The sequence below is a fragment of the Enterobacter sp. BIDMC 26 genome, from assembly GCF_000534435.1.
Taxonomy (GTDB): Bacteria; Pseudomonadota; Gammaproteobacteria; order Enterobacterales; family Enterobacteriaceae; genus Enterobacter; species Enterobacter ludwigii.
The window spans coordinates 4319127-4370278 of sequence record NZ_KI973182.1; the positions used below are offsets into that span (position 1 = coordinate 4319127).

At 55.9% G+C, this 51152-nt stretch carries 47 protein-coding genes and 2 other annotated features (2 of these 49 cut by a window edge); of the genes, 15 read left to right on the forward strand and 32 right to left on the reverse strand.

All coding sequences use genetic code 11. From position 1 onward, the window contains the following. Positions 1-113 carry the beginning of a YjcB family protein gene (locus L462_RS03210; protein WP_020882839.1) on the reverse strand. Its footprint begins 169 nt before the window's first position, so 113 of the gene's 282 nt are visible here — the first part of the coding sequence; the start codon lies at positions 111-113; the stop codon falls past the left edge of the window. 489 nt (positions 114-602) lie between these two features. On the opposite strand from L462_RS03210, the gene L462_RS03205 reads away from it, so the two are divergent. Next, positions 603-2003 carry a sensor domain-containing diguanylate cyclase gene (locus L462_RS03205; RefSeq protein ID WP_032679392.1) on the forward strand — a complete coding sequence of 467 codons (1401 nt, stop codon included), beginning with the start codon at positions 603-605 and terminating at the stop codon, positions 2001-2003. Positions 2004-2342: 339 nt separating this feature from the next. Then, positions 2343-3908 (forward strand): EAL domain-containing protein, encoded by a 1566-nt coding sequence (locus L462_RS03200; RefSeq protein ID WP_025206387.1) that lies wholly within the window; start codon positions 2343-2345, stop codon positions 3906-3908. Positions 3909-3914: 6 nt separating this feature from the next. On the opposite strand, the gene soxS is transcribed toward L462_RS03200, so the two are convergent. Then, entirely contained in the window at positions 3915-4241 is a 327-nt protein-coding gene (soxS, locus tag L462_RS03195; protein WP_013095071.1) for a superoxide response transcriptional regulator SoxS, read from the reverse strand. Between the two features lie 98 nt (positions 4242-4339). On the opposite strand from soxS, the gene soxR reads away from it, so the two are divergent. The 4 genes from soxR (at position 4340) to L462_RS03175 (ending at position 9216) form a co-directional block, all read left to right on the forward strand. Further along, positions 4340-4798, forward strand: a complete 459-nt coding sequence (gene soxR / locus L462_RS03190; protein WP_014168225.1) for a redox-sensitive transcriptional activator SoxR — start codon at positions 4340-4342, stop codon at positions 4796-4798. A 301-nt stretch (positions 4799-5099) separates the two neighbouring features. Further along, the gene (locus L462_RS03185) at positions 5100-5771 is read left to right on the forward strand and encodes a glutathione S-transferase family protein (RefSeq protein ID WP_025206386.1); all 672 of its coding nucleotides are present in this window, start codon (positions 5100-5102) and stop codon (positions 5769-5771) included. 296 nt (positions 5772-6067) lie between these two features. Beyond that, entirely contained in the window at positions 6068-7417 is a 1350-nt protein-coding gene (gene ghxP, locus L462_RS03180) for a guanine/hypoxanthine transporter GhxP (protein ID WP_020882835.1), read from the forward strand. A gap of 152 nt (positions 7418-7569) precedes the next feature. Continuing rightward, positions 7570-9216: a Na+/H+ antiporter gene (locus L462_RS03175; protein WP_014168228.1), complete on the forward strand. Its 1647-nt coding sequence runs from the start codon at positions 7570-7572 to the stop codon at positions 9214-9216. Positions 9217-9264: 48 nt separating this feature from the next. On the opposite strand, the gene L462_RS03170 is transcribed toward L462_RS03175, so the two are convergent. After that, a complete protein-coding gene (locus tag L462_RS03170) occupies positions 9265-10146 on the reverse strand; it encodes a LysR family transcriptional regulator (protein ID WP_025206385.1) in 882 nt (293 codons plus the stop codon). A 102-nt stretch (positions 10147-10248) separates the two neighbouring features. On the opposite strand from L462_RS03170, the gene L462_RS03165 reads away from it, so the two are divergent. Together L462_RS03165 and L462_RS03160 are read left to right on the forward strand one after the other, a co-directional pair. Further along, a complete protein-coding gene (locus tag L462_RS03165) occupies positions 10249-10659 on the forward strand; it encodes a CidA/LrgA family protein (RefSeq protein WP_032679393.1) in 411 nt (136 codons plus the stop codon). Continuing rightward, positions 10652-11341, forward strand: a complete 690-nt coding sequence (locus L462_RS03160; RefSeq protein WP_032679394.1) for an LrgB family protein — start codon at positions 10652-10654, stop codon at positions 11339-11341. Before L462_RS03165 ends, L462_RS03160 begins: the two co-directional genes overlap by 8 nt. Positions 11342-11373: 32 nt before the next feature. Here the strand turns inward: L462_RS03160 and actP are convergent, their stop codons facing one another. The 3 genes from actP to acs form a co-directional block, all read right to left on the reverse strand. After that, positions 11374-13023, reverse strand: coding sequence for a cation/acetate symporter ActP (actP, locus tag L462_RS03155; protein WP_014168232.1), 1650 nt, complete (start codon positions 13021-13023; stop codon positions 11374-11376). Continuing rightward, positions 13020-13334, reverse strand: coding sequence for a DUF485 domain-containing protein (locus tag L462_RS03150; protein WP_014168233.1), 315 nt, complete (start codon positions 13332-13334; stop codon positions 13020-13022). Before L462_RS03150 ends, actP begins: the two co-directional genes overlap by 4 nt. A 70-nt stretch (positions 13335-13404) precedes the next feature. Then, on the reverse strand, positions 13405-15363 hold the full coding sequence (gene acs / locus L462_RS03145; RefSeq protein WP_032679395.1) for an acetate--CoA ligase: 1959 nt from the start codon (positions 15361-15363) through the stop codon (positions 13405-13407). Positions 15364-15786: 423 nt separating this feature from the next. On the opposite strand from acs, the gene gltP reads away from it, so the two are divergent. Then, the gene (gltP, locus tag L462_RS03140) at positions 15787-17100 is read left to right on the forward strand and encodes a glutamate/aspartate:proton symporter GltP (protein ID WP_013095082.1); all 1314 of its coding nucleotides are present in this window, start codon (positions 15787-15789) and stop codon (positions 17098-17100) included. Positions 17101-17173: 73 nt separating this feature from the next. On the opposite strand, the gene L462_RS03135 is transcribed toward gltP, so the two are convergent. Both L462_RS03135 and fdhF read right to left on the reverse strand, forming a co-directional pair. Beyond that, positions 17174-17848: a tetratricopeptide repeat protein gene (locus tag L462_RS03135; protein WP_014168236.1), complete on the reverse strand. Its 675-nt coding sequence runs from the start codon at positions 17846-17848 to the stop codon at positions 17174-17176. Between the two features lie 324 nt (positions 17849-18172). After that, a complete protein-coding gene (gene fdhF, locus L462_RS03130; protein WP_082209495.1) occupies positions 18173-20320 on the reverse strand; it encodes a formate dehydrogenase subunit alpha in 2148 nt (715 codons plus the stop codon). Positions 20321-20575: 255 nt separating this feature from the next. On the opposite strand from fdhF, the gene L462_RS03120 reads away from it, so the two are divergent. Beyond that, a complete protein-coding gene (locus L462_RS03120) occupies positions 20576-21307 on the forward strand; it encodes a response regulator (protein WP_014168239.1) in 732 nt (243 codons plus the stop codon). On the opposite strand, the gene L462_RS03115 is transcribed toward L462_RS03120, so the two are convergent. The 6 genes from L462_RS03115 to L462_RS03090 all read right to left on the reverse strand — a co-directional run bounded on the left by L462_RS03115 (position 21304) and on the right by L462_RS03090 (position 27434). After that, a complete protein-coding gene (locus L462_RS03115; RefSeq protein ID WP_155964451.1) occupies positions 21304-22311 on the reverse strand; it encodes a carbohydrate kinase family protein in 1008 nt (335 codons plus the stop codon). The genes L462_RS03120 and L462_RS03115 overlap by 4 nt on opposite strands. Continuing rightward, a complete protein-coding gene (locus L462_RS03110; RefSeq protein ID WP_032679399.1) occupies positions 22308-23168 on the reverse strand; it encodes a ketose 1,6-bisphosphate aldolase in 861 nt (286 codons plus the stop codon). Before L462_RS03110 ends, L462_RS03115 begins: the two co-directional genes overlap by 4 nt. Positions 23169-23178: 10 nt before the next feature. Further along, complete coding sequence (locus L462_RS03105) at positions 23179-23865, reverse strand: D-lyxose/D-mannose isomerase (RefSeq protein WP_014168242.1); 687 nt, start codon at positions 23863-23865, stop codon at positions 23179-23181. 84 nt (positions 23866-23949) lie between these two features. Next, positions 23950-24891, reverse strand: a complete 942-nt coding sequence (locus L462_RS03100; protein WP_014168243.1) for an ABC transporter substrate-binding protein — start codon at positions 24889-24891, stop codon at positions 23950-23952. A 30-nt stretch (positions 24892-24921) separates the two neighbouring features. Then, positions 24922-25917 carry an ABC transporter permease subunit gene (locus L462_RS03095; protein ID WP_014168244.1) on the reverse strand — a complete coding sequence of 332 codons (996 nt, stop codon included), beginning with the start codon at positions 25915-25917 and terminating at the stop codon, positions 24922-24924. After that, positions 25914-27434: a sugar ABC transporter ATP-binding protein gene (locus L462_RS03090; protein ID WP_020882824.1), complete on the reverse strand. Its 1521-nt coding sequence runs from the start codon at positions 27432-27434 to the stop codon at positions 25914-25916. The genes L462_RS03095 and L462_RS03090 overlap by 4 nt, the downstream gene beginning before the upstream one ends. 181 nt (positions 27435-27615) lie before the next feature. Between L462_RS03090 and L462_RS03085 the strand changes: the two genes are divergently transcribed. Together L462_RS03085 and yjdP are read left to right on the forward strand one after the other, a co-directional pair. Then, positions 27616-29898, forward strand: coding sequence for an ATP-binding protein (locus L462_RS03085; protein WP_032679400.1), 2283 nt, complete (start codon positions 27616-27618; stop codon positions 29896-29898). A 69-nt stretch (positions 29899-29967) separates the two neighbouring features. Further along, positions 29968-30291 carry a DDRRRQL repeat protein YjdP gene (gene yjdP, locus L462_RS03080; protein WP_014168254.1) on the forward strand — a complete coding sequence of 108 codons (324 nt, stop codon included), beginning with the start codon at positions 29968-29970 and terminating at the stop codon, positions 30289-30291. Between the two features lie 54 nt (positions 30292-30345). Here the strand turns inward: yjdP and phnP are convergent, their stop codons facing one another. The 16 genes from phnP to L462_RS03000 all read right to left on the reverse strand — a co-directional run bounded on the left by phnP (position 30346) and on the right by L462_RS03000 (position 41997). Beyond that, positions 30346-31104, reverse strand: a complete 759-nt coding sequence (gene phnP / locus L462_RS03075) for a phosphonate metabolism protein PhnP (RefSeq protein WP_014168255.1) — start codon at positions 31102-31104, stop codon at positions 30346-30348. Positions 31105-31113: 9 nt separating this feature from the next. Further along, positions 31114-31548 carry an aminoalkylphosphonate N-acetyltransferase gene (gene phnO / locus L462_RS03070; RefSeq protein ID WP_014168256.1) on the reverse strand — a complete coding sequence of 145 codons (435 nt, stop codon included), beginning with the start codon at positions 31546-31548 and terminating at the stop codon, positions 31114-31116. Next, positions 31541-32092 (reverse strand): ribose 1,5-bisphosphokinase, encoded by a 552-nt coding sequence (phnN, locus tag L462_RS03065; RefSeq protein WP_040018699.1) that lies wholly within the window; start codon positions 32090-32092, stop codon positions 31541-31543. Before phnN ends, phnO begins: the two co-directional genes overlap by 8 nt. After that, positions 32089-33225, reverse strand: coding sequence for an alpha-D-ribose 1-methylphosphonate 5-triphosphate diphosphatase (gene phnM / locus L462_RS03060; RefSeq protein WP_014168258.1), 1137 nt, complete (start codon positions 33223-33225; stop codon positions 32089-32091). Before phnM ends, phnN begins: the two co-directional genes overlap by 4 nt. Continuing rightward, entirely contained in the window at positions 33222-33902 is a 681-nt protein-coding gene (gene phnL, locus L462_RS03055; protein ID WP_020882817.1) for a phosphonate C-P lyase system protein PhnL, read from the reverse strand. The genes phnM and phnL overlap by 4 nt, the downstream gene beginning before the upstream one ends. A 9-nt stretch (positions 33903-33911) precedes the next feature. Beyond that, the gene (phnK, locus tag L462_RS03050) at positions 33912-34667 is read right to left on the reverse strand and encodes a phosphonate C-P lyase system protein PhnK (protein ID WP_032679401.1); all 756 of its coding nucleotides are present in this window, start codon (positions 34665-34667) and stop codon (positions 33912-33914) included. Then, positions 34664-35509 (reverse strand): alpha-D-ribose 1-methylphosphonate 5-phosphate C-P-lyase PhnJ, encoded by an 846-nt coding sequence (phnJ, locus tag L462_RS03045; protein WP_014168261.1) that lies wholly within the window; start codon positions 35507-35509, stop codon positions 34664-34666. The genes phnK and phnJ overlap by 4 nt, the downstream gene beginning before the upstream one ends. Then, entirely contained in the window at positions 35502-36566 is a 1065-nt protein-coding gene (locus tag L462_RS03040; RefSeq protein ID WP_032679402.1) for a carbon-phosphorus lyase complex subunit, read from the reverse strand. The genes phnJ and L462_RS03040 overlap by 8 nt, the downstream gene beginning before the upstream one ends. Further along, entirely contained in the window at positions 36566-37150 is a 585-nt protein-coding gene (phnH, locus tag L462_RS03035) for a phosphonate C-P lyase system protein PhnH (protein ID WP_014168263.1), read from the reverse strand. Before phnH ends, L462_RS03040 begins: the two co-directional genes overlap by 1 nt. Continuing rightward, positions 37147-37599, reverse strand: coding sequence for a phosphonate C-P lyase system protein PhnG (gene phnG / locus L462_RS03030; RefSeq protein ID WP_032679403.1), 453 nt, complete (start codon positions 37597-37599; stop codon positions 37147-37149). The genes phnH and phnG overlap by 4 nt, the downstream gene beginning before the upstream one ends. Beyond that, on the reverse strand, positions 37600-38325 hold the full coding sequence (gene phnF, locus L462_RS03025; protein ID WP_032679404.1) for a phosphonate metabolism transcriptional regulator PhnF: 726 nt from the start codon (positions 38323-38325) through the stop codon (positions 37600-37602). A 20-nt stretch (positions 38326-38345) separates the two neighbouring features. Beyond that, a complete protein-coding gene (gene phnE, locus L462_RS03020; protein ID WP_025206369.1) occupies positions 38346-39125 on the reverse strand; it encodes a phosphonate ABC transporter, permease protein PhnE in 780 nt (259 codons plus the stop codon). 52 nt (positions 39126-39177) lie between these two features. Next, positions 39178-40194 carry a phosphonate ABC transporter substrate-binding protein gene (gene phnD, locus L462_RS03015; RefSeq protein WP_032679405.1) on the reverse strand — a complete coding sequence of 339 codons (1017 nt, stop codon included), beginning with the start codon at positions 40192-40194 and terminating at the stop codon, positions 39178-39180. A 24-nt stretch (positions 40195-40218) separates the two neighbouring features. Beyond that, complete coding sequence (phnC, locus tag L462_RS03010; protein ID WP_014168268.1) at positions 40219-41007, reverse strand: phosphonate ABC transporter ATP-binding protein; 789 nt, start codon at positions 41005-41007, stop codon at positions 40219-40221. 136 nt (positions 41008-41143) lie between these two features. Next, positions 41144-41581, reverse strand: a complete 438-nt coding sequence (gene yjdN / locus L462_RS03005) for a VOC family metalloprotein YjdN (RefSeq protein WP_014168269.1) — start codon at positions 41579-41581, stop codon at positions 41144-41146. 80 nt (positions 41582-41661) lie between these two features. Continuing rightward, positions 41662-41997, reverse strand: coding sequence for a zinc ribbon domain-containing protein YjdM (locus tag L462_RS03000; RefSeq protein WP_020882810.1), 336 nt, complete (start codon positions 41995-41997; stop codon positions 41662-41664). A 596-nt stretch (positions 41998-42593) separates the two neighbouring features. Between L462_RS03000 and crfC the strand changes: the two genes are divergently transcribed. Next, on the forward strand, positions 42594-44948 hold the full coding sequence (crfC, locus tag L462_RS02995) for a clamp-binding protein CrfC (protein ID WP_020882809.1): 2355 nt from the start codon (positions 42594-42596) through the stop codon (positions 44946-44948). Beyond that, entirely contained in the window at positions 44945-45823 is an 879-nt protein-coding gene (locus L462_RS02990) for a diguanylate cyclase regulator RdcB family protein (RefSeq protein ID WP_014168272.1), read from the forward strand. The genes crfC and L462_RS02990 overlap by 4 nt, the downstream gene beginning before the upstream one ends. 32 nt (positions 45824-45855) lie before the next feature. Here the strand turns inward: L462_RS02990 and kdgT are convergent, their stop codons facing one another. Continuing rightward, positions 45856-46848 carry a 2-keto-3-deoxygluconate transporter gene (gene kdgT, locus L462_RS02985; protein ID WP_014168273.1) on the reverse strand — a complete coding sequence of 331 codons (993 nt, stop codon included), beginning with the start codon at positions 46846-46848 and terminating at the stop codon, positions 45856-45858. A 650-nt stretch (positions 46849-47498) separates the two neighbouring features. Here kdgT and proP point away from each other — a divergent pair. Continuing rightward, complete coding sequence (proP, locus tag L462_RS02980; RefSeq protein ID WP_020882807.1) at positions 47499-49001, forward strand: glycine betaine/L-proline transporter ProP; 1503 nt, start codon at positions 47499-47501, stop codon at positions 48999-49001. A gap of 32 nt (positions 49002-49033) precedes the next feature. Here proP and L462_RS02975 read toward each other — a convergent pair whose 3' ends face one another. Then, on the reverse strand, positions 49034-49987 hold the full coding sequence (locus L462_RS02975) for a nickel/cobalt transporter (RefSeq protein WP_025206367.1): 954 nt from the start codon (positions 49985-49987) through the stop codon (positions 49034-49036). Positions 49988-50489: 502 nt separating this feature from the next. Continuing rightward, positions 50490-51035, forward strand: a sequence feature (16S ribosomal RNA rRNA prediction is too short). A gap of 12 nt (positions 51036-51047) precedes the next feature. Beyond that, positions 51048-51152, forward strand: a sequence feature (23S ribosomal RNA rRNA prediction is too short) (it continues 1742 nt past the right edge of the window).

Consider the following 51152-nt stretch of genomic DNA (forward strand, 5'->3'; position numbering starts at 1 on the left):
CCAGCATAGTCAGATTTACGAAACTGAATGTTTAGCGTGCTGGCCAGGAACATCAGCACCGCACTTAACAAAGGCCAGCGCAGGAGAACCATGCTGGTAGTAATGGTTGCCATAAAACCCATCCTCAACAAAACAGACGAACTGAATGAAACAGTGTTTCTCGTTACACAATATGTGTGAACTATATCACATTTGTTGATTTATTCGCCAGCCTCAGACGGGTGAAAAAAGCAGGAATTATCACAGCCAGGCGTCGCACGAGGATTGAGGGGAAAATATATCTTTGCACGCTAATGACCCCCTTTTATCGCTTCCAGGTAATAAATTCATTGAGATAACAAAACCTCTGCAAATTGAGGTGTGCTGTAGAACGTTTACAGCAACAACCCTTTGGATTATGCTTGAGTGGATAAATAAATTTACTCGCATTCTATAATTCAGGTTTTTGAATTTTATTGGTTTTTTTCTCTTTGTACGTTTTTAATTACACACAACGTCTCGCACTCCAGCTGTGCTGATATTCAGCATCCTGCTCTGGCTCGCCGATTTTTGAATCTGAAGAAAGTTGCGTCCGGTTTAACGCTTAATAATCTGCGAAAAAAATGAAAGAAAAACGACGTGAGATTGTTAATGACAGCCTGCAGGCGTTGCATGCGCTGGCAGATCTGATGCCCCAGCTTCACGCCCATTGTTCGCTGGGCGAGATGCTTGAGACGATCAACCGGGCCTTCGGGGCAAGCCTGGCCTGGATTAGCGTTGATACTGACGGGCTGCAGCGCGTGGTCTGTGCCGGTGAAGTGACCTGTCACTCATTTGAGGTGGCCGATTTTCTTGCCGGTACCCTGCTGGAGAAGCATCACCGTGCGTGGCGGGTCGTCTACTGGAAAGAGAATATCGGCCGCGCATTATTCTCCGCTCATCATCCTGGCTATTTGCAATTGCAAAGCGGGGTGTTATGCAAGCTTTCAACCCATAACGGACAAGGCAGCGGCTATTTCTTTCTGGCGTTTGCTGAGCCGTTATATTCTCTGGCCATCCTGAAAAGTATTGTTGCGGTGCTGGTCGAAAAATTAAAAGACTATTTTTCAGAAATTATCGTTCGTGAAAAAACAGCGCAGGAAATGCAGCGTGTGGTGACCCAATATAAAACCCTGTTTGAACGAGCGCCTGTTTTAATGAACTCATTCGATAAATTTAACCGCTGCGTGCTGTGGAATGCTGAGTGTGAAAAAGTGTTTGGCTGGACAATGGCGGAGATCAGCGCCCATGCCGATCCGCTCTCACTGTTTTACCCCGACCCGGAAGAGCGGCGACGGGTCAGGGAGTCGGTAAATGTCTCGCCGCTAAAGGATATGTACGAGTGGCATCCACTGCGTAAAGACGGTACGCCGTTGACGGTTTTGTGGTCAAACATTCTGCTGCCGGACAGCTCAGTCCTGAATATCGGGCTTGATATTACCGAGCGTAAAAAAGCCGAACAGCAGCTGGAAGTGAAAGCCACCACGGACGATCTTACCGGGTGTTTTAACCGTTCAACCATTTTACAGCAGCTGGAATCCGCGCTGGCGGCAAATGCCAGGCAGGATGCTGACAGCCATTTTTGCGTGCTCATGTTTGACCTGGATTTTTTCAAACAGATCAACGATCGGTGGGGGCATCAGGTGGGCGATCGGGCACTTATCCACTTTTGCCAGGCTATCCGTGAGTTAAGCCCCGAGAACGCTGCGCTTGGCCGTGTGGGCGGCGAGGAGTTTTTACTCCTGCTGGCGCGAACCGACGGCAACGCGGGCGCCCTTTTTTCGGCGAGGCTACGTACTGCCCTCAAAACCAACCCGCTGGTGGTGGGAGATAAAAAGCTGGTGCTGTCATTCAGCGCCGGGGCGGTGGAGGTCTGCCAGGGCCAACGCGATACTTCAGGATTACTGATGCGTGCCGATAAAGCATTATATGACGCCAAGCGTACGGGTCGGGGGAAAACGGTGGTGGCTGCTGATTATTTATAAATCAAAAAACAAAATACGCGCGAGTAAATAGCATAAAATGTCATGTTGCCGTTGTTGTTTTTTCACACTGCCAGAAGTTTGGCTTAATCAACGATCCTCTGTTGTGTTATCTTCAAACCTCCCGTACCCGCTGGATAATTATTTTCCTTAATTGAAACGGAACGAATACTTACAGTTTAGCTTACGGGAAAATATTATCGTCATAACGAAAATTAAGATTTTTAATACTAAAAGTCAGTTGCTAACTTCGCATGATTCATGCAACGTAATCACCTGTTAAACAAAGCATCCGGCCTTCATTACTACAGGCGTACAACATGCAGGGATATAGGGCGGGAAATGAATCGTAGCGCGCGGCGCAAGATGCTCAGGGTGGTAGGGATCATCATGGTAGTTATGCTGCCGGTGATGCTTGCGCTATGGTTTGCCCAGATAAGAGCCGTGTCGGAAACAAGCGCCCAACTACGCACCTTTGCTGAACTGGCGTTAGACAAAACAGAGCTGGTAATTCAACAGGTTGATCTGGCCCGCGACGAGGCTGAAAAATATCAGGGTGAGCGTTGTACACCAGAACATCGCCAATATATGTTGAACGTTGTTCGGGGTCGTCTGTTTGTTGCGGATTTAATTTATGCAGAAGGTCAGAATTTTCTTTGTTCGACCGTTTTTACACCCGCCAATCCTTATCTGATATCCACTGCTAATTACACACGTAAACCTGACGTTGCTATCTATTATTATCGCGATACGCCATTTTTTACTGGCTATAAAATGACATATATGCAGCGCGGAAATTATGTTGTGGTGGTCAATCCGCTTTCCTACAGCGAAGTAATGTCGACAGATCATTCCCTGTCGTGGGGGGTATACGACACGGTAACGAATGCATTCTTTTCCGTCAGTCAGCGCGCGAATGTTTCTTTATTAAGTTCGATGATTCGGGATAAGGAATCGGTATTTCAAAAAGATAACCGTTTTTATACGGTCGTCAAATCCCCAAAACGGCCTATTGCCGCTATCGTGTCGACGTCGAATAAACGTTTTTATGAAATGCTTTATCACCAGGCGACGTTGACGCTACCGCTGGGGATGATCTGCAGCATAATTATTTTGCTGGTGTGGTCTCGCACCCATCGTGAACTCAATTCTCCCGGGCGGTTACTGCAGCGAGCGCTCAATAAACGCCAGCTTTGTGTCCACTATCAGCCGATTATTGATATCAAGAACAACCAGTGCGTGGGAGCCGAGGCGTTATTACGCTGGCCTGGCTTTAACGGACCGGTCATGAGCCCGGCTGAATTTATTCCGCTGGCGGAAAAAGAGGGCATGAGCGAGCGAATTACGGATTATGTTGTCGAAGAGGTATTCAGCGATCTGGGCACATTCCTGGCAACGCATCCGCATCTCTATATTTCGATTAACCTGTCGGCCACGGATTTCCACTCTTCACGGCTGATCGCCATGATTTCGGACAAGGCCCGACACTACGCCGTGCGTGCGCAGCAAATTAAAATCGAAGTCACGGAGCGCGGTTTTATTGATGTCCCTAAAACCACTCCGGTTATTCAGGCGTTCCGTCAGGCGGGTTACGAAGTGGCGATTGATGATTTTGGAACGGGTTACTCTAACCTGCACAACCTTTATTCGCTGAATGTCGATATTCTGAAAATCGACAAATCCTTTATCGACACCCTAACAACCAACAGCACCAGCCACCTTATCGCCGAGCATATTATTGAGATGGCACAAAGCCTGCGGCTTAAAACCATTGCGGAAGGGGTGGAAACGGCAGAACAGGTGAGCTGGTTGTTGAAACGTGGCGTTCAGTTCTGTCAGGGATGGCACTTCGCGAAAGCGATGCCGCCCCAGGAGTTTATGACCTGGCAGCAGCAACCTTTGCATTGAGAGCCATTAATTCAACTGGTGGCGATAGTCGCTCGGTGTGCGGTCAAACTCGCGGCGAAACACGCGGGAAAAGGTTTGTTGCGACACATATCCCAGATCCATCGCGATATCAAAAATGGGCCGCTGCGTTGAGCGTAAGGCCTGCGCCGCCAGCAGCAGTCTGCGCTGACGAATGTACTCACCCAGCGTCTGGTGCATAACGGTACGGAACATTCTCTGTAAATACCATTTCGAATAGCCGGATTTTTTAGCGACCACATCAATGTTCAACGGTTGGTCGATATGTTCATCAATCCATTCAATAAGTGTCTGAATAATTTGCTGATGCGACATAAGGTTGCCCCTCTGTAGATACAACTGCCCTGGTTGATTCGTCGTTTTCTCTGCGGGCGAGTATAATTCCTCAAGTTAACTTGAGGTAAAGAGGTTTTATGGAAAAGAGATTGCCGCGAATTAAAGCGTTGTTAACCCCCGGCGAAGTGGCGAAGCGAAGCGGCGTTGCGGTGTCGGCGCTCCACTTCTATGAAAGCAAAGGGTTAATTAAAAGCATCCGAAACGCCGGAAACCAGCGACGCTACACGCGTGACGTGCTCCGTTATGTCGCGATTATCAAAATTGCCCAACGAATCGGAATCCCCCTGGCCACCATCGGCGATGCGTTCGGCGTGCTGCCGGAAGGGCACTCTCTCAGCCCGAAAGAGTGGAAAGAGCTTTCCTCTCAGTGGCGTGAAGAGCTGGATCGACGCATTCACACGCTGGTAGCGCTGCGTGATGAACTGGACGGATGCATTGGCTGCGGCTGTTTGTCGCGCAGTGATTGTCCGTTGCGTAACCCGGGCGACAGGCTGGGTGAGCAGGGGACAGGGGCGCGGTTGCTGGAGGAAGACTGAGATGCGGCAGAAAACCGCACCTCATACCGCACCTCATAAAGAACTAAAGCGCCACAAAAGGGCGCTTTAGTTTTTCCCGGTCTTTGTCTTTCACTCTATCCCGCTGGTTCACGGGAGGGTTTCCCCCGACATCAGCACCCCTCATGTCGAGCGTGTTGGGGAGGTTCCGGATTGTGCTGACACTTTAATTCTATGCAAGACCCGTCTTTTCGCCAGTCGGTCAGGCCGTTTTTAGGCGAATTTTTTTCGCGGTGTTGTTCGATTTTCTATAGTTAAAAAGTATGAATAAAAGGAGAACACAATGCTCACGGTACACCACCTGAACCAGTCCCGCTCACACCGTGTGATCTGGGCGCTGGAAGAACTTTCCCTGCCCTATGAGATTGTTCGTTACCAGCGCGAAAAGAGCATGCTGGCGCCTGAGTCGCTCAAAAAAGTGCACCCGTTGGGCAAATCGCCGGTTATTGAAGATAACGGCCTGATCCTCGCCGAGTCGGGGGCCATCCTCGAATATCTTCAGGAAACCTACGATCCTGAGTCGCGGCTTAAACCTCTGGATCCTGCGCATAAGGTGCAATACCGCTTCTGGTTGCACTATGCCGAAGGTTCGCTAATGCCGCTGCTGTTGATGAAGCTGGTTTTCAGTAGTCTCGGTAAGCCGCCCGTGCCGTTTGGTATCCGCACGTTGGGTAAAGCGCTGGGGCAGGGAGTGCAAAAAGCGTATCTCAACCGCCAGCTTGAAACTCATGCACGCTTTATTGAGTCGCATCTTGCCGAAAACAGCTGGTTTGCCGGCGACGCGCTCAGCATGGCGGATATTCAGATGAGCTTCCCGATTTTTGCCCTGCTGGCGCGCGGTGGCATCGATAACCTCCCGCATACCCAGGCCTGGAAGAAAAAAGTAGAGAGCAGCCCTGGCTGGCAAAAAACGCTGGAGCAAGGTGGCCCGTTATCGATTCCGGGTGGGGAGTGAAATGTAAACAAATTGCGCACAGACGATAACGTTTGCGCATCCTCTGTTTATTTCTTCAGCGTCATAAGGGAATTTTAGCGAAAAACGATAAAGTTCAGTTGAAAAGGGCGGGGATTAGGCTAGATAATCGTTTGCCTTAATTTGACCACCCGTTTGTAAGCGCGGAGCTAAACGTTTGCTTTTTCTGTGACGCCCCTTTCGTCGCAAATGCAAAACACGGATTTGACGTTTAGCTGGCAGTGGCGTCTCCACCACGCTTACGGACTTTCTATAAAAACTCTCAGGGGATGTTTTCTATGTCTACGCCATCTGCGCGTACTGGCGGTTCGCTTGACGCCATCTTTAAAATTTCGGCTCGCGGCAGCACCGTGCGCCAGGAAATCGTTGCCGGTCTGACCACGTTTCTGGCGATGGTTTACTCCGTCATTGTCGTTCCGGGTATGCTGGGTAAAGCGGGCTTCCCGCCGGCGGCCGTCTTTGTTGCTACCTGTCTCGTGGCGGGCGTTGGCTCCATCGTGATGGGCCTGTGGGCGAACCTGCCGCTGGCGATCGGTTGTGCAATCTCGTTGACCGCCTTTACCGCTTTCAGCCTGGTTCTGGGTCAGCACATCAGCGTACCGGTTGCGCTCGGTGCCGTGTTCCTGATGGGTGTACTGTTTACCGTTATCTCCGCCACCGGTATCCGTAGCTGGATTTTGCGCAACCTGCCTCAGGGCGTGGCGCATGGCACCGGCATTGGTATCGGGCTGTTCCTGCTGCTGATTGCCGCAAACGGCGTCGGCCTGGTGATCAAGAACCCGCTGGACGGTCTGCCGGTGGCGTTGGGTCACTTCGCGAGCTTCCCGGTCATTATGTCCCTGATCGGTCTGGCGGTGATTATTGGTCTGGAAAAACTGAAAGTCCCGGGCGGCATTTTGCTGACCATTATCGGGGTGTCCATTGTTGGCCTGATTTTCGATCCTAACGTTCACTTCTCCGGGATTTTCGCCATGCCGTCGCTGAGCGATGACAAAGGCAACTCTCTGATTGGCAGTCTGGATATCATGGGGGCGTTGAACCCGGTGATCCTGCCAAGCGTGCTGGCGCTGGTGATGACCGCGGTGTTTGATGCAACGGGTACCATCCGTGCCGTCGCGGGTCAGGCGAACCTGCTGGATAAAGACGGTCAGATTATCGATGGCGGCAAAGCGCTGACCACCGACTCCCTGAGCAGCGTCTTCTCGGGTCTGGTGGGCGCGGCTCCGGCTGCGGTGTATATCGAGTCCGCTGCGGGTACGGCGGCAGGCGGTAAAACTGGCCTGACGGCCATTACCGTTGGCGTGCTGTTCCTGCTGATCCTGTTCCTCTCTCCGCTCTCCTACCTGGTGCCGGCCTACGCGACCGCACCTGCGTTGATGTACGTTGGTCTGCTGATGCTGAGCAACGTGGCGAAAATCGATTTTGCTGATTTTGTGGATGCGATGTCAGGCCTTATCACGGCGGTCTTTATCGTGCTGACCTGTAACATCGTTACCGGCATCATGATCGGTTTCGCGTCGCTGGTGATTGGGCGTCTGGTCTCCGGCGAGTGGCGCAAGCTGAACATCGGCACCGTTGTGATTGCCGTCGCGCTGGTGGCGTTCTACGCGGGCGGCTGGGCAATCTAAGTTGTCCATTGATGCGAAAACGGGTAGCTCAGGCCGCCCGTTTTTATTTTCAGGACTCATCCCGTTGTCTTTTGCGTTACTCTGGGGAAGATAGAATAACAGGCACGACGCCTTAGGTTTGGCTTTTAAGAAACACAGCAAACAGGGAACGCATGGAAATCTTCTTCACAATACTCATCATGACTCTTGTGGTCTCGCTATCCGGGGTAGTCACACGCGTACTGCCCTTTCAGGTCCCCCTGCCATTAATGCAAATTGCCATCGGCGCGCTGCTGGCGTGGCCGACGTTTGGCCTGCACGTGGAGTTCGACCCCGAACTGTTCCTCGTGCTGTTTATTCCGCCGCTGCTGTTTGCCGATGGCTGGAAAACGCCCACGCGTGAATTCCTTGAGCACGGGCGAGAGATATTAGGTCTGGCGCTGGCGCTCGTGGTGGTCACGGTGGTCGGGATTGGCTTCCTGATCTACTGGGCGGTACCGGGCATTCCGTTAATTCCGGCCTTTGCGCTGGCCGCGGTGCTGTCACCAACCGATGCCGTGGCGTTGTCCGGCATTGTCGGTGAAGGCCGTATTCCGAAGAAAATCATGGGGATTTTACAGGGTGAGGCGCTGATGAATGACGCCTCTGGCCTGGTTGCCCTGAAATTTGCCGTGGCCGTCGCGATGGGCACGATGATCTTTACCGTAGGCGGCGCGACCCTGGAATTCTTCAAGGTGGCGATTGGCGGTATCCTGGCCGGGTTTGTGGTGAGCTGGCTGTATGGTCGTTCGCTGCGCTTCCTCAGCCGCTGGGGCGGCGATGAACCGGCGACACAGATTGTGCTGCTGTTCCTTCTGCCGTTTGCCTCTTACCTGATTGCCGAACATATCGGCGTGTCGGGCATTCTGGCGGCGGTGGCGGCAGGGATGACCATCACCCGCTCCGGCGTAATGCGCCGTGCGCCGCTGGCCATGCGCCTGCGTGCAAACAGCACCTGGGCGATGCTGGAATTTGTCTTTAACGGGATGGTGTTCCTGCTCCTGGGCCTGCAGTTGCCGGGCATCATGGAATCCTCGCTGGTGGCGGCCGAGGCCGACCCGAACGTCGAAACGTGGATGTTGTTCACCGATATCGTGCTGATCTACATGGCGCTGATGCTGGTGCGTTTCGGCTGGCTGTGGACGATGAAAAAATTCAGCATGCGCTTCCTGACGAAAAAACCGATGGAGTTCGGCTCGTGGACCACGCGGGAGCTGCTGATTGCTTCTTTTGCTGGCGTTCGCGGGGCGATTACGCTTGCCGGTGTGCTGTCCATTCCGCTGCTGCTGCCCACGGGCGATGTCTTCCCGGCGCGCTATGAACTGGTGTTCCTGGCGGCAGGGGTGATTCTGTTCTCACTGTTTGTCGGCGTGATAATGCTGCCTCTTCTGCTGCAGCATATTGAGACGGGTGACTCGACTCAGCAGCATAAAGAGGAGCGTATTGCCCGCGCGGCGACCGCCGAAGTGGCGATTGTGGCCATTCAGAAGATGGAAGAACGTCTTGCGGCGGACACGGAAGAGAACATCGACAACCAGCTGCTGACTGAAGTGAGCTCACGCGTGATTGGTAACCTGCGTCGTCGTGCCGATGGCCGCAACGATGTGGAAAGTTCGCTGCAGGAGGAGAACCTGGAGCGCCGGTTCCGTCTGGCGGCGCTGCGCTCAGAGCGTGCCGAGCTGTACCACCTGCGCGCCACGCGGCAAATCAGCAATGAGACGCTGCAAAAACTGCTGCACGATCTGGATTTGCTGGAAGCCTTGCTGATAGAGAATCAGTAGCCCGTGCGGGCTGATGCCCTCACCCTGACCCTCTCCTCCCGGAGAGGGTCAGGGGACCCAAAATCCTTCGCAGCATTTCAGCCACGCCTGCGCGCTGTGCGATAAATAAACCCCTTCGCGCCAAATCATCCCTAACTGCCAGTGCAAATCGCTTTCCAGCGGGATCCAGCGCAGGGTGTTTTTATCGAGCCGTTCGCAAATCGGCTGCGGCAATATCGCAATGCCGACGCCTGCCTGCACCATCGCGGCCAGGAAATCCCACTGCCCGCTGCGCACCGCAATGCGCGGCTTCACGTTGTGTTGATTAAACAGCGCCATCAGCTGGCGGCTGAGGGCGAAATCTTCGTTGTAAATCAGCAGCGGGTGTTCACCGAGCCGTTCGGGTTTCACCGTGTCGACCTTCAGCCAGTCACCAGAGCGGGGTACCAGCACGCACAGCGGGTGGCTAAAGAGCGGCAGCGTCGCCAGACCGCTCTCTTCCTCCACAGGAAGGGCGGTCATGGCGACATCCAGCTCGCCGTTGGTGACTGCCTGTTGAACCGTTAAGCCGCCAAACTCGGAAATTTTCAGCTCAACGCCGGGATAACGCTGGCGAAACAGGCTGATGGGGCCGGCCATCATCATCCCAACCATCGGTGGGATGCCGAGGCGCAGCAGCCCTTTTGTCAGGTGATTGATATCGCCAAGCTCCGCTTCCAGCTGGCGGAACTCCGCCAGGATCGCCAGCCCGCGTTCAAAGACGACCCGCCCGGTATCGGTCAGCAGCAGCTTGCGTCCATCGCGGATAAGCAGGGTGCAGTTCAGTTCATCTTCGAGGTTTTTCAGCATCTTGCTGATGGTGGGTTGGGTGACAAACAACTTCTCCGCTGCGCGGGTAAAACTTTGCTGACGAACCACTTCGACAAAATAGCGCAGCGTTCTTATGTCCATGATTATTCCTCGGAACTATACCTTTGATGATTTTAATTCATTTCAGTCCATTACGTGCGCTCACTATACTGGCGCCTCGTCTCATTTTTGAGGAAAACCCCCATGGCCGTGGCGTTAAGCCGTGTTACGCCTGCCGTTGTGCAACGACTTCAGGTACCGGTTCAGGTACTGCTTTATGCGGGACTGTTTGTTTTCGCGGAATATCTTGTCAACTGGTTGCATCTGCCGTTGCCTGCCAACCTGGTCGGAATGGTGCTGATGCTGACGCTTATCCTCTGCCGCGTTATCCCCCTCAACTGGGTACGCGCCGGCGCGCGCTGGCTGCTGGCGGAAATGCTGCTGTTCTTTGTGCCTGCCGTGGTCGCGGTGGTGAACTATGCGCAACTGCTGAGGGTAGATGGCTGGCGCATCTTCGCGGTCATTGCGCTGAGCACGCTGATGGTGCTGGGGGCCACCGCCTGGGTGGTTGATAAAGTGTATCGGTTTGAAATCAGCAGGCAAAAGCATGACTAACTTCCAGATAAGCGTGTTGTGCCTGATTGCCACTCTGGCGATCTACTTTGCCAATAAACGGCTGTATCGCCGTTTTCACGCGCTGCCGCTGATGCCGCTGGTCTTCACGCCGATCATGCTGGTCCTGATGCTGGTCTTCGGGCATATCTCCTGGCAGAACTACATTGGGGAATCCCACTGGCTGCTGTGGCTACTGGGGCCTGCGACCATTGCCTTTGCGGTACCGGTGTATGACAACCTGGCGATCATCAAACGCCACTGGATGTCGCTCAGCGCTGGCGTGATCACGGCCACGGTGGTGGCGGTCTGCAGTTCCGTCTGGCTGGCCCGGCTGTTTACGCTGCCCGATGAAATTCAGCGCAGCCTGGCCGTCCGTTCGGTCACCACCCCGTTTGCGCTGGCCGCGGCCAAGCCGCTCGGCGGACAGCCGGATCTGGTCGCGTTATTTGTGGTCGTGACGGGCGTCTTCGGGATGGCGGTTGGCGACATGCTTTTTTTGCGGCTGTCGATCCGTGAAGGAATGGCGAAAGGGGCGGGATTTGGCGCGGCATCGCACGGTGCGGGAACGGCACGTTCGTATGAACTCGGGCAGCAGGAAGGGGTGGTGGCAAGCCTGGTGATGATGCTCTCGGGCGTGGTGATGGTATTGATTGCACCGCTGGTGGCGTGGGTGATGTTCTGATTTCCCCGGCCAGTAAGGCCGGGGAGACGAGGTTAGTGCGCGCGGCCTTGCTCGACGCCCAGACCCGTTTGTGAGCGGATAAACTGGGCGCGGAATTTCTCACGCTCCAGGTTACCTTCCGGCGAGTTATCGGTCGCGGAGAAGACCCAGATACCAATAAACGCCACGGCAATGGAGAACAGCGCCGGGTATTCATACGGGAAGATAGCGCTTTCGTGACCGAGGATCTGTACCCAAATTGTCGGGCCAAGGACCATCAGAATCACTGCCGTCAAAAGCCCCAGCCAGCCGCCAATCATCGCCCCACGGGTGGTCAGTTTTGACCAGTACATGGAGAGCAGGATGATAGGGAAGTTACAGCTTGCCGCAATGGAGAAGGCCAGCCCCACCATAAAGGCGATGTTCTGCTTCTCGAACAAGATCCCCAGCAGAATAGCGACCACGCCCAGCACCAGCACGGTGATTTTCGAGACTTTCAGCTCATCACGTTCGCTTGCTCCTTTGCGGATAACGTTGGCATAGAGGTCGTGCGATACCGCAGACGCACCCGCCAGCGTCAGCCCGGCAACCACCGCGAGGATGGTGGCGAAGGCCACGGCCGAGATAAAGCCAAGGAACAGGTTACCGCCTACCGCGTCGGCCAGATGCACTGCCGCCATGTTGTTACCGCCAATCAGCCCGCCCGCCGCGTCTTTAAACGCGGGATTCGCCCCCACCAGCATGATGGCGCCAAAACCAATGATAAAGGTCAGGATGTAGAAGTAACCCATAAAGCCCGTGGCGTAGAAGACGCTTTTGCGCGCTTCACGCGCATCGCTCACGGTGAAGAAACGCATCAGGATGTGCGGCAAGCCAGCCGTACCAAACATCAGACCCAGACCGAGCGAAAGCGCAGAAATAGGGTCTTTCACCAGCCCGCCAGGGCTCATGATCGCTTCCCCTTTCGGGTGTACCGCCATCGCTTCAGTGAACAGATTATTGAAGCTGAACCCGACGTGTTTCATGACCATAAAGGCCATAAAGCTGGCGCCGAACAGCAGCAGGACCGCTTTGATGATTTGCACCCAGGTCGTGGCCAGCATGCCGCCGAACAGGACGTACATCACCATCAGCACACCCACCAGCACCACCGCGATGTGGTAGTTCAGGCCGAACAACAGTTCGATCAATTTACCCGCGCCGACCATCTGCGCAATCAGATACAGCGCGACCACCACCAGCGAGCCGCAGGCGGAGAGGGTACGAATCGGCCCCTGCTTCAGCCGGTAGGAGGCCACGTCTGCGAAGGTATAGCGGCCCAGGTTGCGCAAGCGTTCTGCGATCAGGAACAAAATAATCGGCCAGCCCACGAGGAAGCCGAGGGAGTAAATCAGACCATCGTAGCCGGAGGTGTACACCAGCGCGGAGATACCGAGGAAGGAAGCGGCGGACATAAAGTCGCCTGCAATCGCCAGCCCGTTCTGAAAACCGGTAATGTTGCCGCCTGCGGTGTAGTAATCATTACGGGAGCGCACGCGTTTCGAGGCCCAGTACGTGATGTACAGCGTCAGCAGCACGAAAATCAGGAACATGATAATCGCCTGCCAGTTGGTTGGCTGGCGCTGTACCTCGCCGGTGATGGCATCAGCGGCGTTGGCGGCAAAGGGAAGTGTGGCGGCAAGCGCCGTCAGGACTCTCTTCATGATGCTTTTACCTCTGCCAGGACTGCTCTGTTAAGACGATCGAATTCGCCATTGGCGCGCCAGACGTACACGCCGGTCAGCACAAACGAAATGATTATCACGCCAATCCCAATCGGAATTCCGCGCGTGACGCTGGTGCCCGCGTGCAGCGGCGTACCGAGCCAGTGTGGGGCAAAGGCAATCAGCAGAATAAAGCCGACGTAAATAATCAGCATGATGATGGAAAGTAAGAAGGCAAACCGTTGCCGTTTATCCACGAGCTCCCTGTAGTGCGCACTATTCTCTATCTGCTGACAAATATCGTTATTCATCAGAGGTCTCCAGAAGTATTTATAGGGGAGGTTTTTTATTCCCTCTCCCGGGGGGAGAGGGGAGATCGCGTTACGATGGCATTGCGATGGACTGCTTCTCTTCGAGCAGTTTTTCCACCACGCCAGGATCGGCAAGCGTTGAGGTATCACCGAGGTTGCTGGTGTCACCGGCTGCGATTTTGCGCAATATGCGGCGCATAATTTTGCCTGAGCGGGTTTTCGGCAGAGAGTCGGTCCAGTGCAGCACGTCCGGCGTGGCAAGCGGGCCAATCTCTTTACGTACCCAGTTGCGCACCTCGGCATACAGCTCTGGTGACGGCTCTTCGCCATGATTCAGCGTGACGTAGGCGTAAATCGCCTGGCCTTTAATGTTGTGTGGGATCCCAACGACGGCGGCTTCGGCAATCTTCGGATGAGATACCAGCGCGGATTCAATCTCCGCGGTACCCAGACGGTGGCCGGAGACGTTCAGCACGTCGTCCACGCGCCCGGTTATCCAGTAATAACCGTCCTCGTCACGCCGGGCGCCGTCACCGCTAAAGTACATGTTTTTAAAGGTGGAGAAGTAGGTCTGCTCAAAGCGCTCGTGGTCGCCGAACAGGGTACGCGCCTGGCCCGGCCAGGAATCGGTGATCACCAGATTGCCTTCGGTGGCCCCGTCCAGCGGATTACCTTCGTTATCCACCAGCGCAGGTTGTACGCCGAAGAACGGTTGAGTTGCTGAACCGGCTTTTAACTGCGTCGCACCCGGCATAGGGGTGATCATAAAGCCGCCGGTTTCGGTCTGCCACCAGGTGTCCATTACCGGACATTTTTCGTTGCCGATTTTCTTCCAGTACCACTCCCAGGCTTCCGGGTTGATGGGCTCGCCAACGGAACCGAGGATGCGCAGCGAAGAGCGGTCAGTGCCTTCAATGGCCTTATCGCCTTCCGCCATTAATGCGCGGATCGCCGTTGGGGCGGTATAGAGAATATTGACCTTGTGTTTGTCGACCACCTGACACATGCGCGCCGGCGTTGGCCAGTTCGGTACGCCTTCAAACATCAGCGTAGTGGCACCACAGGCCAGCGGGCCGTAAAGCAGGTAGCTGTGACCGGTGACCCAGCCTACGTCGGCAGTACACCAGTAAATGTCGCCCGGATGGTAGTCGAATACGTACTTGAAGGTGGTAGCGGCATAGACCAGATAGCCGCCGGTGGTGTGCAGCACGCCTTTCGGTTTGCCGGTTGAGCCGGAGGTGTAAAGAATAAACAGCGGATCTTCCGCGTTCATCTCTTCCGGCTGATGCTGGTCGCTGGCTTTTTCAATCAGATCGCTCCACCACAGGTCGCGTCCTTCGTTCCAGTCGATCTTGCCGCCGGTACGCTTGAGGACGATGACGTTGCTGACGGTTTTCACGTTCGGATTTTTCAGCGCTTCATCGACGTTTTTCTTCAGGGGAATGCCACGGCCAGCGCGCACGCCTTCATCGGCCGTGATCACCAGTTTCGAGCTGGAATCGACAATACGTCCGGCGACCGCTTCCGGTGAGAAGCCGCCAAAAATCACCGAGTGAATCGCACCGATACGCGCGCAGGCCAGCATGGCTACCGCCGCTTCAGGCACCATTGGCATATAGATAGCCACCACGTCGCCTTTTTTAATGCCCCTTTCCAGCAGAACGTTGGCAAAGCGGCACACGTCGCGGCGCAGTTCTTTATAAGTAATGTGTTTGCTTTGAGAGGCGTCGTCGCCCTCCCAGATAATGGCCGTTTCATTACCGCGTTCGGCAAGGTGGCGGTCAAGACAGTTTGCTGCCAGGTTCAGCGTGCCGTCTTCGTACCATTTAATGGAGACGTTGCCGGGCGCAAAGGAGGTGTTCTTCACCTTCTGATAAGGTTTAATCCAGTCAAGAATATGGCCCTGCTCACCCCAGAAGACGTCCGGGCTGGAGACGGATTGCTGATACTTCTCGTGGTACTGCTCCGGGTTTATCAGGCAACGGTCCGCAATGTTTGCGGGAATGTCGTGTTTATGTACTTGGCTCATGGCTTTTTTTCTCCTTGTAAGATGTTAATAATATGTCGCAAAAACGTTAATAGTAGGGGCTTTACAAGCTTTGTTTATTATTTGGGCTACAGATCACGCATTGTTTGAAGAGTATGAAAAATGAGCGAATGAAACTTTGAAGGAAAATAATTCACCGTGCCGATTATTCACAATTTCGATTAAAAAAGCCTTTTTATAACAAAAAGTTATTGATTGGAATTGTGACAAACTCACGTCATGACCGCTTTTTGCAGCGAAATGTGCCGTTCTTTAAGGCTTGCGCAACATGCCGCGCAAATGATACTCATACGCCGCGTTAAAAAATCCCATAAACCAACGCAACACAATTCATACCCTTTCAGTATGTATCCATATTCATGCAGTTTATGTGAATAGGGCGCTTCATTGAGGAAGTCAGTTTCTATGAAAAACGTTAAAGTCAGCCTGGCCTGGCAAATCTTGCTAGCCCTTGTGCTGGGTATCCTGCTGGGTAGTTACCTGCATTATCACAGCGACAGCCGCGAGTGGCTGATTGCGAACCTGCTCTCCCCGGCAGGAGATATCTTTATTCATCTGATCAAGATGATTGTCGTACCGATTGTTATCTCAACGCTGGTCGTCGGCATTGCCGGTGTGGGGGATGCAAAACAGTTAGGCCGTATCGGCGCGAAGACAATTCTTTATTTCGAAGTGATCACGACGATTGCCATCATTCTGGGCATCACACTGGCGAACGTGTTCCAGCCAGGATCCGGGATCGATATGTCGCAGCTGGCGACGGTGGATATTTCTAAATATCAAAGCACTACCGCTGAAGTACAGAGCCACGCGCATGGCCTGATGGGAACCATCCTTTCGCTGGTGCCGACCAACATCGTGGCTTCCATGGCGAAGGGCGAGATGCTGCCGATCATCTTCTTCTCGGTGTTGTTTGGTCTGGGTCTCTCCTCCCTGCCTGCCACGCACCGTGAACCGCTGGTCACCGTGTTCCGCTCAATTTCTGAAACCATGTTCAAAGTGACTCACATGGTGATGCGCTACGCGCCGGTTGGGGTGTTTGCGCTTATCGCGGTAACCGTGGCGAACTTCGGTTTCGCCTCCCTGTGGCCGTTGGCGAAGCTGGTGATTCTGGTTCACTTCGCCATCCTGTTCTTCGCGCTGGTGGTGCTGGGAATTGTGGCGCGCCTGTGTGGGCTGAGCATCTGGATCCTGATCCGTATTCTCAAAGATGAGTTGATTCTCGCGTACTCCACGGCAAGCTCTGAAAGCGTACTGCCGCGTATTATCGAGAAGATGGAGGCCTACGGCGCGCCGGCGTCGATTACCAGCTTTGTGGTGCCAACCGGCTACTCCTTTAACCTGGACGGCTCAACGCTGTACCAGAGTATTGCGGCTATCTTTATTGCTCAGCTGTACGGCATTGACCTGTCTCTGTGGCAGGAGATCGTGCTGGTGCTGACCCTCATGGTGACCTCAAAAGGCATCGCAGGCGTACCTGGCGTCTCCTTTGTCGTGCTGCTGGCCACCCTGGGCAGCGTAGGGATCCCGCTGGAAGGTCTGGCGTTTATCGCCGGTGTCGACCGTATCCTCGACATGGCGCGTACGGCGTTGAATGTGGTGGGTAACGCCCTGGCGGTGCTGGTTATCGCTAAGTGGGAGCACAAATTCGACCGTAAAAAAGCGCTGGCGTATGAACGCGAAGTGCTGGGTCGTTTTGATAAGACCGCAGACCAGTAAAATAAAAAGGCCGGGGTTAACCCGGCCTTTTCGCATTCCCTCTCTGCTAAAAGAGAGGGCCGTGTAAGAGACTTTACTCCCCACTCAACGCGTCAAATTCTTCACATCCCGTATCAAATCCTTCGGTACAGCTCAGGTTCAGCCAGTAGAGCGCTTTCTGCTTATTCGGCGTTATAAAGCCTTTCTCGCCCTGCTGGAACAGCATTCCGGCCCAGTACTCCGCGTAACCCGTACGCGAAAGGGAGGAGCTGCGTTTGAACCACGACGCGGCTTTGACGTCGTCCTGCGCCACCTCAACGCCGTTGGCATAAATCATCCCCAGCAGCATTTGCGCATCCACCGCGGAGTCGTTGTCGATATCTTCGGTTGCCGTTTGCAGCAGTGCGATGGCCTGTGGATAGTCAGTTTTCCCTGCCTGGGTGTTGACCAGCACGCGTGCCAGCATAATTGCGCCGCGTTTACTGCCGGCGATAGTGGCCTGCTGCGCCAGCGCTTTGGCCTGCGCGTAATCGCCCTGTGTAAACTGGATTTGCGATAACAACGCCATGGCGTCGACATCGCCCCCTTTTGCTGCTTTCTCTGCCCACTGCGCGGCCTGCTTGCTGTCGCCGGAACTGAAGTAGGTATCGGCAAGGTAATACTGGGCGCGGGCGTCACCCGCTTCCGCCTGTTGCTTGTACTGGCTGCCAATCTCATCCGCGTGGACGAGTGACGTAAAAAATAACAACATCAGAAAAATTGATTTCATGGATTCTTATCATCTGGGTACACGCCGCGCAGTATAATCGTCGTCGCAGAAGAAAAAAACGGGCGCGGTAAAGGTGAAGGAACATTTCCCGGTGTCCGCCGCGTTTCGTCTCACAATAATGCTTGTGAAAGAGGGCATTAGACGCTCGCGGGGGAGATTCTCTCACTGAATTAAAATACAAAGCCGGGTATTTATTTCGGTGCTAATGACATTATTGCTGCGGGGCAGCGTGCACAATATATATTGATAATATAAATAGCTTATTAAGAAATAAAAAAGGGGTGAATAAGTCACCCCCTTTTATTCATCGATTAATTAACGGCATTAACCCAACGCGCTTTCACGCAGTCTGGCTTTCAGCTTGCTATATTCGTCAATCACATACTGTTCCGCGGCGTGCTGGTCAGCAATCGACTCCACGCGTACGGCGCAGTACTTATACTCCGGCGTTTTGGTTATCGGGCTTAAGTTCTCCGTCACCAGTTCGTTGCAGGCACCAATCCACCACTGGTAGGTCATATAGACCGCCCCTTTGTTAGGTCGGTCGCTGACCTGCGCACGGGTAATGATGCGTCCTTTACGCGAGTGCACCCAGATCAGGGCTTCATCTTCAATACCCAGACGCTCTGCGTCAGCGGTGTTGATCTGCGCATAGCCCGGTTCATCCGCCAGTGCCGCCAGCGCAGCACAGTTACCGGTCATCGAACGACAGGAGTAGTGGCCCACTTCACGCACGGTAGAGAGCACCATCGGATACTCATCGGTGAGTTTATCGATTGGCGCGACCCAGTCGCAGGTGAAGAACTGCGCCAGTCCGTTCGGGGTGTCGAACTTCTCTTTAAAGAGATACGACGTGCCCTGATCGGCCTCTGACTCATCGCGGCACGGCCACTGGATATACCCCAGTTCACCCATTTTCTCATAGGTGGCACCGGTGAAGTCCGGACACAGTTTGCGCAACTCGTCCCAGATTTCCTGGGTGTTGTTGTAGTGCATCGGATAACCCATGCGGGTGGCGATTTCGCTGATGATCTGCCAGTCGGTTTTCAGATCCCACTTCGGCTCCACCGCTTTGAAGAAGCGCTGGAAGCCGCGGTCTGCCGCCGTGTAAACACCTTCATGCTCGCCCCATGACGTTGACGGTAAAATCACATCCGCCGCCGCCGCGGTTTTGGTCATAAAGATGTCCTGGACAATCACCAGTTCGAGATCCTCAAAGCCTTTACGCACCGCTGACAGCTCGGCGTCGGTCTGCAGCGGATCTTCACCCATAATGTAGGCGGCACGCACTTCACCGTGCGCCGCACGGTGCGGCAGCTCGCTGATGCGATACCCGGTATGTTCCGGCAGGCTCTCCACGCCCCAGGCCTTCGCGAATTTCTCCCGATTTTCCGGGAATTTAACGTACTGATAGCCCGGATAGGTATCCGGCAGTGCGCCCATGTCACACGCACCCTGCACGTTATTCTGACCACGTACCGGGTTCACGCCCACATGCGGTTTGCCCAGATTTCCGGTCAGCATCGCGAGGCTTGTCAGGGAGCGTACGGTTTCCACGCCCTGATAGAACTGGGTTACGCCCATGCCCCACAAAATGGCCGCGGTTTTCGCCCCGGCGTACATCCGCGCTGCCTGGCGGATCTCTTGCGCGCTTACGCCGGTTATCGCTTCGACGGACTCCGGCGTGTAGCCTTCGACAATTTTCCGATACTCGTCAAACCCTTCCGTACGGGTCGCGACGAACGCCTGGTCGTAGAGATTCTCCTCGATAATGACGTGGCCCATCGCATTCAACAGCGCGATATTCGAGCCGTTTTTCAGTGCAATGTGCATATCCGCAATACGTGCCGTTTCAATTTTGCGCGGATCGCAGACGATGATTTTCGCCCCATTCTGTTTGGCGCGAATCACGTGGTTCGCGACGATAGGGTGAGAATCCGCCGGGTTATAGCCAAAAATAAACACGAGATCGGTGTTATCTATCTCGTTGATCGCGTTACTCATAGCGCCGTTACCGACCGACTGGTGCAGACCTGCAACCGATGGGCCGTGTCAGACGCGAGCGCAGCAGTCGACGTTATTGGTACCAATAACGGCGCGCGCGAATTTTTGCATTACATAGTTGGTTTCATTACCGGTACCGCGTGAAGAGCCGGTAGTCTGGATCGTATCCGGGCCATACTTGGCTTTGATGGCGCTCAGGCGCGTGGCGACATAATCCAGCGCCTCGCTCCAGGAGACGGCTTCCAGCTTGCCACCGCGCTCGCGGCGAATCATAGGGGTTTTCAGGCGTGGGGTAAGGATTTGGGTATCGTTAATAAAATCCCAGCCGTAGTAGCCTTTCAGGCACAGCGTGCCCTGGTTGGTTTTCCCCTGGGCGGCCTCCGCCCGGACGATTTTGCCGTTATCGACCACCAGGTTGATCTTGCAACCCGAGGCACAATAAGGGCAAACCGTGACGACTTTTTTCATCAGTCTGCTCCAGTTAATCAATGCTTACGCCCCACTATGCAGCTTCTATGCCATGTTTTTATTGTGGGTATCAGCAGACTTTACGGCCAACAGAGGGGCAAAACCCTGACGAAAAACAGCCAATCGTCAAAATTGACGTGTCGAATGGGCAGTGGATGTGACATGGGTTGTAATTCCGTCATGTAAAAGTCAAATTGGCTGGAGCCGACGGCAGAATAGTTCAGACTTAACATAATCCCCTGATGGAAGCATGCGATGAAACCGGCGATTCTGGTGGTTGATGACGATACCGCAGTCTGCGAGCTGCTGCAGGATGTGCTGAGTGAGCACGTCTTTAGCGTGCTCGTCTGCCATAACGGCCAGGACGCGCTGAGTCTGGTTCAGCATGAGCCACACATCGCCCTTGTCCTGCTGGATATGATGCTGCCGGATATCAACGGCCTGCAGGTATTACTGCACCTGCAAAAGCAACGTCCGGAGCTGCCGGTGGTGATGCTGACCGGGCTGGGCAGTGAGTCAGACGTGGTGGTGGGGCTGGAGATGGGGGCCGACGATTATATTGGCAAACCGTTTAACCCGCGCGTGGTGGTTGCCCGGGTTAAAGCCGTGCTTCGCCGGACCGGGGCGCTGGCCGCAGATACCCCGGTGCCACGCGTGGCGGGCGTGACGTTCAATGGCTGGACGCTGGATACCTCCCGTTGTGAACTCAGCGATCCGCAGCGTAACCCCGTACCGTTGACCCAGGGAGAATATGGTCTGCTGCTGGCGCTCACCCAGAACGCCCGGCGGGTGCTCAGCCGGGAACAACTGCTCGAGCTGACGCACAGCGAAAGTGCCGAGGTGTTCGACCGCACAATCGATGTGTTGATCATGCGCCTGCGCCGTAAAATAGAAGCCAACCCGCATCAGCCCGCACTCATTAAAACCGTCCGGGGGCTGGGCTACGTCTTTGCTGCCGATGTGTCTCACAGCGAGAAAGCGGCTTAAATATTCTCTTTAATAAACAGCTGCAGCTCGGCCAGCGTTTTTGCCCCATCAATGGCGTTCGCAGCCAGCAGGCTTGCCCGCGCGCAGGCATGGGCCAGATAAATACTCTCGACCAGCGGCAACGCTTCATGGCAGCCGTATAAGAAGCCTGCGCAGAAGGCATCACCCGCTCCGACGCTGCCGATAATCTCTTCCCGCTCCAGCAACCAGGAGGGGATCCAGCGTCCTTCATCGTCCGGTGTTAACCCCCACGCCCCTTCCGGACAGTGGATCACCACCCGCTGACGCACGCCAGCCGTCAGAAGCTGTGAGGCGGCTTCCGCGATATGGGCAATGTGCGGGGCATCGTTCTCGTCGCGCATTTCCAGCCCGCTAAACTCGCCGGCTTCCAGTTCGTTGATGACCAGATAATCAAGATGGCGCAGGGCAGGGAGGACCAGCGGCTGATAGCGCGGGTCACCCTTTCGCGAGACCAGATCGAGCGAGGTTTCATACCCCTGATCGCGCATCTGGGCCAGCAGCCGTGCGCTGCGGGTGCCGTACTCGTCATCGGGCATATCCAGGCTGTCGAGCAGTAACAGGTAGCCGAGGTGGAAAATCTTCATCGCGCCGTCGAGGCGGTCGAAGGCGGGCAGATCCAGAAGACGGTTGGCGCCCGGGGAGTGGAAAAAAGTGCGCTGCCCGCTGGGGTCGGTCATAACCTGCGACATAGAGGTTGGCGCAAAGGTCGTGCGCTGCACCCGCTGGCGGTTGATGTGATACTGGTCGAGCATCGCCAGGATGTAATCGCCGTCGCTATCTTCGCCAATCAGGCCGACGGCCTGCAGCGGCAGGCCAACGTGCATTTTGGCCAGCGTCAGCAGGACGTTCAGCGGCGCACCGCCGGTTGAACGTTCGCTGTGGGTAATCTCCGCCAGCCAGCCGCGCTCCGGCCATTGCACAATCTGGTGGACGTGATCCACCAGCATATTGCCGGCGGCGATAATCCCTTTACGTTCCATTATGCCTGCCCCACGCTGCCAAAGATGCGCATTTGCGCGGCGACCGTATCGGTAATCGCCTCTTCTATACCCAGCAACAGTTCTGCAAATTCATCGTACAGAGGCTGACGTTTTGCCATCCGTTGCTCAACGGCGGAGAGCGCGGCCTGTGACATGCCGGTATAAAAGTTGATTTTATGGATCCCCAGTTCGATGGCGCGACGAAAATCGGCATCGCTGATGCCGGAGCCGCCGTGTAAGACCAACGGCAGGCCGGTCTGCTGGCGAATGGCGTCCAGACGAGGGAAATCGAGTTTTGGCTCGCCTTTGTATTTACCGTGCGCGTTGCCAATGGCGACCGCCAGCGCATCAATGCCGGTGGCATCGACAAACTCGCGCGCCCGCAGCGGGTCCGTAAACAACGCTTCATCCGCCTGGCCATACAACGCGCCACCTTCGTCACCGCCTACCGCACCCAGCTCCGCTTCTACCGATACGCCAACCGCGTGGCACATCTTCACCACCTCCCGCGTCTGGCGAATGTTTTCTTCGTAGCTCAGAGTGGATCCATCAAACATCACGGAGCTGAAGCCTACGCGCAGCGCACGTACCACCGCCTCGAAATGCAGGCCGTGATCGAGGTTGAGCACCACCGGAATATCATGACGGGCGGCTTCAAACCTGACTGCTTCGACCAGCGACTCCAGGGAGACATACTTAAAGTGGACTTCCGCAATATTAATGATAAACGGCGAGCGTTCCTGTTTCGCGGCAGCAAACAACGCGCGCAAAAAATGGGAGTCGAGAACGTTAAACGCGCCGAGCGCGTAGCGGTGTTTCCTGGCGTGCTCAAGACCGTCGGCAAGAGAAATCAATGGCATTATTTACTCCTTATTTCCGAAACAGGTTGTACTCGTTGCACAACACCAGCACCGCCGGTTCGTCTTCTTCGATATTGTTATAGCGGGCAATGGGCTGTAAAAAATGGTTATCGTGTTCATCGTCATTCACCGATGACACTTCCCCCACCAGTACGTCGCCAAAACCGCGTTCGCCCCAGAAACTGTGGTACAGGCCGGGGGTGAGGCAGATGCTGTCCCCGGGTTGCAGGCGTAACTGACTGCCGGGCGCGTGGGTTTGCAGACAGCCGTCGAGGGTAACGGTCACGTCGGTATTTTCAGGTTCTTGATGTGCACCGGCATTCCATAACTCGACGATCAGGTTTCCGCCGCCACGGTTGATGATGTCTTCCCGTTTACGCCAGTGAAAATGCATGGGCGTCACCTGACCATCCCGGACGTGCATGATTTTTTCGGCATAGCACTTTTCATAGGGCACGCCGTTCGGTGAGCCATTGCGCAGGGTAAAGAGCGTTAGCCCCTGTGCGGCAAAATGGTCGCCGCCGAATGCCGTTACGTCCCAGCCAAGCCTGAGATCAAACACTTCCTGCCAGGCGGCCGGGTCAAGCTGCTGCCATTTCGTCGGCGGAAAACTGGCAAAGGGAGGGAGATGCACATCGTGCATGGAGAAGAACTGCCGCGTGTGGCCAAGGATTTCATTGATTTCGGAGCGTTTCATGGGGCCCCCTGGACGCTATGTCAGGCCTCACCCCAACTCTCCCGCGAAGAGAAGATCAGGGTGAGGGCATCAAACCGCACTACATCACTTCACTGTCCACCCTTTATAGGATCCGACGTTCTTTTTATCGATCATTGTCACCGGGATCAGCACAGGCTCTTTAGGCGCAGGTTTGCCCTGCAGAATGTCATAGCCGATCTCAACCGCTTTTGCCGCCATTACCTGCGGATCCTGAGCCGGCGTCGCGACAAACAGGGAGTTCTCACGCTTAAGCGCTTCTTCGCCGTCCGGGCTGCCGTCTACGCCAACGATAAAGAATTCATTGCGTTGGGCCTGTTTTGCCGCCAGATCGGCACCGATCGCCGTCGGATCGTTAATCGCGAACACGCCGTCGATCTTCGGATTGGCCGCCAGCAGTGAGGTCATCACTTCCAGACCGCCTTCACGGCTACCTTTGGCGTTCTGGTTATCAGAGAGCACCTTGATATCCGGATGTTTTTTGAACTCGGTCTGGCAGCCTTCGACGCGGTTTTGCACCGCGGACACTGGCGGCCCGTTGATGATGACCACGTTGCCTTTGCCTTTCAGGCGATCAGTAATGTATTTACAGGCCATTTCCCCCGCCTGGGTGTTATCGGAGGTGATGGTGGCATCCGCCCCTTCCGCCGCGACGTCAACCGCGACAACCACGATCCCGGCCTCTTTCGCGCGTTTAACCGCCGGGCCGATCCCTTTGGAATCCGCGGCGTTTAGGATGATCATGTCCACTTTGGCCGCAATAAAGTTGTCGATCTGCGCCACCTGCTGGCCGAGATCGTAACCGCTGGAGACCAGCGTCACTTTGACGTTATCCCCCGCCAGTTTGCGCGCTTCCAGCTCGGCACCTTTGGTGATCTGCACGAAGAATGGGTTGGCCAGGTCGCCCACCGTCACGCCGATGGACTTCAGATCTTTCGCCTGCGCAAACGGCGTTGCGGCAAGCAGCGCGCCAGCACAGAGCGCGGTCACTAACGGTTTCAAACGCATCTTCTCTTCCTCGCTTGTAGGGTATTGTTGTTATGCACTTTGATGGTGTCGGGTACGGTATTTGTCGATCAGCACCGCTATGATGATCACCGCCCCTTTGATCACCAGTTGCCAGAAGTAGGAGACGCCCATCAGCGTCATGCCGTTGTTAAGCGTGGCGATGATCAGCGCCCCCACCAGCGTGCCGGTGATCGTGCCGATCCCGCCGACAAAGCTGGTACCGCCGAGGATCACCGCCGCAATCGCATCCAGCTCGTAGCCCATGCCCAGGTTGCCGTTGGCGCTGTAGAGACGCGAGGCACTCATCACGCCGCCCAGGCCCGAGAGCAGCCCGCTCATGCCGTACACAAACAACAGCACCAGCCAGACCTTAATGCCTGTCAGACGCGCCGCCTGCATGTTGCCGCCAACCGCATAAATGTGAACGCCAAGCGTGGTGCGGCGCAGAATAAACCAGCACAGCACAATTACCGCCAGCGCGATCACCACCAGCCACGGAATGGGTCCAAGATAGTTATTACCGATCCACTCAAAGTTAATGTTGGAGTTAATGACGGTCGTACCGTCCGCCAGCAAATAAGCCGCACCGCGCAGTGCCGTATAGGTACCGAGCGTCACGATAAACGGCGGCAGCCCGGCAAAAGCCACCAGCGCGCCGTTGAACAAACCCAGCACCAGGCCGAGCATGAGCGCTGCCGGAATAGAAAGCATGGCGAACTCAGGTATTAACGACACCACCATCGCCGCCACGGCCGTGGTGCCCAGAATGGAGCCGACGGAGAGGTCGATCCCGCCGGTCAGAATGATGAAGGTCATCCCTGCGGCCAGTACGATGTTGATCGACGCCTGGCGGGTGATATTGAGCAGATTACTTTCGGTAAAGAAGTTAGGCGCGATAAAACCAAATACCGCCACAATCAGGATCAAGATGGGCAAAATGCCGACCGTCTGCATCAGATCGCTCATCAGCATTTTTTTGGCAGAGGCGGACTTCGCCACCTGCTGCGGATGGGTTGAATTTGTCATAGTTGCACCGCCTGATGATGAGAGTCGTTCACGCCGGTCGCCAGCGTCATGATGTTTTCCTGAGAAATTTCTGCACCGTGAAGTTCACCTGCAATGCTGCCTTCACGCATGACATAGACGCGGTCGCTCATGCCGACAATTTCCGGCAGCTCGCTGGAAATCATCAGGATCGCCACGCCCTTGCGCGCCATCTGGTTCATGATGCGGTAGATTTCACTTTTCGCCCCGACGTCGACGCCGCGCGTCGGTTCGTCCAGAATCAGAATGCGTGGGCCGATGGCCACCCAGCGGGAGATAAGCAGCTTTTGCTGGTTGCCCCCGGACAGGCCGCCCGCGCGGACCTGTGAATGCGGCACGCGGATGTTAAGCAGGGCGATCGCATCGTCAGAAATGGTCTGCGCTTTTTTGCGGTTCAGCATGCCGAAGGTGGCGTCGCGCTCCAGCGTCGCCATGGTGATGTTCTCCTGTGCGGCCAGCTCGAGGAACAGCCCTTGTTCTTTGCGGTTCTCGGTGAGAAAACCGATCCCGTTGTCGATGGCGGCACGCGGGGAGTGGATCACCACCGGTTCGCCGTCGACCTCAATCATGCCGCCCGTGGCTTTGCGCGCGCCGAAGATCAGCTGCGCCAGTTCGGAACGTCCGGCGCCCACCAGACCTGCCAGCCCGACAATTTCTCCGGAACGCACCTGCAGACTGCAGGGGAGCACTTTCTTGCCGTCGGTAAGGTGATGCACGTTAAGACGCGGGCTGCCGAGCGGGATATCGCGCTCTTTGTTAAACAGATCGCTTAGCGGACGGCCGACCATCATCTTCACCAGCTCAGAGGCGTTCAGTTTGTCGCGCGTCAGGCTACCGACGTACTGCCCGTCACGCAGAACGCTGACGCGATCGGAGAGTTCATACACTTCCGCCATGCGGTGGCTGATATAGATAATCGCCATTCCTTCCTCTCGCAGGCGCAGTATCAGCTCGAACAGGCGATGGGTTTCACGTGAGGAGAGGGCGGCGGTGGGTTCATCCATCACCAGAATGCGGCTGTTGCGGTGCAGCGCGCGGGCAATTTCAACCTGCTGCTGCTCGGCGATGGTCAGCCTCATTACCAGGTCGGTCGCCTTGAAGTGCGCGCCCAGACGGTCAATCACCGCCTGCGCCTGTGCGGCCATCTCTTTGCGCTGTACCAGCCCCGCGCGCGACAGCTCGCTGCCCAGGAAAATGTTTTCAGCGACGGTCAGATTGGGGGCAAGCTGCATCTCCTGATAAATGAGGGTGATACCCGCGGCCAGCGCGTCCTTTGGCCCTTTGATGTGAAACGGCTGTCCGTCAATCAGGATCTCGCCGCTGGTGGCGGTATAGGCCCCCGCGAGGATCTTCATCAGGGTACTCTTTCCTGCGCCGTTTTCCCCCATCAGCGCGTGGATCTCACCGGGGTACACCGTCAAATCCACACCCTTGAGCGCGTGGAAATGGCCAAACGTTTTGGCAATGTTGCGCATCTCCAGTACCGGGGTTCTGCTCATGGCGGATCTCCTTGAATGTCGATATCCGCACTTCATCACAGGTTGGTAAATGCAAAATGTCAGAAGCCGTTCATATTTGTCATAGTTATGAATAGTTAACTTACATCACAATTCCCCGCTTTTTCCCTCTCAGCAGGAGAGGGCCAGGGTGAGGGCATCACATTGCACCGGAGCTTACCGTATGCCATCACACCGTCCGCCCTTCTTTGCCAGCGCCCGTGGTCGCCTGCTGATTTTTAATCTGCTGGTGGTGGCGGTGACGCTGATGGTCAGCGGCGTGGCGGTGCTCGGCTTTCGTCATGCCAGCCAGATCCAGGAACAAGTGCAGCAGCAGACGCTGGATGACATGACCGGCAGCATGAACCTCGCCCGCGATACCGCGAATGTGGCAACGGCGGCGGTGCGGCTCTCGCAAGTTGTAGGTGCGCTGGAATACAAGGGCGAAGCCGAGCGCCTGAAGCAGACGCAGATGGCGCTGCGTCACTCGCTGGAACAGCTTGCCGATGCGCCACTGGCGCAACAGGAGCCCGCGCTGGTGGCGCGAATTATTCAGAGAAGTAATGAGTTACAGCAGAGCGTGACGGGCATGCTGGAGCGCGGGCAGCGGCGTCATCTGGAGCGTAATGCGCTTCTCAGCGCGCTCTATCAAAGCCAGAGCTATTTGCGCCATCTGCAGGACATCAACCGCCGTTACGCCAGCAACGTCCCGGATGCGCAACAGCTTATGGAAATGGACAGACTAATCATCGCCGCTATTGAAACGCCCTCGCCGCGCGCCACGGTTCAGCAGCTGGATGCCGTGACGGCAACGCTGCCCCGAAGCGTGACGCAGCCCGTGGTGAACGCTATCCTGCCCGATTTTAATGCCGAGCTTCACAAGCTTGTTCCGCTCTCGACGCAGCTGGAGGAGAGCGATCTGGCGATCAGCTGGTATATGTTCCACATCAAGGCGCTGGTGGCGATATTAAACAGCGACATCAATCAGTACGTTGAACAGGTGGCGCAGGCCTCCCGGCTGCGCACTGCCCAGAGTCACCAGGAGCTGCGCTCCATCAGCGTATTTATCAGTGTGTTCGCCGTGCTGGCGCTGATCATCACCGGGTGCGCCTGTTGGTATATCTACCGTAATCTGGCCTCCAACCTGACGGCCATCTCCCGGGCGATGTCGCGCCTTGCTCACGGCGAGCAGGATGTTTCCGTCCCCGGGCTGCAGCGTCGTGATGAGCTGGGTGAGCTGGCTCGAGCGTTTAACGTTTTTGCCCGCAACACCGCCTCGCTTGTCCACACCACCCGCCTGCTGAAAGAAAAAACCACGCAGATGGAGATCGACCGCATCGAGCGTCAGGGGCTGGAAGAGGCGTTGGTGCACAGCCAGAAGATGAAGGCCGTCGGGCAGCTGACGGGCGGTCTGGCGCATGACTTTAACAACCTGCTGGCGGTGATCATTGGCAGTCTGGAACTCACCGATCCTGACTCACATGACGCCCCGCGTATCACCCGGGCACTCAAGGCCGCCGAGCGTGGTGCGGTGCTGACCCAGCGCCTGCTGGCGTTTTCCCGCAAGCAATCCCTGACCCCGCACGCGGTAGAGATGAAACCGCTGCTCGAGAACCTGCGGGAGTTGATGTACCACTCGCTGCCGGCCACCCTGACGCTGGAAATTGAAGCGCAATCACCGGCGTGGCCGGCGTGGATAGACGTTAGCCAGCTGGAAAACGCCATTATTAACATGGTGATGAACGCCCGTGATGCGATGGAGGAACAGACGGGGGTTATTAAGATCCGCACGTGGAATCAGCGCGTGACCCGCAGTGACGGACGCAGGCAGGATATGGTGGCGCTGGAGGTTATTGACCGGGGAAGTGGAATGTCGCAGGAGGTCAAATCCCGGGTCTTCGAACCGTTCTTCACGACCAAGCAAACCGGAAGCGGTAGCGGATTAGGCCTGTCGATGGTCTACGGTTTTGTACGCCAGTCCGGTGGGCGCGTGGAGATTGAAAGCGCGCCGGGGCAGGGAACCACCGTGCGGCTGCATCTGCCACGCTCGACGCTGCCTGTTCGTTCTGCTGATGAGACCCAGGCCGCCGCGGCTGCCATTGAAAATGAACGCCTGGTACTGGTGCTGGAAGATGAAGCCGATGTCCGCCAGACCCTGTGCGAGCAGCTGCATCAGCTGGGCTATCTGACGCTTGAAGCGGACAACGGCGAACAGGCCCTGAAGATGCTGGACGCGTCACCGGATATTGGCATGTTTATTAGCGATTTAATGCTGCCCGGCAACCTCAGTGGTGCCGAGGTGATCAACCATGTGCGCAGCCATTATCCGCAGCTTCCGGTGTTGCTGATCAGCGGCCAGGATCTGCGTCCGACGCATAACCCGCAACTGCCGGACGTGGCGTTACTGCGTAAGCCTTTTACCCGTGTACAGCTGGCGCAGGCGTTGCACAAGGTGATGGTAATTTGAGATTCCTCCGCTACCCCAGCCAGCTGTTGTTCATTACCGTAAGGCCAGTCCACCTGCGAGTCTGGTCTTATGAAACGTTACTCTACCGCTCTGTTATTTGGTCTGCTGTCACTTACCAGCCAACTGGCTCACGCCGATGTTATTGATGAAGCCATTGGCAATATTCAGCAGGCGATCAACGATGCCTATAACCCCAGCAGCAGTCGCAGTAGCGATGACGACGACGATCGCTACGATCGCAGCCGCCAGACCGACAGCCGTCAGTATGACGATCGCCGCAGGCAACTGGAGGATCGCCGTCGCCGTCTGGATGAGCGTCAACGCCAGCTGGATGATGACAGACGTCAGTTAGAAGAAGATGAGCGCCGGTTAGAAGACGATTACGATCGCTGATACGCGCGGTTTAGCATCCATACGCCTCGCCCTCTCATTCAGAGAGGGAGTGACCTAATCCAGCAACAACGTCATTCCGTCATATCCCGCCTCGAACCCGTCGGGTAGCGGGTTATCCATCATCCATACGTCGAACTGATGACTGATATGGGTCAGGATCACCTGCGGACAGCCGATGATCTCATTTAAGGCAATAACCGTATTCAGATCGCAATGGTTGCGCGGCGTTTCGTCACGCGGCTCGTGACTGCAGTCGATGATCATCGCCTGCGGCCGGTTATTGAGCAGGAATTTTACCGTTTTATCGGGTAATCCGGCGGTATCGGAGAGCCAGGCCACACGGCTGTGGGCGGACTCCAGCAGGTAGCCAAAGGTGATTTTCGAGTGATTCAGCGGCAGCGGCGTGACCCGCAGGCCCTGCAGTTCAAACACCACAAACGGCTCTACCGTATGGCTGAAATCCAGAATCCCCGGGTGTTTAAACAGGTCGTCACACCCCGACTCGTCTGGCGGACCGTACACCGGAACAGGGGCACCGACGCCCCAGCGCAGGGGGAACAGCCCCTGGACGTGATCCATATGGTAGTGGGTCAGTAAAAACTGCTGAAAGCTGCCTGCCGGCCAGTCGTCCATCAGGTGCGGGATACCGGCGTCCAGCAGCGTTACCGCATCGTTGAATTTGACTACCGCGCTACAGGGGCGACGGCGATGGTTATCCTGCAGACGCGCCCGGCGACACGCCGCGCAGTCGCAGCCAAACACCGGCACCAGCTGAGCGCTACCGGTTCCCGTTAACGTAATCGTCAGACTCATCGTGCACCTCTACAACAGTTTGGTGAAACGAAAATGGCTCTGCGTATACCCTTCACGCGCATAAAAACGGTGAGCGTCCAGGCGCTTCACGCTGGTGGATAGCTCTGTCAGTTCAGCGCCCGCCTGCCGCGCCACATTCTCCGCCCAGGCCAACAGCTGGCTGCCCACCCTGAGACCGCGCGCCTGCGGCATGACCACCAGCTCCTGGATCTCGCCAATCCATCTGGCGTGGTGCAGGTGAAACTGCATATGCAGGCCAATCATGCCCACCACCTGGCCGTTTAATTCAGCCAGCTGGTAACGCATATTGTGGTCCTGCAGATTGGCAAGATACCCGGCGTGGAACGCCTGATGATCAAACTCACTCTGCTTGAGTTCGCAAATCAGCGCGTAAACAATCTGCGCATCGTCGGCAGTGGCGGGGCGAAGCTGGCAGTCAGGCATGCTGTTTCTCCTTCTGACGGATAAGCGTTAAAAAGTTATCGACTGACTGTAGCAAACTTCCGTCGTTATTGAGGATATGACAGTTCGATGGGGTATAGCGCGCCGCACGTTCAAGCCGCTGCTCGATCTCTTTGGCGTTTTCGCGACCCCGGCTCTGCAACCGGCTGCGCAGCACATCAGGCGAGACCTGCAGACAGACCGGCAACAGCGCTGCTTCATAGCGGGCGCGCGCTTGTTGAAGGTGTGCGCGTGAGCCGTTGACCAGCACGTCGAACCCGGCGTGCAGCCACAGGTCTGTCTCGATGCCTATCCCGTAGTAATAACCGTTGGCGTGCCAGCTGAGCGCCAGCAGATTTTGCCCGGCGCGCGTGAAAAATTCCGGCTCGCTCAGGGCGATATGGTTCTCACTCCCGGCATTCGCCGCACGGGTGATATAGCGGTGCGCAACCAGAAGCTGGGGATGTTCCCGCTGCCGTAACGCGGACAGCAGGCTGTCCTTACCAGAGCCTGACGGCCCCATTAGCCAGATTAGTCTTCCCATCAGAACACCCGTTTTCCCTGACGCCAGACGTGGTCGATATGGATGTGCTCGCCCTTACGGTGAACCAGCACCAGATCCGCCCGTTTACCTTCAGCTATCTCTCCACGATCGTGAAGATTAAGTGCCGTTGCCGGGTTTTTCGTTACCAGACGAATCGCCTGCGGCAGCGTAAAGCGATTGTTTTCGTCAGCCGCGACCCGGAAGGCGGCGTCCAGCAGGCTGGCGGGGTAGTAGTCGGACGAGAGGATATCCAGCAGACCTAGCGACGCGAGCGCGCTTGCCGCCACGTTGCCGGAGTGGGAGCCGCCGCGCACGATATTCGGCGCCCCCATCAGGACGTTCATGCCGTGGGTGCGTGAGGCTTCTGCTGCTTCAAACGTGGTGGGAAATTCAGCGATTACGCTGCCAAGCTGGTGCGATTCGCGCACATGTTCATGCGTCGCATCATCATGGCTGGCTAAGGCAATGTTGCGATCCCGACACATGGCGGCAATGGAGAGCCGGTTTGGTTGAGACCACTGGGCAGCAAGCTGTCGCTGTTCCTCTTCATAACGCGCCATTTCCTCGTTGGTCAGCGCGTATTTTCCCTGATAGTACTCGCGGTATTTCTCTATTCTGGCGAACTGACGCTGCCCCGGCGAGTGGTCCATCAACGAGACCAGTGAGACCGGCTCGCGGTCCACCAGCTTTTCAAACAGCGGCAGAGTGGTGTGATGCGGGAGTTCACACCGCAGGTGCAAACGATGCTCGGCGCGGTTAAGGCCGCGTTTTTGCGTCTCTTCCACGGCGTTGATCATCTTCTCGAGGTTTTCCAGACGGTCGCCGCCGTCGCGCACGTCGCCAATCGCTACGGCGTCCAGCACGGTGGTGATGCCGCTGGCGACCATCAGCGCGTCATGGCTGCTCATTGCGGAATGAGCTGGCCAGTCGACTTTCGGACGCGGGGTAAAGAATTTATCCAGATTATCGGTGTGCAGTTCGATAAGGCCCGGCAGCAGCCAGCCCCCTTCACCGTCCATCGCTTCCGGGGCGCGGCTCTGGGTTTCCGCAAAGGCGCGGATCTCTCCGGCCTGGATCTCAATCGAGCCATCAACGACTTCATTTTCCAGCACCAGCTTTACGTTATTCACGATCATGCGAGCGTCCCCATCGGGTGCAGCCTGTCTGCGACGCGGGAGCGAACGGTGTCGTCGTGGAAGATCCCCACGATCGCCGCGCCGCGTGCTTTGGCCTGTTCGATCAGTTCAACCACCGCCGCGCTGTTCTTGCTGTCGAGCGAGGCAGTGGGTTCATCAAGCAGTAAAATCGGGTAGTCGACGATAAACCCGCGAGCGATATTCACCCGCTGCTGCTCGCCACCGGAAAAGGTCGACGGGGCAAGGTGCCAGAGGTGTTCCGGTACGTTCAGGCGCGTGAGCAGGCCGGCGGCTTTCGCGGCGCAGGTTTCGCGCGGAACGCCCAGGTCCAGCAGCGGCTGCATGACCACGTCCAGGGCGGAGATCCGTGGGATCACCCGCAAAAACTGGCTGACCCAGCCGATCGTCGAGCGGCGCACGTCCAGCACCTTACGCGCCGGCGCCTGCACCAGATCGACCCATTCATTGCCATGACGAATATAGATGTGGCCTTCGTCCGGCAGATAGTTGGCGTACAGGGAGCGCAGCAGCGTCGATTTGCCGCTGCCGGAATGGCCGTGCAACACCACGCATTCACCCTTGCTAACCTCCAGAGAGGCGCTGTGCAGGACCGGCAGGCGCACGCCGTTTTGCTGGTGGAGCACAAAGGTCTTACTGACATTTTCTACGCGGATCATGGGGGCCTCTTAATTCTGCAATACCGATGACACCAGCAGCTGGGTGTACGGATGATGGGGATCGTCGAGTACGCGGTCGGTCAACCCACTTTCCACCACCTGACCCTGCTTCATCACCAGAAGACGGTCCGCCAGCAGGCGGGCAACGCCTAAATCATGGGTGACAATCACCACGGCCAGGTTCAGTTCCACCACCAGGCCGCGCAGCAGGTCGAGCAGACGCGCCTGAACGGAGACGTCCAGCCCACCGGTGGGTTCGTCCATAAACACCAGCTTCGGGTGAGTGACGAGATTGCGGGCAATCTGCAGGCGCTGCTGCATACCGCCGGAGAAGGTGGTGGGCAGGTCATCAATGCGCGAGGTGGGGATCTCCACATCGCTCAGCCATTGCTGTGCCGTGGCGCGGATGTTGCCGTAATGGCGTGCGCCGGTGGCCATCAGCCTTTCACCGATATTGCCTCCGGCCGAGACCTGCCGGCGCAGGCCGTCCATGGGATGTTGATGCACCACGCCCCATTCGGTGCGCAGCAGGCGACGGCGTTCGGCCTCGCTCATGCCGTACAGCGACCGGCCCTCATATAAAATGTCGCCATTTTGCGGCGTCAGTCGTGCAGAGATAGATTTCAGCAGCGTGGTTTTGCCCGAGCCGGACTCGCCGACAATGCCCAGCACCTCGCCTGGCCACAGCTCAAACGAGACGTCGCTGAAGCCTTTGCCCGGCGCGTAAAGGTGGGTCAGGTTATTAACCGAAAGCAGCGGTTTCATTGGCTTTTCGCCTCGCTCTGTTGGCGGCAGAAGTCGGTGTCGGAGCAGACAAACATCCGTTTGCCCGTGTCATCCAGCACCACTTCGTCCAGATAGCTGTGTTTTGAGCCGCAAATGGCGCACGGCTCGTCCCACTCCTGCACCGTAAACGGGTGGTCGTCGAAATCGAGACTCTCCACGCGGGTGTAAGGCGGTACGGCGTAGATGCGTTTTTCACGCCCGGCACCAAACAGCTGCAGGGCAGGCATCATGTCCATCTTCGGGTTGTCGAATTTGGGGATGGGGGACGGGTCCATCACGTAGCGTCCATTGACCTTGACCGGATAGGCGTAGGTTGTGGCGATATGGCCGAAGCGGGCGATATCCTCATACAACTTTACCTGCATGACGCCGTACTCTTCCAGGGCGTGCATGGTGCGGGTTTCCGTTTCACGCGGCTCGATAAAGCGCAGGGGCTCCGGAATTGGCACCTGAAAAATCAAAATCTGATCTTCCGTCAGCGGTGTTTCCGGAATGCGGTGACGGGTCTGGATCAGCGTCGCATCTTCGGTTTTTTCGGTGGTATTGACGCCCGTCACGCGTTGAAAGAACTGGCGAATCGACACGGCGTTGGTGGTGTCATCAGCCCCCTGGTCGATGACCTTCAGCACGTCCGACTCGCCGATGACGCTGGCGGTCAGCTGAATGCCGCCGGTACCCCAGCCGTATGGCATGGGCATTTCGCGACCGCCGAACGGCACCTGATAACCGGGGATAGCCACCGCTTTCAAAATGGCGCGGCGGATCATGCGTTTGGTTTGTTCATCCAGATAAGCAAAGTTGTAGCCGCTTAAGTTAGTCATGTGCGCGCTCCCGTTGCAGGCGTTTCAGCAGTTCCAGTTCGGCCTGGAAATCGACGTAGTGCGGCAGCTTGAGGTGGGAAACGAAGCCCGCGGCCTCGACGTTATCCGCATGGGCCAGCACGAACTCCTCGTCCTGCGCCGGGCCGGAGACCGCTTCACCGTAGTCCGGTGCCTGCAGGGCACGGTCGACCAGCGCCATCGCCATCGCCTTGCGCTCACTCATGCCGAACACCAGCCCGTAACCGCGGGTAAAATGCGGGGCCTCGTTCTCGGGGGCGACAAATCCATTCACCATTTCGCATTCGGTCATGAGCAGTTCGCCGACGTTCACCGCAAAACCCAGCTCTTCGGGCACGATCTCGACGTTAAGGTAGCCGCTACGAATTTCCGCCGCGAACGGATGGTTGCGGCCGTAGCCACGCTGAGTGGAGTAGGCCAGCGCCAGTAAATACCCCTCGTCGCCGCGCATCAGCTGCTGCAGGCGCGACGAGCGTGAACAGGGGTAAACCGGCGGCGTGCGGGTGATGTCGTCAGGTTGCGCGCCAGTATCGTCTTCGGCCTTCGCCAGACCCTGTTTCGCCAGCAGGCTAAAAACGTGCGGGGAGGGAACCTGCTCTGCATCCGAGGTGCTCAGCTGGGGCGTTTCGCCGTTCGCCAGCAGGGTGAAATCCAGCAGACGGTGGGTGTAGTCATAGGTGGGCCCAAGCAGCTGGCCACCGGGGATGTCTTTATAGACCGCTGAAATACGACGTTCCAGACGCATTTCTGCCGTATTGATCGGTTCACTCACCGCCAGTTTCGCCAGCGTGGTGCGATAAGCGCGCAGCAGGAAGATGGCTTCGACGTTGTCGCCGCTGGCCTGTTTCAGCGCCAGCGCCGCCAGTTCGCGATCAGCGACGCCGCCTTCAGTCATTACCCGGTCGACGGCCAGATTGAGCTGCTGCTCAATCTGGGTGACGCTGAGCTCGGGAAGCGCGTCATCACCCCGTCGTCTGTGCGCCTGCAAGGCATGGGCGGCGGCGATAGCCTTCTCGCCCCCTTTGACGGCAACGTACATCAGCACACCTCCACATGAGTGGTACGAGGGATGGCCAGCAGGCGTTCTCCGCAGGTGAGGATCAGGTCAATACCGAGCGGGAACGGGTGCGGGCGTTCGGTCAGTTCATGAATGATGCACTCCGGCAGCTGTGGTGCGACCATGCGCTCTTCGGCAATACCCGCCCCAGTTAGGCGCAGCATGCGGCCACCGCTCAGGCTTGATACCTGCAAAATCAGCGTGGCGCTGGTCTCCGGTGCCACCGCGCTTCCTTCGCTCAGGGCATTAAGCTGCTCGTGGCTGATTTGCTCGTCGGCCACGGCAAACACCGCCTGCCGGGGTTGTTCAACCAGCGGGGCGTTGGTGTGAAAGCGCAGGTTCTGGCTGGCGATATCATTCGATAACGCGCCAGAGAGCCACACCGGGGTGTCGTTGTCGGCGAGCGTCAGCAGTACGCTGGTGGTCGCCAGATTCAGCGGCAGCCAGCCCTGAGAGAGCTGATGCAGCGAGACGATGACGCCCGGCTCGCTCATGGCTTTCAGCAGGCGACGAAAACTTTGTTGGGCATCCTGGACGGCCAGGGTAAAAGCGGGTTGAAGCGTCATGCGTTATCTCCGCGAACGAGCGTAAAGAAGTCGACCCGGCTGGTGTTTATCTGGGCCTGGCGGGCGGCAATCAGTGCGGCACGGTCGGCTTCCAGCGGGGCAATAAGGGTTTCCATCAGGGTCTGGAAATGAGGGTGTTCCTGTAACAGGGCGTCAATCACCGCGCAGCGTTCGGCGTGTGGTTTGTCGCGTCCGAGCACGTAGCTGTAGCCCAGCGTGCCGCTGTTCAGGCGGATCACTGCGCGGGTGAGGGTGGTATCGCCGGCGAAGAAGCGCTCACCGGTACCGCCCATACGCGCCTGGATCTGCACCAGACCGATTTCCGGCGCGCGGATGAGGTCATATTCCGGCGTCAGATTCAGCGCCTGCATGCGGTCCGAAAGCGCAGCGGGCTGGCTGTGCGCCAGTACGCCCATCCAGCGCTGGCGGGTGGAGGTGTCGAAATGCATTCAGTGCTCCATGGTGAATTCGATCATGTCGGCGCGGGTCAGGCTGACGGAGTATTCCGTCGCGTCTATTTCGCCGTCACGGTGGTTGAGGGTGCGAACGCAGAGCAGCGGAGCCATGTTGGGGATCTCCAGCACGTTGCTCTCTTTGGCCTGCGCGCGGCGGGCACTGATGCGCGTCTGGGTACGTTTAAGCGCGATGCCCGTGGCATCCTGAAGAAAATCATGCAGCGAGCCGCTGGAGAAATTTTGCAGCACCGGCCACAGCGCCAGGTCGGCGAAGTAGTGGTCTATCTGGCACACCGCCACGCCGTTGACCCGACGCAGGGTACGCAGGTGGATGACATTGTCGCCCTCCTGAATGCCCAGCGCGTCCGCGACGTGGCTTGAGGCCGGACGCAGCACCGACAGCAGTTTTTCGCTGGTCGGGTGGCTGCCCTGATCCAGCAGGTTCTGGCTAAAACGCGCCTGCGCATTGAGCGGATAGTCAAACGGGCGCATCAACACCAGCACGCCGACGCCCTGACGGCGCTGCACCCAGCCGCGCTCGACCAGCTGATCAATGGCGCGGCGCAGCGTGTGTCGGTTCACTTCATAGCGGTCGGCAAGCTGCTGCTCGGCAGGCAGGTAGTCTCCGCAGCGGTAGTGGGTGCGAAGTTCCACCTCGAGCTTTGCCGCTATCTCTTGCCAGCGGGTAGGGTAACTGGTCGGATGTCTGGATAAGTGCATACAAATCAAAGCCTCGCTTCTCAGATGAAGTGCTTACGCAAACGTTGAGACATAAAATCCAGCAGGCTGACGGTGATGATAATGAGCACCATCAGAGCGCAGGTTTGCTGGAACTGGAACCCGCGAATCGCTTCCCACAGCGTGACGCCAATACCGCCTGCGCCCACCATGCCGACGACGGTGGCGGAACGAACGTTGGATTCGAAACGGTACAGGGAGTAGGAGATCAGCAGCGGCATCACCTGGGGCAGTACGCCGAAGAGAATCTCTTCAATTTTGTTGGCGCCCGTAGCGCGGATCCCTTCGACCGGGCCCGGCTCGATAGCTTCCACCGCTTCGGAGAGCAGCTTGGAGAGCACGCCGGTGGTATGAATAAACAGCGCCATCACCCCGGCGAACGGACCCAGGCCGACGGCCACCACGAACAGCATGGCAAAGACCATTTCGTTGATGGCGCGGCAGGCGTCCATCAGGCGACGCATCGGCTGGTAAATCCACCACGGTACGATGTTCTCGGCGCTCATCAGGCCGAACGGAACAGAAAGGATGACGGCCAGAGCGGTGCCCCAGACGGCGATTTGCAGAGTGACCGCCATTTCGCTGAGGTAATCCTGCCACTGGCTGAAATCAGGCGGGAAGAAGTCGGCGGCAAAAGTGGCCATATTGCCGGCATCTTTAAACAGCAGCAGCGGATCCATTTCCGCGCCCTGCCAGGAGATAACGAGCACCGCAAGCAAAATGGCCCAGCTAAAAAGCGAGAACCAGCTGCGTTTCGGCGGTGGGAGGGTGATGGTTTGCATGTGTGCCCCTTTGGTCTGAATGCCCTCTCCCACCGGGAGAGGGCGGTAAGCGTTATTGCACCGCTTTATTCACGCTGCTCATGGCGCCGAGCGCCGCGGTCAGGCGGTCAAGGTCTTCGAGCTGAGCCTGAATCGCGGCCACTTTGCTGCTCTTCTCCTCATTCTTCAGGCCCTTGTTGTCCTTCACGCCCTGCATCTCTTTAAACAGCGCCAGCTGGCGAATCGGGACCAGCTGCAGGTCGCTTGACGGGCGGAAAGGTGCCCAGCCCAGGCGTTCCAGAACCGTTTTTTCTTCCGGCGTTTTGCCGTAATTCATAAAGAAGTCGTACACCTTGTCTTTGGTGGTCTCAGACAGGTTTTTGCGCCAGACAATGGGGTCGCCCGGGATCAGAGGGGATTTCCAGATAACCTTCAGCGCTTTCAGCTTGTCCGGTGCCGAGGTTTTCAGCTTGTCGAGGTTCTCGGTGTTGTTCGTGGCGACATCCACCTGCTTATTGGCCACGGCCAGCGCGTTGGTTTCATGGCTGGCGTTCACGGTGCGCTTAAACTCGCTGGCAGAGGCGTTGTTTTTAGCAAAGACGTAATAGCCCGGCACAAGGAAACCAGAGGTGGAGTTGGGATCGCCGTTACCAAACGTCAGCTCTTTACGTTTGGCGAGCATGTCGTTCAGGTTGTTGATGGGGCTGTCTTTATTGACGATCAGCACGCTCCAGTAACCCGGAGAGCCATCCGCGGCAACGGTCTGGGCAAAGACCTGGCCGTTCGCGCGATCCACCGCTTCCATGGCGGAGAGGTTACCGTACCAGGCGATGTCGACTTTGTTAAAGCGCATCCCCTGGATGATGCCCGCATAGTCCGGGGCGAAGAAGGCGTTCACTTTGATCCCCAGTTTGGTTTCCATATCTTTCAGGAACGGTTCCCACTGAGGTTTCAGGTTCTGCTGTGATTCCGTCGAAATAATGCCAAAGTTCAGCGCTTTTTCCTGCTCCTGGGCGTACGCAGGGCTTAACAGAGTGCTTATGCTGAACATGCTGGTAAACGCCAGCGCGGCAACGGCTTTGTAGCTCATGTACTTTCCTCGGATCGGTTTTAATTAAGCAGCCTGCGCGTTCTCTTCGACGCGGTTAATGCTGCGGTAGAGATGGTCGAAACGGTCGTTATCAAACTGATGGCTTGGGCCATCAAAGAACACATGCCCCTGACGCAACGCGACGATGCGCTCGCAATAGCGCAGGGCGTAGTCCACCTGGTGCAACGTCACCACCACGGTGATGCCGTCGTTGAGGTTGATGTCGCGCAGGGTTTCCATCACGATGCGAGCCGATTCCGGGTCCAGCGAGGCAATGGGTTCATCGGCAAGAATGATTTGCGCTTTTTGCATCAGGGCACGGGCGATAGCCACGCGCTGCTGCTGTCCACCGGACAGGGTGGAGACGCGCTGGTGGGCGAAATGCGCCATTCCGACGCGGGTCAGCGCCTGCAACGCTTCCTGCTTTTGAGAGGGGGAGAACCAGCGCAGACAGGTGCGCCAGAACGGGGTGCTGCCGAGCGCGCCAATCAGCACGTTCTCCAGTACCGTCAGGCGATTGACCAGGTTGAACTGCTGGAAGATATAGCCCGTCTGGGCGCGGCTTTTGCGGATATCCCGCGCCAGGCGTCCTGCACGCTGCACGGTGTTGCCCAGCAGCTCGACGTGGCTTTCTGAGGTCTTATCACAGGTGATAAGGCCGCTTAAATGACGCATAAGGGTGGATTTACCAGAGCCGGATGGCCCCAGGAGCGCCACCATTTCGCCCTGCTGGACGGTCAGATCAACGGCATGCAGGGCCTTGTTGTGATGAAAGGTCTTGCTCAGTTTCTCGACGCGGATAACAGTTTGCATATGCTGGGCCTCACAATAAATGTGGCCTCATGCTGGCGCATCAATATGACATTTGGGTTAAGTCTCGGTTGCGGGAGTTTGAAGAGTTGAGGGGAGTTTGATGACAGGCGGGGGCAGACTGCCCACCGCCAGAAGATCACTGCTGTTGCTTAACGACGTTAATCATCCACGGCACGCCGTATTTGTCGGTGACTTTACCGAAACCGTGCGCCCAGAAGGTCTCCTGCCAGGCCATTTCGATATGGCCTTCCGCGGCCAGATTGTCGAACCAGCGTTTGCCTTCTGCCACGTCCTGGGTGTCCAGCACCAGCGTGAACCCGGCATACTGCGCTTTGCTGCCGGGCGGCTGCCCATCACTCATCATGATATCGCTGCCCGCAATGCGAACATTCGAGTGGGCGATCGCCGAATCCGGAAACTGCATGCCAGACGGACAGCCTTCTTCGCTGCTGTCGCCTTTTGGCATTTCACCGAAGGTGATTTTATAGAGGAGCTCTGCGCCGACGGCGTGCTGATAAAAGGCGGAGGCCTCGGCACAGTTACCGGCGAAAGAGATGTAGGGACTTAACGGCATAATCTATACCTCACGTAAGAAGAGCCCGTTAAGTGTAGTTCTCGCCAGCCCGGTAAGCGAAGCGCCACCGGGCGGGTAAATCAGTTCTTTTTCACAAACTCTGATTTCAGTTTCATCGGGCCAAAGCCGTCAATTTTGCAGTCAATATTATGGTCGCCTTCTACCAGACGGATATTCTTCACTTTAGTGCCGATCTTCAGCATGGAAGAGCTGCCTTTAACCTTCAAATCTTTAATCACGGTGACGCTGTCGCCATCAGCCAGCAGATTACCGTTCGCATCTTTTACAACAAGCGTATCAGTATCGTGCGACGGCTCGGCGTCATTCCATTCGTGAGCGCATTCCGGGCAGATGAACATGCCATTATCTTCATAGGTGTATTCAGAATTGCATTTCGGGCAGTGTGGGAGTTGCATAAGGGTATCCTCAAAAAGTGCGTAACACGCTGGAAAGTGCCAGCAAAATGACGGCTGGGTGCCGAAAAAGGGGGCAAGTATAACGCAAATCCACACCGTTGTCGGTGATATTCTATTTAAAAAAAAAGCAAAAAGCGTGTCGCCAGTGACATTTCCTGTCAGTCAGTTAAGCGATGCTTACGGCATTAACACGGTGGAAAGAAATGGCAGTAAATATATCGAATATTTTATTGCAGCAAATTGCTACGCACCTCCATTTCGGATAAGGTGAAGCGACACATTGTTATTTATCTCCTGACTTCTCCGTCATCCATATCTTATGGCGGTGACACATTACCTCTCTTTTTAGGTGGGTAAATAATGATGATATATCCTGAAGTTTCTTAAAAATGGGCCAGGCTTTTATCTTTTGGCTGTCATGCCAGAGGGGAAGCTTTACACGCCATGCAAGGATAGCGATTTATTTCTGATTATCTTCAATCAGTTATATTTCGGTGAACATGTTTTCCACACGTGATCATATAAGCCTGAACAACATAATTAAAACCAGTGGCTTAATAAAAGTAATAAATTTGCGTTAAGGAAAGGCTTTTATCATGCACACACAGACCATTTTTGAATTAAGCCAGGAAGCAGAGCGTTTGTTACAGCTCGCCCTGCAAAATCTTGATACGTTGAAATCAATGCCGACGGCGAAGCTGGAAAGCACCGCCGCAGCCATTACGGGTGAAAAGAACAACGTCTTACCTTTGCATTTTAGTGCGCGGGGTGTCGAAGCCCAGCAGGCTATGCTGAATAATGAATTACGAAAAATAACCCGTCTGGAAATGGTGCTGGCAATTGTGGGCACCATGAAAGCGGGGAAATCGACCACCATTAATGCCATTGTCGGAACCGAAGTGTTGCCGAACCGCAACCGACCGATGACGGCGCTTCCGACATTGATCCGTCATACGCCGGGTCAGAAAGAGCCGGTGCTCCATTTTGCTCACGTCTCTCCTATCGATGAATTAATCCTCCTGTTACAGAAAAAGCTCTGCGATTACGATCGCGGGAAGCTGGCGCAGCGTCTGGAAATTGATAAGGACATGATTACGCTGCTTGAAAGAATTGAAAAAGGTGAGGCTTTCGAGAAGCATCACCTGGGTGCGCAGCCGATATTTCATTGTCTGAAAAGCCTTAACGATCTGGTGAGGCTCTCACAGGCGTTGGGCGTCGAGTTTCCGTTCTCTGAATATGCGGCCATCGAACACATTCCGGTGATCGAAGTGGAGTTCGTGCATCTCGCGGGTCTGGATGCCCACCTTGGGCAACTGACGCTGCTTGATACCCCCGGGCCGAATGAGGCCGGGCAACCGCATCTGCAAAAAATGCTGAGCGAGCAGTTATCCCGCGCGTCGGCGGTGCTGGCGGTGATGGATTACACCCAGCTCAAATCGATTTCCGATCAAGAGGTCCGGCAGGCCATTTCAGTCGCCGGTAAATCGGTGCCGCTGTATGCGCTGGTCAATAAATTCGATCAGAAAGATCGTAACAGCGACGATGAAGAACAGGTTAAAGCGATGATCTCCGGCACCTTAATGAAAGGGAATATTTCGCCGGGGCAAATTTATCCCGTTTCGTCGATGTGGGCGTATCTGGCGAACCGCGCCCGTTATGAGATGACTACCCACGGTCAGCTACCGGATCACAAGGAGCAGCGCTGGGTTCAGGATTTTGCCGAAGCCGCGCTGGGACGCCGCTGGCGTACGGAGGATTTGGACGACATCGACCATATTCGTCATGCTGCCGATTTGCTGTGGGAAGATTCGTTATTTGAACAGCCGATCCGCAAGCTTATTTATGCCGCCTATGCCAATGCATCGCTCTTCGCTCTGCGTTCGGCGTCGCATAAGCTGCTTAACTACGCCCAAAATGCCCGGGAGTACCTGGACTTCCGCTACCAGGGGCTGACGGTCGCTTTTGAGGCGCTGGAATTGAATATCGCGCGCCTGGAAGAGGACATGGCCCTGCTGCATACGCGTCAGCGCGTGGTGAGCGACGAAGTGAAGCATGAAGTGGAGCAGGCGCTTAACGCCACCGCTGACTTTATGATGTCGCAGAATACTTCACTCCAGCAGGCAATTAGCCATGTGTTTAGCGCCCGCTCTGTTCTCGACCTGGCGGGCATCGAACCGCGGGATCTTCGCCGTGACGAGCCGCAGGCGCTGAAACAGCTGGTACTGGATGATGAAGGACAGGCGCAAATTGCGCTGAGTAAAATCCGCTCCTCCTGCGAGCTGATCATGCTGGATGCGCAGACGAAGATCGGCCGGGAGCTGGCGTTACGCTTCGATCAACTGGAGTCGACGTTGGCGCGCTCGCTGAATGAAGCCATGCGGCCAATCGAAACGCGTATTAAAGAACAACTCAGCCATGCGGGTTTTCGCGCGCGGATAAGCTTCCCGGCGTTTCAGGCGCATCAACTTAACTTCAACACCCGGGCGCTGTTTAACGATGCCATTGCGCAGGATCACCGCCCGGCAGGCCAGCCAGCGGGCGCGGCGAGCATGCGTGAAACCGTCTCTCGCTGGCTGAATAACCCGGGCTGGGGCTGGGAAGATTATGTTGTCGCACGAACACGCTATGTCATTGATATTGAACAGCTGCATGAAAAATTCAAGCAGCATATCGACCAGTTCTGTGAACAAATCCGTAAAGCTTTGACGGCCCAGGTCGATGTCTCTGTTACGGCGGGGATGGCAACGTTCTTTGCGGAATTTTCGTTATGCCTGACCGGGTTACAGGAAAGTTTGCGTGATAGCCTCGCAGTACGTCAGCAAAATGAGCATTCGACCCGAGCGCTCAGCCAGCTGTTAAAGCAAAGTATCACGACTGCGACGTGGATACAGGAAGATACCCGACTGTTACGCGATGATATTCAAACCCTATTCGCGGCAGAACAACCATGACAACACAACTACTGGACGGCCCCGGGCGAACGCTGGAGTGTATTCATCCAAAATTTATGGTCGATCTGGTTCAGGGGGTAGACGCGGCGCGTCATCCCCACCCGGGACCACAACAGCTGCAGTTTCGTGAGCGTTTGACCCAGGAGATCATGACGCATACCCGGCTACGGCCCTGGGCGATGGCGGGTATGCTTAATGAAAATGCGGCGCTGCGCCTGGGGCTGGCGGAAAAGCTGGCCGGTATGCTTGACCCCGGGCACCTTGCGCTGACGCTGATGGCAGACAAATTGATTGCGCTGCGTCAGCAGACTAACCCGCGGGCCCAGCAGTCGCCCGGCCTGATTCAGCAGTACGCTGAGCTTTCCGCTCATTTTACGCAACGAGCCGCCTATAAAGAGAAGGCGCTCTCCCAGCGAGGGCTGACGGTGCAGGCGGGTGAGCACAGTGAACAAATTTTTACCCGCTGGCGAGCCGGTCACTACGATGGCTGGTCGCTGGCCGGGCGTTGCTACGTCGTCCTGGAAGAGCTGCGCTGGGGCGCATTTGGTGATGCCTGTCGCCTGGCGAATGAAGACGTGGCGGCGATGCTCAAGGATAACTTACGCAGTATGGCGGCAAACTATCTTGCGCAGGGCATCAACGCTTCTCCTTCCACCCGCCATTTCTACCATCAGTGGCTGACAACGCCCGCGTCGCCGGGATTGATAGATCATAAAGACATGCTCGGCTGGCTGGGCGACTGGTGTCAGGCGGATAACCATCCGGTGAGCTGGTCGGTGACGCAAAGCTGGCACACTGTCGCGCTGGGTATGCCGAGGCTGTGCTCGGCAAAACGGCTTGTGGATGGGATGGTGGAAGAGATTTTTGGTGGCTGAAATCCCCCTCTCACCGGGAGGGGGAGCACCGGTTAGTGGTGTGTTTCAACAGGCTTAGGCTCTGTCTGAACCTCAGCAACATGTCCGACACGTTTTGCGTACAGTGCGGTGATGATGGGAACCAGAATCGCGGTCACAATCACGCTGGCTGCAACCAGTGCCGTCGCGGACGCAGCCACCGGTTCAAAAGCCGGATTAATCTGCGCAATGATCACCGGGTTGGCCACGGCTGCACCTGCGGCTGAAGAGGCGGCGATCCCCGCCGTTCCGTTTCCTCCCCCAATGACCCGGTCGGCAATAATCAGCGGAATACCGGTGATGATGATCACCGCCACGCCCAGCACGATACCCAGCAGACCCGTATCGAGGATGACATTCAGGTTGATGGTATTACCCAGCGCAAAACCGAAGAACGGGATCAGCACCGGCGTGGCTTTGCTGAAGAAATCACGCAGATCGTGATCCAGGTTACCCAGAGCAAAACCGATCAGGAAGGGCAGGATCGCGCCGATAAAGTGGTGGGGTTCAAAGGACGCCAGGCCAGCAGAGCCCAGAATCAGCATGGTCATCAGCGGACCGGACTCCAGAGACATCAGGACAAATGCACCTGACTCTTCTTTGGTGCCGTACTGGTTCATCAGGCTGGCATACAAACCGCCGTTGGTCATATCCATCGCAGAGACAATTGCCAGAACCGATAATCCGGCGAAGAATCCGGTCTGAATTCCATTCTCCGGAATGAACATCGCACAGATCATTGCCACTACCCAGGCCACGGCAATTTTCGTAATCACCAGCGTGCCGGATTTCCGTAATACGGTGCCTGTTGCCCGTAAATTAATTGAGGCGCCGATACAAAAGAACCAGACGGCCAGAATGGGAACGGTGCCCGTAATCATCCCTTTTGTGAACCCGCCAAAATAAGCGCCGGTTTCAGGAGCCAGGGTATTCAGGATAGCGCCCAGTACAAGCGGAACCAGCATCATACCGCCCGGTATGCGTTCAATCGTGGCTTTAATCTTCATAGATAACCCTCAAATCGTATCCCGCATGGCGGGCGGCAAAAAACTAAAAAATAAATCAATAAATTCAATGAATTGAATGTCTTTGGGTTCGATGGTGTCATTACCCATGCAATAAAACTAAAAAAGCGATCCTGGTAAACGCGGTGCCACAGCACCGGGAACGTGGTATTCGGAATTATCATGCGATCATTGGAATGATGATTCAATTAAAATAAAACAGTGTTTTAGTTATCTGCATCACATATTGACGTAAACGTTTTAAACACGCGTCGGAGGGTTAGAATTTATGTAAATCTGATGTGAAGTAATGGGGTTTCATTTTCCGTTGTCCGGGAAATAATGATGTATGTGAGGATGTGTTTTTATGGCGATTGAGAACGTGCAGATTTGCGCTAATTGACAAAAACTGCAGCCAGCTGACGTAACATAAATATATGTGTGAAGTTGATCACAAATATAAACGCTGGTAGGGTAAAAAGGTCATTAACTGCCCAGGCAGGCGTCAACAGGTTCGGTTGTATCGACGTAAAACGTCAATGTAAGTAAACCTGCTACGCTTGAATAAGGCGATTCGCATGGAGCGGATCCCATGGTTCACAGATCGCATACGGGACTGTGAAACGGACAGGGCCGAGTCTACGAGGATAGCTATGCTCAGAAGGAAAAAAATCAAACCCATCACGCTTCGCGACGTCACCATTATTGATGATGCCAAACTGCGCAAAGCGATCACCGCCGCCTCGCTGGGTAATGCGATGGAATGGTTCGATTTTGGTGTTTACGGCTTTGTGGCCTATGCGTTAGGTAAAGTGTTCTTCCCCGGCGCCGACCCCAGTCTGCAGATGATTGCCGCGCTGGGTACGTTCTCCGTCCCCTTCCTGATTCGCCCGCTGGGTGGTCTGTTCTTCGGTATGCTTGGCGATAAATATGGTCGCCAGAAGATCCTTGCTATCACCATTGTCATTATGTCGATCAGTACGTTCTGTATCGGCCTGATACCGTCCTATGCCAGCATCGGCATTTGGGCTCCGATTCTGCTGCTGCTTTGTAAGATGGCCCAGGGCTTCTCCGTAGGCGGTGAGTATACGGGTGCCTCTATCTTTGTCGCAGAGTATTCCCCGGACCGTAAGCGCGGCTTTATGGGAAGCTGGCTGGACTTCGGCTCAATTGCCGGGTTTGTCCTGGGTGCGGGCGTAGTGGTGCTGATTTCTACCGTCGTCGGTGAAGAGAACTTCCTCTCCTGGGGCTGGCGTATTCCGTTCTTCCTGGCGCTGCCGTTAGGGATTATCGGTCTTTACCTGCGTCATGCTCTTGAAGAAACGCCGGCGTTCCAGCAGCACGTTGAGAAGCTGGAGCAGGGCGACCGCGAAGGGCTGCAGGATGGCCCGAAAGTCTCCTTTAAAGAGATTGCGACGAAGCACTGGCGCAGCCTGCTGACCTGTATTGGTCTGGTCATCTCCACGAATGTGACCTACTACATGTTGTTGACCTACATGCCGAGCTATCTGTCGCATAACCTGCACTATTCAGAAGACCACGGTGTGCTGATTATTATCGCCATCATGGTGGGTATGCTGTTTGTGCAGCCGATTATGGGGCTGTTGAGTGACCGCTTTGGCCGTCGACCGTTCATTATTCTGGGGAGTGTCGCGCTGTTTGCCCTGGCAATCCCGGCCTTTATTCTGATTAACAGTAATGTGCTGGGGCTGATTTTTGCCGGTCTGCTGATGCTGGCGGTGATCCTCAACTGCTTTATCGGGGTGATGGCCTCGACGCTGCCTGCGATGTTCCCGACACACATTCGGTACAGTGCGCTGGCGGCTGCCTTTAACATCTCGGTGCTGATTGCCGGTCTGACCCCGACGCTTGCCGCCTCGCTGGTGGAAAGTACGCAGAACCTGATGATGCCGGCTTATTACCTGATGGTTATCGCGGTGATTGGTTTGATTACGGGTATTACCATGAAGGAGACGGCGAATCGTCCTCTTAAAGGGGCCACGCCTGCGGCGTCTGATATCCAGGAAGCGAAAGAGATCCTGCGCGAACACTACGATAATGTAGAGCAGAAGATTGAAGACATTGATGCAGAGATTGAAGAGCTGCAGCAAAAACGCTCCCGCCTGGTGGACCAGCATCCACGAATCAACGAGTAATAAAAAACCCGCCGCTGGCGGGTTTTCTTTTATTAGCAGCCTGCAGCGATGTAATCGCCATTGGCGCTGATGGGGAGTACCGTCAGGAACAGCACGGTCGCGAACAGGATCAGGACTATCCCTCCGGCTATTTTAAAGACCGGAACCAGCCAGCTGAGTGAAGCCCCGCCGCCAAACCAGGCCACCGTCCGCTCTCGGGCATAACGTACCGCCAGTGACAGGCCCATAATCGACAACGCCGTTCCCAGCGACATGGTCATGACCGCGGCCATCCCCCAGGTAACAATACCCAGCGCATTTGAAAACATCAGGATCATGATCGCCCCGCTGCACGGACGCGCACCAATCGCCAGTATGACGCCCAACCGGGTTTTCCAGTCGCCTTGCGCCAGATCTGCACCTACACCGTGATGACCACAACCACAGTGTTCATTATGTTGATGAAGGGGTGTGATGGCTGAGATAGCCATCCGGCGAGGTCGCAGGCTTTTCAGCGCCTGGTAAATGACAAATACACCAAATGCACCGATGAGCACCGCGCTGATCTTCTCGACGTACCAGCGGCTGGTACTGATATCCCCCGATGCGAGGTTAAACCCTACCGCCAGAATAAAGACAAAGAGAATGGCACTGACGCCCTGCATCAGGCTGCCAAGAAAAGGAACGACCCGGGCGGCCCGTTCGCTTTCTTTATTTGTCGTGAGGTAGGTCGTCACAATGAATTTCCCATGCCCCGGCCCGATGGCATGCAACACGCCATAGAAGAAGGCGCCGGTTAATAGCCATAACCCGCCGCTGTACTGGTGGTTGTTAAGCTGGAGCAGGTACATCACCAGATAACGGTGCAGGGTAATTTGCGTGGCAAGGCACCACTGAAGAAAGGTGTTCCAGTGCGTATGCAGGGTAAACCCGGCTAAGAGGATCGCCAGCAACATGATGCCTGCTGTAGGAAGACGCCAGTCACGCGTCAGTTGTTGTGTGGTCATGGGGTGGCCTGGTGGGGGAATATTTGTCGCTAGTATAGTTGATCTTGCCTGTTAATCCGTAGGATCGCACAGAGATCCCGCCTCAATTGTGGATAAGTCTGTGCGTAAAAGGGTATAAAGCGGGGTTTTGCTGGGGAATACAGCAGTCAGTCATCTTTTTGCAACTTTTAGGTTGCGGCCTGCAGAGAACTCCCTATAATGCGCCTCCATCGACACGGCAGATGTGAATCACTTCACAGTTAACCCGGTCGGTTGAAGAGAAAAAAATCCTGAACTTCAGGGTTGACTCTGAAAGAGGAAAGCGTAATATACGCCACCTCGCGACGGTGAGCTGTAAGCCGCGTCGCAACTGCTCTTTAACAATTTATCAGACAATCTGTGTGGGCACTCAAAGTGACATGGATTCTTAATGTCTTCGGACACTAAATGAATACCAAGTCTCTGAGTGAACATACGTAATTCATTACGAAGTTTAATTCACGAGCATCAAACTTAAATTGAAGAGTTTGATCATGGCTCAGATTGAACGCTGGCGGCAGGCCTAACACATGCAAGTCGAACGGTAGCACAGAGAGCTTGCTCTCGGGTGACGAGTGGCGGACGGGTGAGTAATGTCTGGGAAACTGCCTGATGGAGGGGGATAACTACTGGAAACGGTAGCTAATACCGCATAACGTCGCAAGACCAAAGAGGGGGACCTTCGGGCCTCTTGCCATCAGATGTGCCCAGATGGGATTAGCTAGTAGGTGGGGTAACGGCTCACCTAGGCGACGATCCCTAGCTGGTCTGAGAGGATGACCAGCCACACTGGAACTGAGACACGGTCCAGACTCCTACGGGAGGCAGCAGTGGGGAATATTGCACAATGGGCGCAAGCCTGATGCAGCCATGCCGCGTGTATGAAGAAGGCCTTCGGGTTGTAAAGTACTTTCAGCGGGGAGGAAGGTGTTGTGGTTAATAACCGCAGCAATTGACGTTACCCGCAGAAGAAGCACCGGCTAACTCCGTGCCAGCAGCCGCGGTAATACGGAGGGTGCAAGCGTTAATCGGAATTACTGGGCGTAAAGCGCACGCAGGCGGTCTGTCAAGTCGGATGTGAAATCCCCGGGCTCAACCTGGGAACTGCATTCGAAACTGGCAGGCTAGAGTCTTGTAGAGGGGGGTA

Bases quoted from the DNA above. Each gene is read 5' to 3' on its own strand.
- L462_RS03090 (WP_020882824.1), bottom strand. From the start codon at position 27,434: ATGAGCAGAACCCCGGTACTGGAGATGCGCAACATTGCCAAAACGTTT.
- L462_RS03205 (WP_032679392.1), top strand. From the start codon at position 603: ATGAAAGAAAAACGACGTGAGATTGTTAATGACAGCCTGCAGGCGTTG.
- L462_RS03160 (WP_032679394.1), top strand. From the start codon at position 10,652: ATGACTAACTTCCAGATAAGCGTGTTGTGCCTGATTGCCACTCTGGCG.
- phnG (WP_032679403.1), bottom strand. From the start codon at position 37,599: ATGCATTTCGACACCTCCACCCGCCAGCGCTGGATGGGCGTACTGGCG.
- L462_RS03185 (WP_025206386.1), top strand. From the start codon at position 5,100: ATGCTCACGGTACACCACCTGAACCAGTCCCGCTCACACCGTGTGATC.
- actP (WP_014168232.1), bottom strand. From the start codon at position 13,023: ATGAAGAGAGTCCTGACGGCGCTTGCCGCCACACTTCCCTTTGCCGCC.
- phnE (WP_025206369.1), bottom strand. From the start codon at position 39,125: ATGCAAACCATCACCCTCCCACCGCCGAAACGCAGCTGGTTCTCGCTT.
- L462_RS02990 (WP_014168272.1), top strand. From the start codon at position 44,945: ATGACAACACAACTACTGGACGGCCCCGGGCGAACGCTGGAGTGTATT.
- L462_RS03100 (WP_014168243.1), bottom strand. From the start codon at position 24,891: ATGCGTTTGAAACCGTTAGTGACCGCGCTCTGTGCTGGCGCGCTGCTT.
- phnC (WP_014168268.1), bottom strand. From the start codon at position 41,007: ATGCAAACTGTTATCCGCGTCGAGAAACTGAGCAAGACCTTTCATCAC.
- phnJ (WP_014168261.1), bottom strand. From the start codon at position 35,509: ATGACTAACTTAAGCGGCTACAACTTTGCTTATCTGGATGAACAAACC.
- L462_RS03165 (WP_032679393.1), top strand. From the start codon at position 10,249: ATGGCCGTGGCGTTAAGCCGTGTTACGCCTGCCGTTGTGCAACGACTT.
- L462_RS03095 (WP_014168244.1), bottom strand. From the start codon at position 25,917: ATGACAAATTCAACCCATCCGCAGCAGGTGGCGAAGTCCGCCTCTGCC.
- phnO (WP_014168256.1), bottom strand. From the start codon at position 31,548: ATGCCTGACTGCCAGCTTCGCCCCGCCACTGCCGACGATGCGCAGATT.
- phnP (WP_014168255.1), bottom strand. From the start codon at position 31,104: ATGAGTCTGACGATTACGTTAACGGGAACCGGTAGCGCTCAGCTGGTG.
- soxS (WP_013095071.1), bottom strand. From the start codon at position 4,241: ATGTCGCATCAGCAAATTATTCAGACACTTATTGAATGGATTGATGAA.
- L462_RS03085 (WP_032679400.1), top strand. From the start codon at position 27,616: ATGCCATCACACCGTCCGCCCTTCTTTGCCAGCGCCCGTGGTCGCCTG.
- ghxP (WP_020882835.1), top strand. From the start codon at position 6,068: ATGTCTACGCCATCTGCGCGTACTGGCGGTTCGCTTGACGCCATCTTT.
- proP (WP_020882807.1), top strand. From the start codon at position 47,499: ATGCTCAGAAGGAAAAAAATCAAACCCATCACGCTTCGCGACGTCACC.
- phnD (WP_032679405.1), bottom strand. From the start codon at position 40,194: ATGAGCTACAAAGCCGTTGCCGCGCTGGCGTTTACCAGCATGTTCAGC.
- gltP (WP_013095082.1), top strand. From the start codon at position 15,787: ATGAAAAACGTTAAAGTCAGCCTGGCCTGGCAAATCTTGCTAGCCCTT.
- yjdN (WP_014168269.1), bottom strand. From the start codon at position 41,581: ATGCCGTTAAGTCCCTACATCTCTTTCGCCGGTAACTGTGCCGAGGCC.
- L462_RS03110 (WP_032679399.1), bottom strand. From the start codon at position 23,168: ATGCCATTGATTTCTCTTGCCGACGGTCTTGAGCACGCCAGGAAACAC.
- L462_RS03200 (WP_025206387.1), top strand. From the start codon at position 2,343: ATGAATCGTAGCGCGCGGCGCAAGATGCTCAGGGTGGTAGGGATCATC.
- L462_RS03175 (WP_014168228.1), top strand. From the start codon at position 7,570: ATGGAAATCTTCTTCACAATACTCATCATGACTCTTGTGGTCTCGCTA.
- phnM (WP_014168258.1), bottom strand. From the start codon at position 33,225: ATGATCGTGAATAACGTAAAGCTGGTGCTGGAAAATGAAGTCGTTGAT.
- soxR (WP_014168225.1), top strand. From the start codon at position 4,340: ATGGAAAAGAGATTGCCGCGAATTAAAGCGTTGTTAACCCCCGGCGAA.
- L462_RS03105 (WP_014168242.1), bottom strand. From the start codon at position 23,865: ATGAAACGCTCCGAAATCAATGAAATCCTTGGCCACACGCGGCAGTTC.
- kdgT (WP_014168273.1), bottom strand. From the start codon at position 46,848: ATGAAGATTAAAGCCACGATTGAACGCATACCGGGCGGTATGATGCTG.
- L462_RS02975 (WP_025206367.1), bottom strand. From the start codon at position 49,987: ATGACCACACAACAACTGACGCGTGACTGGCGTCTTCCTACAGCAGGC.
- phnK (WP_032679401.1), bottom strand. From the start codon at position 34,667: ATGAAACCGCTGCTTTCGGTTAATAACCTGACCCACCTTTACGCGCCG.
- L462_RS03120 (WP_014168239.1), top strand. From the start codon at position 20,576: ATGAAACCGGCGATTCTGGTGGTTGATGACGATACCGCAGTCTGCGAG.
- crfC (WP_020882809.1), top strand. From the start codon at position 42,594: ATGCACACACAGACCATTTTTGAATTAAGCCAGGAAGCAGAGCGTTTG.
- L462_RS03150 (WP_014168233.1), bottom strand. From the start codon at position 13,334: ATGAATAACGATATTTGTCAGCAGATAGAGAATAGTGCGCACTACAGG.
- L462_RS03135 (WP_014168236.1), bottom strand. From the start codon at position 17,848: ATGAAATCAATTTTTCTGATGTTGTTATTTTTTACGTCACTCGTCCAC.
- phnH (WP_014168263.1), bottom strand. From the start codon at position 37,150: ATGACGCTTCAACCCGCTTTTACCCTGGCCGTCCAGGATGCCCAACAA.
- L462_RS03040 (WP_032679402.1), bottom strand. From the start codon at position 36,566: ATGTACGTTGCCGTCAAAGGGGGCGAGAAGGCTATCGCCGCCGCCCAT.
- phnF (WP_032679404.1), bottom strand. From the start codon at position 38,325: ATGCACTTATCCAGACATCCGACCAGTTACCCTACCCGCTGGCAAGAG.
- L462_RS03000 (WP_020882810.1), bottom strand. From the start codon at position 41,997: ATGCAACTCCCACACTGCCCGAAATGCAATTCTGAATACACCTATGAA.
- yjdP (WP_014168254.1), top strand. From the start codon at position 29,968: ATGAAACGTTACTCTACCGCTCTGTTATTTGGTCTGCTGTCACTTACC.
- L462_RS03170 (WP_025206385.1), bottom strand. From the start codon at position 10,146: ATGGACATAAGAACGCTGCGCTATTTTGTCGAAGTGGTTCGTCAGCAA.
- acs (WP_032679395.1), bottom strand. From the start codon at position 15,363: ATGAGCCAAGTACATAAACACGACATTCCCGCAAACATTGCGGACCGT.
- phnL (WP_020882817.1), bottom strand. From the start codon at position 33,902: ATGATCCGCGTAGAAAATGTCAGTAAGACCTTTGTGCTCCACCAGCAA.